General features: G+C 66.0%; 59 protein-coding genes and 1 pseudogene (1 of these 60 cut by a window edge). 25 read left to right on the top strand and 35 right to left on the bottom strand.

Translation table 11 applies throughout. The features are described from left to right. A protein-coding gene (locus tag GRI89_RS16450) for a spinster family MFS transporter (protein WP_159797949.1) crosses the window boundary here: on the top strand, positions 1–238 show its end. Its footprint begins 1,028 nt before the window's first position; 238 of the gene's 1,266 nt are visible here — the last part of the coding sequence; its start codon lies beyond the left edge, outside the window; its stop codon occupies positions 236–238. A gap of 12 nt (positions 239–250) precedes the next feature. On the opposite strand, the gene GRI89_RS18315 is transcribed toward GRI89_RS16450, so the two are convergent. The 8 genes from GRI89_RS18315 to hisS form a co-directional block, all read right to left on the bottom strand. Continuing rightward, positions 251–2,146, bottom strand: a complete 1,896-nt coding sequence (locus GRI89_RS18315) for an alpha/beta hydrolase family protein (RefSeq protein WP_159797948.1) — start codon at positions 2,144–2,146, stop codon at positions 251–253. Positions 2,147–2,285: 139 nt separating this feature from the next. Then, positions 2,286–4,199 (bottom strand): M3 family oligoendopeptidase, encoded by a 1,914-nt coding sequence (locus tag GRI89_RS16440; RefSeq protein ID WP_235913483.1) that lies wholly within the window; start codon positions 4,197–4,199, stop codon positions 2,286–2,288. A gap of 94 nt (positions 4,200–4,293) precedes the next feature. Then, positions 4,294–5,502, bottom strand: coding sequence for a methionine adenosyltransferase (gene metK / locus GRI89_RS16435; protein WP_159797947.1), 1,209 nt, complete (start codon positions 5,500–5,502; stop codon positions 4,294–4,296). Positions 5,503–5,556: 54 nt separating this feature from the next. Beyond that, positions 5,557–7,122, bottom strand: a complete 1,566-nt coding sequence (gene lnt / locus GRI89_RS16430; protein WP_328598319.1) for an apolipoprotein N-acyltransferase — start codon at positions 7,120–7,122, stop codon at positions 5,557–5,559. Positions 7,123–7,125: 3 nt separating this feature from the next. Continuing rightward, the gene (locus GRI89_RS16425; protein WP_159797946.1) at positions 7,126–7,770 is read right to left on the bottom strand and encodes a DUF4167 domain-containing protein; all 645 of its coding nucleotides are present in this window, start codon (positions 7,768–7,770) and stop codon (positions 7,126–7,128) included. Positions 7,771–7,969: 199 nt separating this feature from the next. Beyond that, positions 7,970–8,821, bottom strand: a complete 852-nt coding sequence (gene prmC / locus GRI89_RS16420) for a peptide chain release factor N(5)-glutamine methyltransferase (protein ID WP_159797945.1) — start codon at positions 8,819–8,821, stop codon at positions 7,970–7,972. Continuing rightward, the gene (gene prfA, locus GRI89_RS16415) at positions 8,818–9,885 is read right to left on the bottom strand and encodes a peptide chain release factor 1 (RefSeq protein WP_159797944.1); all 1,068 of its coding nucleotides are present in this window, start codon (positions 9,883–9,885) and stop codon (positions 8,818–8,820) included. The genes prmC and prfA overlap by 4 nt, the downstream gene beginning before the upstream one ends. Further along, complete coding sequence (hisS, locus tag GRI89_RS16410) at positions 9,882–11,291, bottom strand: histidine--tRNA ligase (RefSeq protein WP_159797943.1); 1,410 nt, start codon at positions 11,289–11,291, stop codon at positions 9,882–9,884. Before hisS ends, prfA begins: the two co-directional genes overlap by 4 nt. 94 nt (positions 11,292–11,385) lie before the next feature. Between hisS and GRI89_RS16405 the strand changes: the two genes are divergently transcribed. Both GRI89_RS16405 and GRI89_RS16400 read left to right on the top strand, forming a co-directional pair. After that, positions 11,386–13,329 (top strand): M61 family metallopeptidase, encoded by a 1,944-nt coding sequence (locus GRI89_RS16405; RefSeq protein WP_235913482.1) that lies wholly within the window; start codon positions 11,386–11,388, stop codon positions 13,327–13,329. A 43-nt stretch (positions 13,330–13,372) separates the two neighbouring features. Then, entirely contained in the window at positions 13,373–14,059 is a 687-nt protein-coding gene (locus GRI89_RS16400; protein ID WP_328598318.1) for a DUF1345 domain-containing protein, read from the top strand. Here the strand turns inward: GRI89_RS16400 and GRI89_RS16395 are convergent, their stop codons facing one another. Further along, positions 14,060–15,169 carry an LLM class flavin-dependent oxidoreductase gene (locus tag GRI89_RS16395; protein WP_159797941.1) on the bottom strand — a complete coding sequence of 370 codons (1,110 nt, stop codon included), beginning with the start codon at positions 15,167–15,169 and terminating at the stop codon, positions 14,060–14,062. A gap of 170 nt (positions 15,170–15,339) precedes the next feature. Between GRI89_RS16395 and ppa the strand changes: the two genes are divergently transcribed. Next, positions 15,340–15,879 (top strand): inorganic diphosphatase, encoded by a 540-nt coding sequence (gene ppa / locus GRI89_RS16390; protein WP_159797940.1) that lies wholly within the window; start codon positions 15,340–15,342, stop codon positions 15,877–15,879. Positions 15,880–15,886: 7 nt separating this feature from the next. On the opposite strand, the gene GRI89_RS16385 is transcribed toward ppa, so the two are convergent. Beyond that, on the bottom strand, positions 15,887–17,281 hold the full coding sequence (locus GRI89_RS16385; protein WP_159797939.1) for a mechanosensitive ion channel family protein: 1,395 nt from the start codon (positions 17,279–17,281) through the stop codon (positions 15,887–15,889). 28 nt (positions 17,282–17,309) lie between these two features. Further along, positions 17,310–17,693: a hypothetical protein gene (locus GRI89_RS16380; RefSeq protein WP_235913481.1), complete on the bottom strand. Its 384-nt coding sequence runs from the start codon at positions 17,691–17,693 to the stop codon at positions 17,310–17,312. A 224-nt stretch (positions 17,694–17,917) separates the two neighbouring features. Here GRI89_RS16380 and lptB point away from each other — a divergent pair, with 224 nt between their 5' ends. From lptB to ctrA, 3 genes are all read left to right on the top strand, one after another. Next, positions 17,918–18,679, top strand: coding sequence for an LPS export ABC transporter ATP-binding protein (gene lptB, locus GRI89_RS16375; RefSeq protein ID WP_159798193.1), 762 nt, complete (start codon positions 17,918–17,920; stop codon positions 18,677–18,679). A 25-nt stretch (positions 18,680–18,704) separates the two neighbouring features. After that, complete coding sequence (rpoN, locus tag GRI89_RS16370; protein WP_159797938.1) at positions 18,705–20,153, top strand: RNA polymerase factor sigma-54; 1,449 nt, start codon at positions 18,705–18,707, stop codon at positions 20,151–20,153. Positions 20,154–20,363: 210 nt separating this feature from the next. Continuing rightward, a complete protein-coding gene (gene ctrA / locus GRI89_RS16365; RefSeq protein WP_159797937.1) occupies positions 20,364–21,059 on the top strand; it encodes a response regulator transcription factor CtrA in 696 nt (231 codons plus the stop codon). A gap of 54 nt (positions 21,060–21,113) precedes the next feature. Here the strand turns inward: ctrA and GRI89_RS16360 are convergent, their stop codons facing one another. Further along, positions 21,114–21,356, bottom strand: a complete 243-nt coding sequence (locus tag GRI89_RS16360; RefSeq protein ID WP_159797936.1) for a hypothetical protein — start codon at positions 21,354–21,356, stop codon at positions 21,114–21,116. Between the two features lie 83 nt (positions 21,357–21,439). Between GRI89_RS16360 and trmB the strand changes: the two genes are divergently transcribed. After that, a complete protein-coding gene (trmB, locus tag GRI89_RS16355) occupies positions 21,440–22,156 on the top strand; it encodes a tRNA (guanine(46)-N(7))-methyltransferase TrmB (RefSeq protein ID WP_159797935.1) in 717 nt (238 codons plus the stop codon). 3 nt (positions 22,157–22,159) lie between these two features. Here trmB and GRI89_RS16350 read toward each other — a convergent pair whose 3' ends face one another. Beyond that, a complete protein-coding gene (locus tag GRI89_RS16350) occupies positions 22,160–24,421 on the bottom strand; it encodes an NADP-dependent malic enzyme (RefSeq protein WP_159797934.1) in 2,262 nt (753 codons plus the stop codon). Positions 24,422–24,532: 111 nt separating this feature from the next. On the opposite strand from GRI89_RS16350, the gene GRI89_RS16345 reads away from it, so the two are divergent. Continuing rightward, positions 24,533–25,213 (top strand): hypothetical protein, encoded by a 681-nt coding sequence (locus tag GRI89_RS16345; RefSeq protein ID WP_159797933.1) that lies wholly within the window; start codon positions 24,533–24,535, stop codon positions 25,211–25,213. Positions 25,214–25,245: 32 nt separating this feature from the next. After that, a complete protein-coding gene (gene mutS / locus GRI89_RS16340; RefSeq protein ID WP_201290962.1) occupies positions 25,246–27,846 on the top strand; it encodes a DNA mismatch repair protein MutS in 2,601 nt (866 codons plus the stop codon). A gap of 22 nt (positions 27,847–27,868) precedes the next feature. Here mutS and GRI89_RS16335 read toward each other — a convergent pair whose 3' ends face one another. Genes GRI89_RS16335 through gluQRS form a run of 4 tightly spaced genes read right to left on the bottom strand, consistent with a single transcriptional unit; the run spans position 27,869 to position 29,866 of the window. Next, the gene (locus GRI89_RS16335) at positions 27,869–28,150 is read right to left on the bottom strand and encodes a hypothetical protein (RefSeq protein WP_159797932.1); all 282 of its coding nucleotides are present in this window, start codon (positions 28,148–28,150) and stop codon (positions 27,869–27,871) included. Positions 28,151–28,199: 49 nt separating this feature from the next. Beyond that, positions 28,200–28,766 carry a cob(I)yrinic acid a,c-diamide adenosyltransferase gene (locus tag GRI89_RS16330; RefSeq protein ID WP_159797930.1) on the bottom strand — a complete coding sequence of 189 codons (567 nt, stop codon included), beginning with the start codon at positions 28,764–28,766 and terminating at the stop codon, positions 28,200–28,202. A gap of 28 nt (positions 28,767–28,794) precedes the next feature. Beyond that, positions 28,795–29,022 carry an HIG1 domain-containing protein gene (locus tag GRI89_RS16325; RefSeq protein WP_159797928.1) on the bottom strand — a complete coding sequence of 76 codons (228 nt, stop codon included), beginning with the start codon at positions 29,020–29,022 and terminating at the stop codon, positions 28,795–28,797. A 13-nt stretch (positions 29,023–29,035) separates the two neighbouring features. Beyond that, positions 29,036–29,866, bottom strand: a complete 831-nt coding sequence (gene gluQRS / locus GRI89_RS16320; RefSeq protein ID WP_159797926.1) for a tRNA glutamyl-Q(34) synthetase GluQRS — start codon at positions 29,864–29,866, stop codon at positions 29,036–29,038. A gap of 125 nt (positions 29,867–29,991) precedes the next feature. On the opposite strand from gluQRS, the gene GRI89_RS16315 reads away from it, so the two are divergent. Beyond that, positions 29,992–30,600, top strand: coding sequence for an HNH endonuclease (locus GRI89_RS16315; protein ID WP_328598317.1), 609 nt, complete (start codon positions 29,992–29,994; stop codon positions 30,598–30,600). Positions 30,601–30,617: 17 nt separating this feature from the next. Further along, positions 30,618–31,073, top strand: coding sequence for a hypothetical protein (locus GRI89_RS16310; RefSeq protein WP_159797922.1), 456 nt, complete (start codon positions 30,618–30,620; stop codon positions 31,071–31,073). Here GRI89_RS16310 and kynU read toward each other — a convergent pair. The 6 genes from kynU to dksA form a co-directional block, all read right to left on the bottom strand. Beyond that, positions 31,066–32,289 (bottom strand): kynureninase, encoded by a 1,224-nt coding sequence (kynU, locus tag GRI89_RS16305; RefSeq protein ID WP_159797920.1) that lies wholly within the window; start codon positions 32,287–32,289, stop codon positions 31,066–31,068. The genes GRI89_RS16310 and kynU overlap by 8 nt on opposite strands. 64 nt (positions 32,290–32,353) lie before the next feature. Beyond that, entirely contained in the window at positions 32,354–33,145 is a 792-nt protein-coding gene (locus GRI89_RS16300) for a tryptophan 2,3-dioxygenase (RefSeq protein ID WP_159797918.1), read from the bottom strand. A 167-nt stretch (positions 33,146–33,312) separates the two neighbouring features. Then, complete coding sequence (locus GRI89_RS16295) at positions 33,313–33,702, bottom strand: DUF4112 domain-containing protein (RefSeq protein WP_159798189.1); 390 nt, start codon at positions 33,700–33,702, stop codon at positions 33,313–33,315. Between the two features lie 88 nt (positions 33,703–33,790). Continuing rightward, positions 33,791–35,266, bottom strand: coding sequence for an ABC transporter substrate-binding protein (locus GRI89_RS16290; RefSeq protein ID WP_159797916.1), 1,476 nt, complete (start codon positions 35,264–35,266; stop codon positions 33,791–33,793). A gap of 38 nt (positions 35,267–35,304) precedes the next feature. Next, positions 35,305–35,673: a PilZ domain-containing protein gene (locus GRI89_RS16285; protein WP_159797914.1), complete on the bottom strand. Its 369-nt coding sequence runs from the start codon at positions 35,671–35,673 to the stop codon at positions 35,305–35,307. Between the two features lie 139 nt (positions 35,674–35,812). Beyond that, positions 35,813–36,271 (bottom strand): RNA polymerase-binding protein DksA, encoded by a 459-nt coding sequence (gene dksA, locus GRI89_RS16280; RefSeq protein WP_159797912.1) that lies wholly within the window; start codon positions 36,269–36,271, stop codon positions 35,813–35,815. Positions 36,272–36,577: 306 nt separating this feature from the next. On the opposite strand from dksA, the gene GRI89_RS16275 reads away from it, so the two are divergent. Then, entirely contained in the window at positions 36,578–36,910 is a 333-nt protein-coding gene (locus tag GRI89_RS16275; RefSeq protein WP_159797910.1) for an SEL1-like repeat protein, read from the top strand. Positions 36,911–36,916: 6 nt separating this feature from the next. Here GRI89_RS16275 and GRI89_RS16270 read toward each other — a convergent pair whose 3' ends face one another. From GRI89_RS16270 to GRI89_RS16250, 5 genes are read right to left on the bottom strand one after another with little or no spacing between them, the layout of a single operon-like run. After that, a complete protein-coding gene (locus tag GRI89_RS16270; RefSeq protein ID WP_159797908.1) occupies positions 36,917–38,053 on the bottom strand; it encodes a GNAT family N-acetyltransferase in 1,137 nt (378 codons plus the stop codon). 9 nt (positions 38,054–38,062) lie between these two features. Continuing rightward, the gene (locus tag GRI89_RS16265; RefSeq protein WP_159797906.1) at positions 38,063–38,839 is read right to left on the bottom strand and encodes a glycerophosphodiester phosphodiesterase family protein; all 777 of its coding nucleotides are present in this window, start codon (positions 38,837–38,839) and stop codon (positions 38,063–38,065) included. After that, positions 38,826–39,287: a RidA family protein gene (locus GRI89_RS16260; protein WP_159797904.1), complete on the bottom strand. Its 462-nt coding sequence runs from the start codon at positions 39,285–39,287 to the stop codon at positions 38,826–38,828. Before GRI89_RS16260 ends, GRI89_RS16265 begins: the two co-directional genes overlap by 14 nt. Next, a complete protein-coding gene (locus GRI89_RS16255) occupies positions 39,284–39,913 on the bottom strand; it encodes an HAD family hydrolase (protein ID WP_159797902.1) in 630 nt (209 codons plus the stop codon). The genes GRI89_RS16260 and GRI89_RS16255 overlap by 4 nt, the downstream gene beginning before the upstream one ends. Continuing rightward, positions 39,910–40,134 carry a DUF3572 domain-containing protein gene (locus GRI89_RS16250; protein ID WP_159797900.1) on the bottom strand — a complete coding sequence of 75 codons (225 nt, stop codon included), beginning with the start codon at positions 40,132–40,134 and terminating at the stop codon, positions 39,910–39,912. The genes GRI89_RS16255 and GRI89_RS16250 overlap by 4 nt, the downstream gene beginning before the upstream one ends. A 117-nt stretch (positions 40,135–40,251) precedes the next feature. Between GRI89_RS16250 and GRI89_RS16245 the strand changes: the two genes are divergently transcribed. The 7 genes from GRI89_RS16245 (at position 40,252) to GRI89_RS16215 (ending at position 45,903) form a co-directional block, all read left to right on the top strand. Continuing rightward, positions 40,252–40,644: a response regulator gene (locus GRI89_RS16245; protein ID WP_159797898.1), complete on the top strand. Its 393-nt coding sequence runs from the start codon at positions 40,252–40,254 to the stop codon at positions 40,642–40,644. A gap of 31 nt (positions 40,645–40,675) precedes the next feature. Next, positions 40,676–40,918, top strand: coding sequence for an acyl carrier protein (locus GRI89_RS16240; RefSeq protein WP_159797886.1), 243 nt, complete (start codon positions 40,676–40,678; stop codon positions 40,916–40,918). Between the two features lie 8 nt (positions 40,919–40,926). Further along, positions 40,927–42,180: a serine palmitoyltransferase gene (gene spt, locus GRI89_RS16235; RefSeq protein WP_159797884.1), complete on the top strand. Its 1,254-nt coding sequence runs from the start codon at positions 40,927–40,929 to the stop codon at positions 42,178–42,180. Positions 42,181–42,214: 34 nt separating this feature from the next. Then, positions 42,215–43,864, top strand: coding sequence for a hypothetical protein (locus GRI89_RS16230; protein ID WP_159797882.1), 1,650 nt, complete (start codon positions 42,215–42,217; stop codon positions 43,862–43,864). A gap of 2 nt (positions 43,865–43,866) precedes the next feature. After that, the gene (locus GRI89_RS16225) at positions 43,867–44,724 is read left to right on the top strand and encodes an AraC family transcriptional regulator (protein WP_159797880.1); all 858 of its coding nucleotides are present in this window, start codon (positions 43,867–43,869) and stop codon (positions 44,722–44,724) included. Between the two features lie 81 nt (positions 44,725–44,805). Then, positions 44,806–45,237 carry a VOC family protein gene (locus GRI89_RS16220; protein ID WP_159797878.1) on the top strand — a complete coding sequence of 144 codons (432 nt, stop codon included), beginning with the start codon at positions 44,806–44,808 and terminating at the stop codon, positions 45,235–45,237. A gap of 168 nt (positions 45,238–45,405) precedes the next feature. After that, complete coding sequence (locus GRI89_RS16215; protein ID WP_407924988.1) at positions 45,406–45,903, top strand: rhodanese family protein; 498 nt, start codon at positions 45,406–45,408, stop codon at positions 45,901–45,903. On the opposite strand, the gene GRI89_RS16210 is transcribed toward GRI89_RS16215, so the two are convergent. Continuing rightward, positions 45,900–47,225, bottom strand: coding sequence for a S41 family peptidase (locus GRI89_RS16210; RefSeq protein ID WP_159797874.1), 1,326 nt, complete (start codon positions 47,223–47,225; stop codon positions 45,900–45,902). The genes GRI89_RS16215 and GRI89_RS16210 overlap by 4 nt on opposite strands. A 117-nt stretch (positions 47,226–47,342) precedes the next feature. On the opposite strand from GRI89_RS16210, the gene GRI89_RS16205 reads away from it, so the two are divergent. Further along, on the top strand, positions 47,343–47,810 hold the full coding sequence (locus tag GRI89_RS16205) for an Lrp/AsnC family transcriptional regulator (RefSeq protein WP_159797872.1): 468 nt from the start codon (positions 47,343–47,345) through the stop codon (positions 47,808–47,810). Here the strand turns inward: GRI89_RS16205 and GRI89_RS16200 are convergent. After that, positions 47,807–48,445: a YqaA family protein gene (locus GRI89_RS16200; RefSeq protein ID WP_159797870.1), complete on the bottom strand. Its 639-nt coding sequence runs from the start codon at positions 48,443–48,445 to the stop codon at positions 47,807–47,809. The genes GRI89_RS16205 and GRI89_RS16200 overlap by 4 nt on opposite strands. Before the next feature lie 217 nt (positions 48,446–48,662). Between GRI89_RS16200 and GRI89_RS16195 the strand changes: the two genes are divergently transcribed. From GRI89_RS16195 to GRI89_RS16180, 4 genes and pseudogenes are all read left to right on the top strand, one after another. Further along, the gene (locus tag GRI89_RS16195) at positions 48,663–49,331 is read left to right on the top strand and encodes a hypothetical protein (protein ID WP_159797868.1); all 669 of its coding nucleotides are present in this window, start codon (positions 48,663–48,665) and stop codon (positions 49,329–49,331) included. A gap of 94 nt (positions 49,332–49,425) precedes the next feature. Beyond that, a pseudogene (locus GRI89_RS17855) lies at positions 49,426–49,797 on the top strand (terminase large subunit domain-containing protein); the annotation flags it as partial. Then, positions 49,719–50,198: a DUF2793 domain-containing protein gene (locus GRI89_RS16185; protein ID WP_235913490.1), complete on the top strand. Its 480-nt coding sequence runs from the start codon at positions 49,719–49,721 to the stop codon at positions 50,196–50,198. The pseudogene GRI89_RS17855 and the gene GRI89_RS16185, both read left to right, overlap by 79 nt. Before the next feature lie 58 nt (positions 50,199–50,256). After that, the gene (locus GRI89_RS16180) at positions 50,257–50,787 is read left to right on the top strand and encodes a superoxide dismutase family protein (RefSeq protein ID WP_235913480.1); all 531 of its coding nucleotides are present in this window, start codon (positions 50,257–50,259) and stop codon (positions 50,785–50,787) included. On the opposite strand, the gene queC is transcribed toward GRI89_RS16180, so the two are convergent. From queC to GRI89_RS18310, 5 genes are all read right to left on the bottom strand, one after another. Then, positions 50,784–51,500 carry a 7-cyano-7-deazaguanine synthase QueC gene (gene queC, locus GRI89_RS16175; RefSeq protein ID WP_159797864.1) on the bottom strand — a complete coding sequence of 239 codons (717 nt, stop codon included), beginning with the start codon at positions 51,498–51,500 and terminating at the stop codon, positions 50,784–50,786. The two genes, GRI89_RS16180 and queC, sit on opposite strands and share 4 nt — an antisense overlap. Positions 51,501–51,550: 50 nt before the next feature. Beyond that, positions 51,551–52,456: an Hsp33 family molecular chaperone HslO gene (gene hslO / locus GRI89_RS16170; protein ID WP_159797862.1), complete on the bottom strand. Its 906-nt coding sequence runs from the start codon at positions 52,454–52,456 to the stop codon at positions 51,551–51,553. A 43-nt stretch (positions 52,457–52,499) separates the two neighbouring features. Then, positions 52,500–53,459, bottom strand: coding sequence for an ornithine carbamoyltransferase (argF, locus tag GRI89_RS16165; RefSeq protein ID WP_159797860.1), 960 nt, complete (start codon positions 53,457–53,459; stop codon positions 52,500–52,502). 2 nt (positions 53,460–53,461) lie between these two features. Beyond that, positions 53,462–54,649 carry an aspartate aminotransferase family protein gene (locus GRI89_RS16160; protein WP_159797858.1) on the bottom strand — a complete coding sequence of 396 codons (1,188 nt, stop codon included), beginning with the start codon at positions 54,647–54,649 and terminating at the stop codon, positions 53,462–53,464. A gap of 132 nt (positions 54,650–54,781) precedes the next feature. Then, a partial coding sequence (locus GRI89_RS18310; protein WP_328598316.1) for a cold-shock protein occupies positions 54,782–55,273 on the bottom strand: 492 nt, incomplete at its 5' end.

Genomic DNA, 55,273 nt, shown 5'->3' with positions numbered 1-55,273 from the left:
CATGCGGGCGACCGCGAGCGCGCTGCTCGGCGTGGTCTACGGCCTTGCCGGGGGAGCAGGGCCCTTGGTCATCGGCTTCGTCAGCGACTCGCTGTCGCCCCGCTACGGCCCGGCGCAAGGCCTGGCCTATGCCATGGCGATTTCCGCACTGGCCTACCTCTGGGCCGGAGCGCACTACATGCTCGCCGCTCGCCGCCTCGCCGCTGACCAGGCAAAGGTCCGCGCCGAGGGCGGCTGACGGCAAAGCAGCTCAGTCGGCTGGGTTGTACCTGTCGAGGAAAGCTTCCATCACCTGGAGGAACTGCAGCCGGTCTTCCGTGCGCGTGAAGTGGTGATCGCCTTCGGGCTGCTCGACATATTCGACCTGCTTGTGTGCCTTCTTGAGCACGTCGTTGAGGTCGCGGCTCTGTTCGACCGGGACGCGCAGGTCCTCCTTGCCATGCACCAGCAAGATCGGGGCGCCGAACTGTTCGGGAAACTTGATGGGCGAGACTTGTGCAAGGTCCCCGGTGCGATTCTCCCAATACTCCTTCATGAATTTGCCGAAGATCGACTGACGATCCGAAGCAAGCATTGCCGGCAGATCGGAGACGCCGGCAAAGCTCACCGCGCAACGAAACTCGACGCTGTCACGCTGGGCCGCACGCATGGCGACGTAGCCGCCGTATGACGCGCCAACCACGCAGACCCGGCCCGGGTCGGCCAGTCCCTGTTCGACCGCCCACTTCTTCGCATCGACGATGTCGTCCTGCATCTTGAGGCCCCACTCGCCGTCACCCGCCTCAAGGAACCCCTCCCCGAAGCCGGCGGAGCCCCGATAGTTGGGCTGGAGAACGGCATAACCGCGGTCCGCGAGGAATTGCGACCACCAGTCCCAGCGCTCGTAATCGCGCGACTGCGGTCCGCCGTGCGGCAGGAGAATCAGTGGCAGGTTCTTCGCTTCCTTGCCCGGCGGCAGCGTCAGCACAGCCTGAATCTTCAACCCGTCGCGGGCGGTGTAGACGACGGTCGAGACCGGGCCATTGGGTTCGGCCGACAGTTCCTCGTGCGCCTTGGCGAGAAGGCTGACCTTCTTCGTGGTTGCATCGAAGATGTAGTACGATGCCGGTTGCGAGGGCGTGCCGACGGAAATCACGTGTTTGGTATAGTCGCGGCTGCTGGAAACGATCTGCACCAAACGGCCAGGAAATCCTTGGTCGAGCAGGCTCTGGAGCTGCTGCATATCAGTCGAGAACCAGCGATACCGTGGCATCTGGTCGATCCAGCGGACCCCGCGCAGTTGCGAACCGAGATCGTCGGTATACCAGGCATCGAGGTCGTACCCGTCGACATGGAACACAGCATCGCCCAGCGTCATGGTGGCGAGATCCAGCTTGCGCAACGCGGCGACACCGTTTTCGGTGCTGACGGTGAGGGCCGTCTTGCCGTCGGGATAGAACATGCGCGGCGCGAGAAGGTCGTCCTGGTAGCCGACGCTGGCAACCTCCTTGAGCCGTTCCTTCGGCCCCGAGCGATAGACGAAGCGATTTCGGATGCCTTCCTTTTCCGAACCGATGCCCACCCTCACGACGCCGTCTGCATCGGCGTAATATCTTTGGATTCCCTCGATCGGCGAGGTGTCGAGCTTGAAACTGTTCTTGGCGACATCGACCCGCATGACCTGCGGCCAGAACCCTTGCTCCCAAGTGTAGTAGGACGTGCGGTACTGCAGCAGGATTTCGGGAGAACCGTCCTTGGCTGTCCAGATCACCGTCCCGCCGTCGCTCAGCATCTTGCCGAGCTTTGGCTGGAGGACATGCTGTTCCTTCCCGTCGGTGCGAAAAGCGACGTAGCGCGAAATGTAAACCTCCGCGCCATCGACAAATTTGCCATCCTCGACGCGACCATCGATCCCTGTTTGAACCAGGATCCAGTCGTCGTTCACCCAGGTCAGGTCCCACAGGTCGTAGTCGCCCGCCCCGATCAGTACCGGCGCGCCAAGGCTGCGATCGGTTGGAATGATCACCAGTTGCTGCTTGCCTTCAAGCGACATCTCGGCGGCAACGAATTTACCGCTCGGCGAAATCACCGGGTTCGACATGCGCGGCGGCGTGGCGAAATATTCGGCTGGCCGTTCGGCAGCGACAGGTATTGCGGTTGCGCTCACCAGGGCGAGCGAAATGGATCCGAGAAGTGCACGGCGAAACGAGAACATGAAGCGCCCCCCAATTGATACTTCCAGGCGGCATCCCCCGCGTCTGGTTTCTCGCGATACAATTCCCTGAAACGAAGGCGATTTCAAGCCCTCAGAGCAGCGCCTCGATCTGGTCCATCGTGTCGCTCATGGTCGCCACGAAGCCGCGGTAGACGTCGGGTTTGGTCATATCGAGGCCGGCCTTCTTCCTGAGAATTTCCACCGGGTAATCCGACCCGCCCGCCTTGAGCACGGAGATGAAGGCCTCGCGCTCCGCCTTGCCGCCATCGAGGATCGACTTGGCGAACCAGGTGCCGGCCGAGATCGAGGTGGCGTACTGGAACACATAGTAGGGCGTGCCGCGGAAGAAGTGGCTGATGTAGGACCACTCGTGCGCCACGTTGTCCGGAAGGATCATGTTCGGCCCGTGGTAGCGGCGCAGCAGGTCCATGTAGACCTCGGCGAACTTGCGGCCCGACAGGCCTTCGCCGTTCTCGGCCAGTTCGTGCGCCTTCAGTTCGAATTCGGCGAACATCGTCTGGCGGTAGAAGGTGCCGCGCGCGTTCTCGAGCTGCTGGCCGAGGTAGAACAGCTTCTCTTCCTTGGTCTTGGCGCGTTCCATCATGTAGCGGCTGAGGAAGACCTCGTTCACCGTCGAGGCGATTTCGGCGATAAAGGTCGCGTAGCTGTAGGTCTCGTAGGGGTTCTGCTTCTTCGACAGCAACGTGTGGATCGCGTGACCCCATTCGTGGGCATAGGTCGAGAGGCCGTCGTAGTCCTCACCCAGGTTGAGCAGCAGGTACGGGTGCACGTCGTAGATGCTGCCGTTCATGTAGGCGCCCGACGTCTTGCCCGGCCGCGGCCGCGGATCCATCCACTTCTTGGTCGTCGCCTCGGTCAGCAGGCCGACATACTCCGGCCCCAACGGAGCCAGCGCCTGCAGCGTGATGGTGCGCATCTCGTCGAGGTTGAACTTGCGGCCAAGGGAGACCAGCGGCGGGTAGATGTCGTAGTAGCCGATGTCCGGCAGGCCGAGGATGCGGCGGCGCAGGTCGAAGTATCGATGCAGTTGTGGCAGGCCCTTGTTGGTCTCGTCGACCAGCGTGCGATAGACGCCCTCGGGGATGTTCGGCCCATCGAGCGCAAATGCCAGCGTGTTGGGATAGTTGCGCGTCTTGGCGCGGAACACGTCGCCCTTGATCTTCGAGGCATAGGCCGCGCCGAGCGAGTTGCTGAAGGCGGCGTAGGAGTCCCAGAACTCGGCGAACACTTTCTTGCGATCGTCGCGATTGGCCGTGCCGCGCGCCAGCGTGTAACCTTGGTCGTCGAGCCGCATCTCGGTTCCGTCGGACAGCGTGACCGTCGGGCGCGGAATGTCTGATGCGACGAGCTGGCCGCGCACGTCGGAGGGGCCGGCCAGCGGTGCGCCGGCCGACGCCATGATCGCCTCGCCAGCGGTATCGAGCGTATGTTCCGCGCCGCGCAGCGTGTCGCGCAGGCCGAACGCGAAGCGTGTCTTGAGAGTCGCGTTTTCGGCGATGAAGCCTTCGACCCTGTCCTTGCCGAGCGCGAGGATTTCCGGCGACGTCCATGAAGTCGCCTCACTCAGTGCGGTGAACATATCGGCCGATTGACCGCGCCGTTCCTGGTTCTCTGCGACGCGTACATCGGCATCGGCACTGAGCGAGGAATAGACGTAGACCCTTACGGCAGTCTTGGTGACGTCCGACATGTCGACCATCGCCTTGGCCATCGCTTCGGCACCGTCGCCGAGGTGGCCCTTGTAGGCAGCGAGCCGCGGCAGAGCGTCGAGCACACCCTTGCGCGCCGCGTCCCAAGCCGCCCAGTCGGGATAGATGTCGCTCAGGTCCCAGTCGCCCGCAGCGGTGCCGCTGGCGGCCTGCGCGAGTGCCGGGAGCGAGCTGGCGGCGAACGGCATGACGGCGGCAAGGACAAGGATGCCGCGACGGTCGGTGTGAAGCATTTTGGTGAGTCCCCGTTGGGCGCGCCCGCGGCGCGCGGTCATGGCGCGCAGGCTAATGCACGGCGCGCGCAGGGCAAGGGGGACAAAGACGTTGGCAGAACGGCGGCGGACGTTGGTCGAACGCCCGCCGAAACGATCAGCCGATGGCGGCCTTCAAGTCCTCGACCAGGTCGGTCTTCTCCCAGGGGAAGAAGTCGCCTTCGGCCTTGCGGCCGAAGTGGCCGTATGCCGCGCTCTTGCGGTAGATCGGCTTGTTGAGGCCGAGGTGCGTGCGGATGCCGCGCGGGGTCAGGCCGCCGAGCTTGCCGATCGACTTGATCGCCTCTTCGAGCGCGCCATCCTCGACCTTTCCGGTGCCGTGCGTGTCGACATAGAGCGACAGCGGCTCCGACACGCCGATGGCATAGGCCAGCTGGATCGTGCAGCGTTTGGCGAGGCCCGCGGCCACGACGTTCTTGGCGAGGTAACGCGTGATGTACGCCGCCGAACGGTCGACCTTGGTCGGGTCCTTGCCCGAGAAGGCGCCGCCGCCGTGCGGGGCCGCGCCGCCGTAGGTATCGACGATGATCTTGCGTCCGGTCAGCCCGGCGTCTCCGTCCGGTCCGCCGATCTCGAAGCTGCCGGTCGGATTGATGTGGTAGACGGTCTCGTCGCTAAGCAGTTCGGCCGGCAGCACGTCGGCCACGACCTGCTTCACGTAGTTGGCCAGTTCGGCCTTCTTCTCGCCCTGGTCATAGCCCTTGGCGTGCTGGGTCGAGACGACGATCGCCGTGGCCGCGACGGGCTTGCCGTTGGCGAAGCGCAGCGTGACCTGGCTCTTGCTGTCGGGCTCGAGGAAAGGCGCCTTGCCGCTGTGGCGGTCGGCGGCCATCTGCGCGAGGATCTTGTGGCTGTAATCGAGCGTCGCCGGCATCAGGTCGGGCGTCTCGTCGCAAGCGAAGCCGAACATGATGCCCTGGTCGCCCGCACCTTCGTCCTTGCTCTCGCCTGCGTCGACGCCCTGCGCGATGTGCGCGCTCTGGCCGTGCAGGTGGTTCTCGAAGGTCAGCGTTTCCCAGTGGAAGCCCGCCTGCTCGTAGCCGATGTCCTTGACCACGCCCCGCACCGTGCGTTCGATTTCCTCGAGCGCGCCGGGTGCCCATTCGCCGTTCTCGTAAACACCCTTGCAGCGGATTTCGCCCGCCAGGACCACCAGCTGCGTCGTCGTGAGCGTCTCGCACGCGACGCGAGCTTCCGGGTCCTTCGCAAGGAAAAGATCTACCACCGCATCCGAGATCTGGTCCGACACCTTGTCGGGGTGGCCTTCGGACACACTTTCGGACGTGAACAGGTAACTGTTGCGCATCGAGTTATCGTTCCTCTTGGGGTTTCAACTTTTGGGACGAAGTTGGTGATCGGTCTAACGAGCCCGTCGCCGCGAGACAACCAAGCCCGACAAAAGAAAGAGCACGGCCCAGGCAAGGGCCAGGAGATTGCCTGCGCGGGCGAAAAGCGTCGGCGGTGCGGCAGGCGGAATCATCCCGTCCATCCGCCCCGCCTGCAGGCGGCCGATGTGATCGCGCACCACGCCGCGGGCATCGATCACCGCGCTGATCCCGGTGGTGGTCGCGCGCAGGATCGGCAGGCCTTCCTCGATTGCCCGAAGCCGCGCCTGCGCAAGGTGCTGCGGCGGACCCGAAGGGCCGAACCAGCCGTCGTTCGAGGGATTGAATATGTAGTCGGGCCGGTGCGCCGCATCGACCACGCTGCCGGAAAATACGATCTCGTAGCAGATCTGCACCCCGGCCTTGCCGAGCGGACCCAGATCGATCGTCTGCGGACCCGGGCCCGGCAGGAAATCGAGCGCACCGGGCACGAGCCGCGTCGCGCCAAGCGGTTCGAGCAGCCAGCGCAGCGGCAGGTATTCGCCGTAAGGCACAAGATGGGCCTTGGCGTACGAGCCGACGATCGCGCCATCCGCATCGAGCGCCGTCACGACGTTGTAGGCGCCGACCGCATGATCGTCCGCGACCTCGAGATCCACCGCGCCGGTCAGCAGCGTGGTGCCGGGCCCGATGACCAGGCCGATGCGCCGGCGCGCCAGCACCGGATCGGCGAAGGCGGTCGTCGCGCTGTAGTAGCGCTGCGGATAGCCGTCTTCGAGGTAGTCGGGGACGCCGGATTCGGGCCAGAGCAGCAGCCGCCGCTCACCCGGAACGCGCGCCGCGCCCAGTTCCGCGGTCTTGCGGAAGGCATCTTCGAAATACCGCGGGTCGTCGAGCTGTTCCTGGCGGATGTCGGGCTGGACGAGAGTGAACGGCGTCTTGCCTGATGCCCCCGCACCGGCCGGCAGGTACATGCCTGCAGCGAGGAGGACCGAGGCGAGCGCAAGGGGCAGCCAGCGCCGACTCGCCAGCGCAGCGGCAAGCAAGCCGCCGATCAGCACCGCGAGACCGGACAGCGCGTAAGTTCCCATCCACGGCGCGATGGCCGCCAGCCCGGGCCCGTCGAACGGGCCGAGCAGGACGATCCCGAACGGATTCCACGGATAGCCGGTGAAGAGCCAGCCGCGCAGCCATTCGGACAGGGTCCAGCACCCGGCGAAAGCGAGAGGCAGGGCAACTCGGCCGGCCAGCGCGCGTGCCGCACCTGCCGCCAGCGCCGGGAACAGGGCCAGGTAGAGCGCGAGCAGCGGCACCGCGAACCAGCCGAGCACAGCCGGCATGTTTGCCTGGTAGGTGAAGGCCGTCGCGATCCACGCGTTGCCGAGCATGAAATGGCCGATGCCGAACATCCAGCCGAGCATGGCGGCCCGCCGCCAACCCGTCGTACGGACCAGCAACAGGGCGAACCCGCCCATCGCCAGCAAGGCTATCGGCCAGAGAGCCAACGGCTGGAAGCCGGTGGCGGCGAGGATTCCGAGAGTGAGCGCGGCTATCCGCGGCCGGTTGAAAAACCAGGCCAGCGCGCGCGATAGCCGCTCCACGTATCAGCCGTGCGCTTCAAGCGCCTCTTCGTCGCCGCCCGAACGGCGGCTCCGCGTACGGCGACGGGGCCGTTCCTCCTCGCTGTCATCGTCGTTGCCGATGGCAGGCGGAAGGCTCGACGGGTCGAGACCGGCCGGTTCGCCGTCGTCGGCCTTCTTGCGCGGACGCCCGCGGCGCGGCTTGCTCTCGCGGACGAAGGGATTTTCTTCCTCGTCCTGATCGTTGTCGGACGAATCCTCGCCTTCCTGGCCGCGATCGCCTTCTTCGTCGCGATCGTCGCGATCGTCGCGGCCGCGGCGGCCACGCTGGTTGCCGCGATCGTTGCGCGCCTGGCGCTCTTCCTCGACGTCCTCGTAATCGCTGTCGTCGTCGTCGCGGTCGTTACCGCCGCGCGAACGCTGCTGTTCGTCCTTCTGCGCCTTGATGTCGGCGATGACGCGGAAATAGTGATCCGCGAACTGAAGGTAATATTCGGTCTGCACGCGGTCGCCGTTGAGCGAGGCGTCGTGTGCCAGCTTCTTGTACTTCTCCAGCATCTGCGGCGCGTTGCCACGCGCCCGGCTGTCGATCCTGTTACCTTGGTTGCCGCCACCCGGGCCGCGATTGTTCCGGCCGCGGCGGCGATTGTTGTTTCGATTTTGACTCAAGGGAAATTCGCTTCCTTGTTGCGGCGGGCAACACTGCCCTCGCCCGACCTATGACCCCCCGTCACGCGCGCGCTAAAGCGCCTGCGTGTCCCACCTTGCACATGCCAGCCGCGGCATTCGCCGCACTCCACGCTATTGATGGGGTTAGACCCGGCCCTGACCCGATTGTCGTCGGCCGCCGGTCTGAACTGAGAGGTAGCTACTCCATCGCACTTTGCCAAGTCCTTAATCGCAGGACCAATGCCCGCGGCCGTTCGGCCAGATCGCAGTACAATTCGGCGGAAAATCCGCAGCTTGCGGCGATTTCGGTGACCGAGTCGGCTTGCGAAGCCCCGATTTCGAGCACCGCGGCGCCGTCTTGAGCGAGCAGTTGCGGAAGCTGCGGAATAAGCACCCGGTAATCGTCGAGCCCTTCGGGCCCGGCGAAAAGCGCTCCCGCCGGCTCGTGGTCGCGGACCGAGCGGTCGAGCTCGGCCGAGGTCTCGACATAAGGGGGGTTGGCCACGACCAGGTCGAACTGCCCGAGGCGGGCTGCCCAGCCGGATTCGGTCCAGTCGGCAAAGCGCAGGTCGCAGCGCTCCGACAGGCCGAGCCGCTCGGCATTGTCCGCAGCTACCGCCAGCGCTTCGGGCGAGCGGTCGATGCCGATCCCGGTGCTGCCCGGGCGTTCGGACAGGACCGTCAGCAGCAATGCGCCGGAGCCGGTCCCGCAATCGAGCACCCTGTCTCCGGCGGGAAACGCCGCCAGCGCGGCTTCGACGGTCGTTTCGCTGTCGGCGCGGGGAATCAGCACATCGGGACCGACGAGGAAGTCGCGGCCGTAGAATTCCTGGCGCCCCCTGATGTAGGCGACCGGTTCGTGCCTTTCGCGGCGCTCGACCAGCGCGGCGAAACCCGCCGGAGCTTCCCGCCCGGTCTCGCGCAGCAGCAGGTTCGATCGTGAGACTCGCAGCGCATGCGCCATGAGCAGCTCGGCATCGAGCCGCGCGGTATCGGAAACACTCTCCAGCCGCCGCGTCGCCTCGCGCAGCGCCTCGGCAACGGTGGTCATGCGTCCATTGCCGCCAGTCGCTTGGCCTCGTCTTCGGCGATCAGCGCGTCGATCATTTCGGCAAGGCCGTGGCCGGCGAGCACTTCGGGCAGCTTGTGAAGCGTGAGGCCGATACGGTGGTCGGTCACGCGGCCCTGCGGGAAGTTGTAGGTGCGGATGCGTTCGGAGCGGTCGCCCGATCCGACCATGGCCTTGCGCGCCGCGGCCTCGGCGCCGTGGGCTTCCTCGCGCTTCTTTTCGTAAATGCGGGCGCGCAGCACCTGCATGGCCTTGTCGCGGTTGCGGTGCTGGCTGCGCTCGTCCTGCATGGCGACGACGATACCGGTAGGCAGGTGGGTCATGCGCACCGCGCTGTCGGTCTTGTTGACGTGCTGCCCGCCGGCGCCGCTGGCGCGGTAGATGTCGATGCGCAGGTCCTTGTCCTCGATGTGGACCTCGACCTCGCTCGGCTCGGGCAGGACGGCCACGGTCGCCGCCGAGGTGTGGATGCGCCCGCCGCTCTCGGTGACCGGCACGCGCTGCACCCGGTGGACGCCGCTTTCGAACTTCATCTTGGCGAACACGCCCTTGCCGGTGACGTTGGCGACGATTTCCTTGAAGCCGCCGATCTCGTTGGCGTTGAGGCTGACGGTCTCGACCTTCCAGCCCTGTTCGGCGGCATAGCCCTCGTACATGCGGAACAGGTCGGCGGCGAACAGCGCGGCCTCGTCGCCGCCGGTGCCGGCGCGGATTTCAAGCATCGCCGGGCGCTCGTCGGCGCTGTCGCGCGGCAGCATGGCGACGGCGAGCCGGTGCTCGGCATCGGGCAGCGCGCGGCGCAGCTCGGCCAGCTCTTCCTCGGCAAGCGCGCGCATTTCCGGGTCGTCGGTCAGCGCGGAAAGCTCGGCGATCTCGGCGCGCATGTCGCGAACCTCATGCGCGGCCTTGGCGACGGGTTCGAGCTCCGCATAGTCGCGGCTCGCGGCGACGAAATCCTCGCCCTCGAGCGTACCCGAAGCCATGCGCGCCTCGAGTTCGGCGAAGCGATTGGCGATCTGGTGCAAACGGTCGTTGGGGATGGTCATTGGTCGTCGCTGTGAAGCGGAGCATTGCCCAGCAACGAAATGACCAAGCCGTCCTTGGTCATCTTCACTTGGGTACCTTCAAGCGCATCCGCCAACGGATCGGGCTGCGACCCCCGGTTGAATTTGTGTACTGCGACCAGTGTGTGAAGATCGACGTCGAGAGTCCGGATGGGAGTTTTGTATTCCTCGCCATTCGACAGATTTCGTACCGTCGCCAAACCAGACGCAAGTTCATCGCTGCCAAGGATAACAGCGAAGGCCGCTCCCGATGCGTTCGCCCGCTGCATTCTCTTTTTCAGGTTGCCCCGGAATGACGTTTCGGCCTCGATCCCATAACTCCGGATCTCGGCGAGGACTGATTGTGCGACAGTGAGCGCGTCTTCACCAACCGGGATGACCGCAACGTGCGGTTGCAGGTCGGCATGACCTTCCCCCACCAACATTGCCAGCCGCTCGATTCCCGCGGCCCAGCCGACCGCCGGGGTAGGCGCGCCGCCGAGGCTATCCATCAGGCCGTCATAGCGCCCGCCGCCGAGGACCGTGCTCTGGCTGCCGAGCGCGTTGGCCGAGGCCGAGCCCTCGTCGGGGATGAACTCGAAGGCGGTGTGGCGGTAGTAGTCGAGACCGCGCACGAGGCCCGGGGCGCGGACCCATTTCACGCCGGCCGCATCGAGCCCGCTCGTCACGTCTGCGAAGAACCGCCCGGCTTCGTCGCTCAGGAAGTCGTCGATCTTCGGCGCATCGGCGACGTAGACCTTGTCGCGCGCATCCTTGGAATCGAGGATCCGCAGCGGATTCTTCTCCAGCCGCTCCTGCGATTCCTCGGACAGGTCGCCCTTCACCGCGCGGAAGTGGTCGAGCAGGGCGGCGCGCCAGGCATCGCGGCTCGCCGCATCCCCGAGCGTGTTGAGGTGGATCGTCACGTCGGCGATGCCGAGTTCCTTGAGCACCTGGTCGCCCAACGCGAGCAGTTCGACGTCGGCCTGCGGCTCGGCCGCACCGATGATCTCGGCGTCGATCTGGTGGAACTGGCGGTAGCGGCCTTTCTGCGGGCGCTCGTAACGGAACAGCGGGCCGTGCGTCGCGACCTTGAGCGGGGCGTACTGCTGCCAGCCGTCGGTCAGGTAGGCACGGGCGATCCCGGCGGTGAATTCGGGACGCAGGGTCAGCGATTCGCCGCCGCGATCCTCGAACGAATACATCTCCTTGGAGACGATATCGGTCGTCTCGCCGATCGAGCGGGCGAAGACCTCGGTGCGTTCGAACACCGGCATCTCGATGCGGCGGAAGCGGTACAGCTTGCGGACCCGCTCGAAGGTCTCGACGACATGCGCGAAGGCCTCGGCGTCGGGGCCGATGATGTCCTGCGTGCCTCTTATCGGGCGAGGTGTTTCGATCTTTGCCATTTCGGGCGCGCGCTTACCCCGGATATCGGCGTTCGCAAAGCATGCTCGGCACAAAAGGTTGCAGATGGAACCGGTCGGCGGCATGGGACCCGCGATGAATCGTACAGTCGCACTCCTCCCGCTCCTCGCCGCCCTTTCCCTCACCCAGCCCGCCGCCGCCTCCGGACAGGACGCCGTCCGCTCCGCCCCGCTCGCCGCGGCCCTGCCCGCCGCGATCCCGCCGGCGCGCGACGAAGCCTTTCCCGGCACGATCGGGTTGGCGATCGATGCAACCGACGTGACGCGCGGCGTCTTCAAGGTCGAAGAGACGATTCCCGTTCCGCCGGGCACGCGCGAGTTGGTCCTGCTCTCGCCCGAATGGCTCAACGGCAAGCACGCGCCGCGCCCGTGGATTCGCCTGCTCGCCGATTTCCACTTCGCCGCCGACGGCAAGCCGGTGACCTGGACCCGCGACGCGATCAACGTCAACGCACTGCACGTCTCGATCCCTGAAGGCGCCAAGCAACTGACCGCGCGCTTCGTCTTCACTTCGCCGCTCAAGTCGACTGAGGGCCGCATCGTGATGACGCAGGAAATGCTCAACCTGCAGTGGGACGCGATGAGCCTCTACCCGGCCGGGTACTACGCCCGCCGGATCGCCGTCCGCCCGGCTGTGACCTTCCCCGAGGATTGGACCGCCTTCACTGCTTTAGACGGGCAATCGGCGCCCAGCGGCACCGTGCGGTGGGACGCGACCGACTATGAGACGCTGGTCGATTCGCCGGTGTTCGCCGGCAAGCATGCGCGCCGCTGGGACCTCGGCCACGACGTTTCGCTCGACGTCGTCGCCGACAAGCCGTCGCAGCTCGAACTCGCACCGGAGCACCTCGCAACCTATCGCAAGCTTGTCGATGAAGCGCTCGAGCTGTTCGGTGCGAAGCACTTCGACCATTACGATTTCCTGCTGTCCCAGACCGACCGGATGGGCGACATCGGGCTCGAACACCAGCGCTCGAGCGAGAACTCGCAGAATCCCGATACGCTGGTGAAGTGGGACGCCGGGGCGTGGGACCGCAATGTCATCCCGCACGAGTTCGTCCATAGCTGGAACGGCAAGTACCGCCGCCCGGCCGGGCTGTACTCACCCGACTACCGCCATCCGATGCAGGACCAGCTGCTGTGGGCCTACGAAGGGCAGACGCAGTTCTGGGGCTACGTGCTCGCCGCCCGATCGGGCGTACAGCCGAAAGACGTCGTGCTCGGCATGTTTGCCAGCGCGGCGGGCTATTACTCCAATCTCGCCGGGCGCAAGTGGCGCTCGGTCGAAGACACGACCTTCGATCCGATCGTCGACGCGCGCAAGCCGCAGCCCTACGCCTCGCTGAGCCTGAACGAGGAATATTACTCGGAGGGCGCGCTGGTCTGGCTCGAGGCCGACCAGGTCATCCGCGAGGGGACCGGCGGCAGGAAGGGGCTCGACGACTTCGCTCGCGCCTTCTTCGGCGTGAACGACGGCGACTGGGGCACCCTGACCTACACCTTCGACGACGTGGTCGCGGCGCTCGACGCGGTCTATTCCTACGACTGGGCCGGGTTCCTCGACACCCGCCTGCGCCAGCCGAACCAACCCGCCCCGCTCGGGGGGATAGAGAAGGCAGGCTACAAACTGGAGTGGAAGGAGGAGATGAACCCCTACCACAAGCAGCGCTACGACAGCGACGGCACCACCAGCCTGCAGTATTCGCTCGGCATGAATCTCGACAAGGAAGGCAAGGTCGGCTCGACGCAGTGGGATTCGCCCGCCTTCAACGCCGGGCTGGTTACCGGCACGCAGGTGATCGCGGTGAACGGTACCGCGTTCTCGAAGGACGTCATGGTCGACGCGGTGAAGGCGGCGAAGGGCGGCAAGGAGCCGATCGAACTGCTGGTCAGGCGGGGCGACCGCTACCTGACGGTGCCGATCGATTACCACGGCGGCCTGCGCTACCCGTGGCTCGTCCCGGCCAGCGACGGCGAGCAGCCGCTCGATCGGCTGCTAGCGCCGCGTACAGGCGGCTGAATCGCGCTCGCGCCGCCAGGTACGCGGCGCTAGAAGGCGGGACGTGGACAAGGCAGCGAATCAAGCCCGGGACACCGCCGGTATCGGCAACCGGGTCGCCCCGCTTCGATTCCTCGTTTTCCTTGCCCTGCTGGTTGCCGGCTATATCGCCTATCGCGCCATGGCCCCGGCGCCGGACTGGCGGGATGGGGCGGCGATGGCCTTCGACTTCGCGGCACTGGTGTTCTTCGCCTCACTGGTCCCGCTGCTGCGCGATTCCACTGCCGCCTCGATGCGCCGGCATGCGCGCGACAACGACGCCAACCGCCTGCTCATGCTCGTGGTCACCAGCCTGCTGACGCTGGTCGCAATGGCCGCCCTCACCGGCGAGATGCCCGGAGCGCGAAACGGCGACCCGAAGGCGATCGCCAAGCTGGTCGTGACGATGCTGCTGATCTGGCTGTTTGCGAACAGCGTCTACGCGCTGCACTACGCCCACACCTACTACACGGCCGAGCCGAAGTCCGGCGGCGACACCGCGGGGATCGATTTTCCCGGCACGAAGACGCCCGACTACTGGGACTTCGCCTATTTCGCCTACACATTGGGTATGACCTTCCAGACCTCCGACGTGGACATCACCGCGCCGGGAATCCGCAAGGTTGCGCTGCTGCACTGCTTCGCCGCGTTCGTCTTCAACATCGGCGTGATCGCCTTCACGATCAACGTGCTCGGCGGATCGGGCGGCTAGCTACTCCGCCGCTTCAAGGAAGCGGTCGTCGATGCTGGCTTCCGCTTCCCAGCTCTTGAGCTCGGGAAGGACTTCCTTCGCGAACAGGTCCATGTTCTTGCGCGCCTCGTCCTGCGGCATGCCGCCGTAATAGACGTGCGGGAAGAAGCCCTGCGGCTTGAACTGTTCCTTCAGCTCCCACATCCGCTCGAGGATCATCTGCGGCGTGCCGGTGACTGCGCCCTTCGAGAAATTCTCGACGTATCCTTCGACCTGTTCGGGAGCGAGAACCATGTTCTCGTAGTGCTCGTAGCCCTTGATCTGCGGGAACTTGCCCGGCGTATCGAGGTGGTAATTCCTGATCGCCGCACGCATCGTGTTGCCGAGGTACATCTCTCCCTGCGCTTGCGCGAACTCGGCGCTTTCGTCGATGTAGTAGTTGCCCCCGAGCATCGGCGGTGGCGGGCTGGTGTCCGCGCCGTTCACTTCCTGCCAGACCTCGGTGTACTTGTCGGCCTTCACGTCCTGCCCGCGCTGCGGGAGCATCAGGATCATGTTCCCGCAGCCGTGCTTGGCCGCCGTGTACATCGAGTTGCCCGACAGGCTGCCGCAGAACTTGCGGCCTTCGAAGCTCTTGATTGGCGCCGGGTGCAGCTCCTGCCGCGGGATCGTGCCGAAGGCGCCCTCGCCTTCGATGATTCCGGTCTCGATCGCCGGGATGACCACGTCAAGGATGTCGTTGTAGAGCTCGCGGCTCTTGTTCATGTCGACGCCGAGCCCGGCGAATTCGTGCTGCGAGAGGCCGCCGCCAAAACCGAGGATCGCACGGCCGTTCGACAGGATGTCGAGGTTGATGATCTTCTCGGCGAGCCGCGCCGGATTGTGCCACGGCACGATGATGCACTGCGTGCCGAGCTTAACGTGGTGGGTCTTGGCGGCGATGTAGGTCAGCAGCTGCAGGGGGTCGTTCGACATCGAATAGTCGCCGAAGTGGTGTTCGGTGATCCACACCGAATCAAACCCCAGCTCCTCGGCATAGACCAGGTTGCCGACCTCTTCGCGCACGAAGCGCGCTTCGTCGTAATTCTTGCCCCGCTGGTGGGCGAAACCGGTTGCCAGGCCTACGTGCATGCTCTCTCTCCGCGCATCCGCCGCGCTCGGACGGACTTTGTCAAAGTCAACATTGCGCCTTTTTGCCCCGTTTCGCAATTGCCGGGTGGCGGTATCCGTCGGGGGGCGCTAGGGGCAGCCGCGCCGGCGCGGGGAGAGGGTCCGGCACGACGTAACCGCAAGAGAGACCGATGCGCATCGACCTGATCCCCGTGGGCGACAATCCGCCCGAAAGCCTCAACGTCATCATCGAGGTCCCGACCGGCGGCGAACCGGTGAAGTACGAATTCGACAAGGAAAGCGGCGCGCTGTTCGTGGACCGCATCCTGCACACGCCGATGCGCTATCCGGCAAACTACGGCTTCGTCCCGCACACGCTTTCGCCCGACGGCGACCCGCTCGACGCGCTGGTCATTGCCCGTAGCCCATTCATTCCCGGCTGCGTCGTCCGTGCCCGCCCGATCGGCGTGCTCAACCTCGAGGACGAGCATGGCGGCGACGAGAAGCTGATCTGCGTCCCGGTCGACACGACTTTCCCGTACTATTCGGACGTCGGCGAGACCAAGGACCTGCCCTCGATCATCTTCCAGCAGATCGAGCACTTCTTCACCCACTACAAGGATCTCGAAGCCGAGAAGTGGGTGCGCATCGGTCAGTGGGGCGATGCGTCGGATGCCCGACGGATCGTGCTTGAGGCGATCGAGCGGGCGAAGGAAGCGAAGGCCGCCTAACGCAGGTTCACTCGACTGGCCGACTTGGGTCGAGGAGATCCCTCTCCTGCCCCTGGCCGGAGGTCTGGCGTTCGTTCTCGACCATTCCGGCCACTTCGTCCTTTGGCGAGACATCTTCCGCCGCTGCAGGTTTCGGCCGGGCGGCTTCTTTCGGGCGGGCGACCGCCGCTTGGGACTCGCCCGCAACGTTCTCGAACGGAAGCGGCGTGGTGCGCGCATCGAAACGCAGGCGATAGATCGGCTCGGGAATGGCGAAACCCGCCGTTTCGAGGGCGGCCTTGACTGCAGCGATCGCGTTGCTGCGCGCCTTGTGCCAGTCCGCCTCGCGCTGGTCGATCCAACCGAGGAAGCGAAGGACGACGTTCGAATCGCCGACTTCTATGATCCGCGATTCGGGCGCAGGATCGGCCAGAACGAAGTCGAGATTGCCAAGCGCGTCGCGCCCGACCCTGCGTGCGGCGGTCGGATCGTCATCGGCATCGATTCCGAGATCGAATTGGAACCGCCGCCGCGGGTTGCGCGTGTAATTTAGGATCACGGCCTTGAAGACCGCTGAATTGGGAATCCGCAAGTGGTTGCCGTCGAGCGTCATCAGGATCGTCGCGCGGCTGGTCAGGCGGATCACATGGCCTTCGTGGCTGTCGATCACGACCCAGTCGTTGGGCCGGAAGGGCTGGCGCAAGCTGAGCATGAGCGAGGCGACATAGTTTTCGATGGTGTCGCGCATGGCGAAACCGAGCGCGATGCCGACCACACCTGCCCCGCCCAGAACCGCACCCATGAGCGCACCCGCACCGAGCATATTGAGCGCCACTACCAGGCCACCGACGACGAAGGTGAAGCGCACCGCGCTGGCGAGCAACTCGGCAAGGAAAGAATTGGGTGCAAGGCGCTTCCATATCCCTCCGAACCCGGCGATCAGGTAGCCGAGCGCCGCGATGACCAGCCACACAAGCATCGCCGCTCCGATCAGTGGGAGCATCGCGGCGAAATCGGCGAATTGCCTTGTGACCTGCTTGACCCCTGCGGTCGCGCCGCCGACCGAAGTATCGCGCACGATTTCGTTCTCGATCGTAACCACACCCGACACCCGCCCGGCTATGGCCTCGGCGCGAGCCCGATCCTCGTTTTTTGCAACTGTTCCTGTGAGCGAAACCACGCCCTGGCTCACCGAGACCCTTACGTTCGCGAGTCCGGGCAACTCGGAGAAGATACCGCCGATCCGTTCCGCAATCTTGCCGTCCGAACTCTCGTCCTTTTCGGCAGAGATGGTCGAGGTGGCGACGGGCACGGTGGGGGCAGCCGATAGCGCGACGCCAGGGACCAGTGCCTGTACCGGCGAAGCAAAGAGCAAGGCCATGACCGCCAACGCGGCCCAGATTACGACAACTGGCGGTTTCATCGGTGGGAGCCTAGCGCCCCCCAGTCGGTCACAAAAGGGCGAGGACACCCTTGACTAGCGCGGTGATCACAAGCGGCAGGCCGATCGCCGCAAGCCACAGCACGACCAGGTCACGATTGAACAGGCGCCTCAGTTCGCCATCGCTCTCACCGCTCGCGGCGAGCCTTTCCCAACGTTTCTCGAAAAGCCTGCACGCCGGGATGATCGCGGCGACCAGAAAGACCAGCCCGAAGTAGGGCAGGATCGAGCCGTGATGTCCGTTGAGCGCCTGCATGGTCACGAAGATGTGCAGGCCGGTGTAGACCAGCAGAGCGGCGGCGATGTGGTCGCTCATGCGTTTGGTCCAGTCGATCACATGGTCGCGATCGCCCTGCATCGAGCCAGCCTGTTCGTGCCAAAGCGCCTTGACCATGCGCCGCATCCTTTCCCCATTCCCGAACGCGCACTATTTCAAACGCTGCTAGTTCTTGCAAGCACGGTAACCGTATCGAACTGCAACGGGACAGGTGGCGTATCGCCACGGCCATGCACGAATCTTGCCAAATGCACTTCAATCGGCCCGAATCCGTTGTTACATCGCGCTCCATGACGACGCTGGAGAACCACGCCATCGACGAGGCCGCACTGGCGGAAGCCATGGAACAAGCCCCGGCCAATGCCGCCCCGCCGATCCCGCAGGGCGGGCTGGAAGTCATCTCGATCGCCAAGAGCTACGACAAGCGCAGCGTGCTTTCGGACATCTCGCTGACCGTCGGCAAGGGCGAGGTGCTCGGACTGCTCGGGCCGAACGGCGCCGGCAAGACGACTTGCTTCTATTCGATCATGGGACTGGTGCGCCCCGATTCGGGCCGCATCCTGATGGACGGAATCGACGTTACCAAGCTGCCGATGTACCGCCGCGCGATCCTCGGCCTCGGCTACCTCCCGCAGGAAACCAGCATCTTTCGCGGCATGACGGTCGAGCAGAACATCGACTGCGTGCTGGAGATGGTGGAGCCCGACAAGGACGTCCGCGCGCAGGAGCTCGAGCGGCTGCTCGACGAATTCGGCCTGACCCGGCTGCGCGAGAGCCCGGCGATGGCGCTCTCGGGCGGCGAGCGGCGGCGCTGCGAGATTGCCCGGGCGCTGGCCGCCAAGCCATCGATCATGTTGCTCGACGAGCCCTTCGCCGGCATCGACCCTCTGTCGATCGGCGACATCCGCCACCTGGTGATCGACCTCAAGCAGCGCGGAATCGGCGTGCTCATCACCGACCACAACGTGCGCGAGACGCTCGATATCGTCGACCGCGCCTGCATCATTTACGGCGGCCAGGTGCTGTTCGCCGGCAGTCCCGCCGACCTGGTGGCGGACGAAAACGTGCGCCGCCTCTACCTCGGCGAATCCTTCACCCTCTGAGTCGGGCGGAGGAGGAGGCATAGCGATGGCACTGGGACCGCGGCTCGATCTCCGTCAGTCCCAGTCACTGGTGATGACGCCTCAGCTGCAGCAGGCGATTCGCCTTCTCGCGGCCTCGAACCTCGAAATCGAAGCCTATATCGGCGAGGCGCTGGAGGCGAACCCGCTGCTCGACGCTGGCGAAGTACGCATGGTCGAGCGAGAGGCTCCGCCCGAAAGCGCAGAGCCGCAGGTCCATGACGCCACCCCTGGGGAAGGCGACCAGGCTCTCGACATCGATCCCACCGCTCTCGACCGTGACCGCGATACCGGCGACTGGGCCGCCCAGCCAGCCGGCGCACTGGGCAACGACGACCTGCCCGATGCCGGTGAGCGCTCGGACGACGATCCTACACTGGCCGAACACCTCGAGGCGCAGGTCGGCGCGGCCTCTCCCGATAGGCACACCGAACTCGTCGCCCGCCACCTGATCGGCCTGCTCGACGAGGCGGGCTACCTCCCGGTCCCGCTGAGGGAAGTGGCCGGCGAACTTGGCCTTGCCATCGCCGAAGTCGAGCAGGCGCTCGCCGTAGTCCAGTCGCTCGACCCGACGGGAGTCGGTGCGCGGTCGCTGTCCGAATGCCTCGCCCTGCAGGCTATCGAGGCCGACCGCTACGATCCGTGCATGCGGCGGCTGATCGAGAACCTCGACCTAGTCGCACGCGGCGAATTCGCCCGCCTGAAACGGATGTGCGATGTCGACGACGAGGACTTCGGCGACATGCTGGCCGAGCTGCGCGGCTACGATCCCAAGCCGGGCTTGAAGTTCGGCGGCGGCAGCAGCGCGCCGGTCGTACCCGATATCCTCATCGTGCCGGCGGGCGAAGGGTGGGACATCCGCCTCAACGAGGAAACCCTGCCACGGCTGGTGGTCAATCGCGCCTATTATGTCGAACTGCGCAATGGCTGCACCGACAAGGCTTCGAAATCATGGCTGAGCGAAAAGCTGGCCGACGCCAACTGGCTGATCAAGGCGCTCGACCAGCGCGCCAAGACGATCCTCAAGGTCGCCGCCGCGGTGGCGAAGGCGCAGGACGGCTTCTTCCGCAGGGGTGTGAGCGAACTCAAGCCGCTGACGCTGCGTCAGGTGGCCGAAGAGATCGAGATGCACGAAAGCACGGTCAGCCGGGTGACGAGCAACAAGTACCTTCATTGCGAGCGCGGTACCTTCGAATTGAAGTACTTCTTTACCAGCGGCGTTGCGTCGTCCGACGGCGAGGGAGCGGTCTCGGCGGAAGCGGTCAAGGCCCAGATCCGCGCGCTGTGCGATGCCGAAGATCCCAAAGACATCCTGTCCGACGACAAGCTGGTCGAACTTCTGCGCGACAAGGGCTTCGACCTCGCCCGCCGCACTGTTGCCAAGTACCGCGAGTCCATCGGCATCGGCTCGTCGGTGCAGCGGCGTCGGCAGAAAAAGCTGCAGGGCGTCGGCTAAGCGGTGAAAAGTCCTAAAGAATCTTCACAGAGGTAAACAGGATGCCGCAGCATCGGCATCCGTATTGCCACCTGTGACTCGAAAGACTCACCTGCCAAACGTTAGTGCTGCAAACGCTTTATTAACCTTTTTCGTTGAGACCTGCCGTGGTTAACACCGGCAAACACCTGTTAGCGGTGCGTTACCGGGGGGTGAAAAAGGGGCAATGCAATGCGTGTGCTGCTGATCGAAGACGAGCCGACCACCGCCAAGGCGATCGAGTTGATGCTCACGACCGAAGGCTTCAACGTCTATTCGACCGACCTCGGCGAAGAGGGCTTGGACCTCGGCAAGCTGTACGATTACGACATCATACTGCTCGACCTCAACTTGCCTGACATGCACGGCTACGACGTGCTCAAGAAGCTGCGCGTCGCCAAGGTGCAGACGCCGGTCCTGATCCTCTCCGGCATTTCCGAGATGGATTCCAAGATTCGCTCGTTCGGTTTCGGCGCCGACGATTACGTCACGAAGCCGTTTCACCGCGACGAGCTGGTTGCCCGCATCCACGCCGTCGTGCGCCGTTCGAAGGGCCACAGCCAGTCGATCATCCGCACCGGCAAGCTGGCGGTGAACCTCGACGCCAAGACCGTCGAAGTCGACGGCGCGCGCGTCCACCTGACCGGCAAGGAATACGCCATGCTGGAGCTGCTCTCGCTGCGCAAGGGCACCACGCTGACCAAGGAAATGTTCCTCAACCACCTCTACGGCGGCATGGACGAACCCGAACTCAAGATCATCGACGTGTTCATCTGCAAGCTGCGCAAGAAGCTCTCGAGCGCCTGCGGCGGCGAGAACTACATCGAAACAGTCTGGGGCCGTGGCTACGTGCTGCGCGATCCTGACGCCGAGGCGGAAGCCGCCTGACCAGTTACCCTTGGACGGGAACAGCGAGAGGCCCGCTTTCGAAAGGAGGCGGGCCTAACTCTTTTTGCCGGCCAGCTTTCGCGCCACGGCCCCGAGGGCATAGGGCACGGCAATCACGCCGGTGTGGAACACCAGCGAGAACACGAACGCGGTCAGGGTTAGGTAGGGTACGCTTGCCGCGGTCGTCACTGCGGTCCAGCCGGCAACGACCAGCGCCATGACCTTGAGCTCGCGCGCGCCGAAGGCCGCGTATTGCCAGCCGAGAATGGCGGCGATGATGATGGCGAAGAGTTCCATGAGCCCGTTTCCTCAGGCATTGCGCGGCCAAGGTCAATCGAGTGGCTGGACAAGCCGCGGGGCGAAGCCCTAGCGGCAGGCGCATGACCGCACACAAATCCGGCGATCCGACCACCCTCAACAGGCTCTACGGCCGCAGCAAGGGCAAGCCGCTGCGCGCCCACCAGCAGGAACTGGTCGATACCCTGCTGCCGCGGATCGCCGTGCCGGAGGAAGGGCCGGTAACCGCCGAAGACCTGTTCGGTCGCGATTGCCCGCTGCATTTCGAGATCGGATTCGGCGGCGGCGAACACCTCGCCGGGCGCGCGGACATGCTGCCCGACCACGGCTTCATCGGCGCGGAACCGTTCATCAACGGCGTCGCCCAGGCGCTGACCCACATCGACGGCGACAACGGCGCGCACCCGCCGCTCGGCAACGTCCGCCTGCACCACGGCGATGCGCTGGAAGTCCTCAAGCGCATTCCCGACGGAGCGCTGAGCTTCATCTACCTGCTTCACCCAGACCCCTGGCCCAAGGCGCGCCATGCCAAGCGGCGGATGATGAACGACGGGCCGGTAGCGATGTTCGCCGCCAAGCTAAGGCCGGGCGGCGAATTCCGCTTCGGCACCGACCACCCGATCTACCTGCGCCACGCGCTGATGACCATGCGCCGCCACACCGACAGCTTCGAATGGCTCGTCGAAGGGCCGCACAATTGGCAGAACCGACCCGGCGGGTGGATCGAGACCCGCTACGAGCGCAAGGCCCGTGAAGTCTTCGGCCACGAAGTCTGGTACTTTCGCTTCCGCCGGCGCTAGCCCTCAGCTCACGACGCCTGCCCCGGCCAGCACCGCCAACGTCAGGATATCGGGCGCCAGCGCCGTCATCGGGGCGATCTGCACCGGCTTTTCCATGCCGATCAGCATCGGCCCGATCACCGCGTTGCCGGCCAGTTCGCGCAGCATCTTGGCGCTGAGGTTGGCGGACTGCAAGCCGGGCATGATGAGAACGTTGGCCGGGGCCGAGAGGCGGCTGAATGGATATAGCTTCATCACCGTCGGGTTGAGTGCGGCATCGGGCGCCATCTCGCCCTCGTATTCGAAGCCCGGCGGGTCGGCATCGAGGATGTGGACCGCGTCGCGGATGTTCTCGAGCCATTTGCCCGAGGGGTTACCGAAGGTCGAATAGCTGAGGAATGCAACGCGCGGTTCGTGGCCGAGACGGCGGGCGACGCGCGCGGTCTCGCGGGCGATGTGCGCCAGCTCCTCGGCGCTGGGCCGTTCGTTGATCGTCGTGTCGGCGAGAAACACGGTGTAGTTCTTGCCGATCATCAGGTGGATGCCGAAAGGCACCGCGTCGGGCTTTGGATCCAGCACCTGGCTAATCTCGCGCATGGTCTGCGCGAAAGTGCGGGTGATGCCCGAGATCATCGCATCGCCGTGGCCCAGCGCGACGAGCAGGCTGGCAAAGATGTTGCGCTCCTGGTTGACGAGGCGACGCACGTCGCGCTCGGTGTAGCCACGGCGCTGCAGCCGCTCGTAGAGGTAGTCGACCATCGCCGGGACGTATTCGCAGTCGGCCGAGTTCTGGATCTCGAAAGCGTCGACGTCGGACACGCCGAGTTCGGCGAGCTTTTCCTTTACCGCGTTCGTGCGGCCGACGAGCACCGGGGTGCCGTAGCCGAAGTCGCGGAACTGGATCGCCGCGCGCAACACGACGTCTTCCTCGGCCTCGGCGAAGACCACCCGCTTGGGGTCGCGCCGGGCATCTTCGTAAACCTGCGTCAGCACCGAGGTCGTAGGGTTGAGGCGCGCGCGCAGGCTCAGGCGATAGGCTTCGAAGTCCTCGATCGGCTTCTGCGCCACGCCCGAATCCATCGCTGCCTTGGCGACGGCGGAGGAAACGGTCTCCATCAGTCGCGGGTCGAACGGAGCGGGGATGATGTAATCGACGCCGAACTGGTGTTCGACACCATAGGCCGCGGCAACCTCTTCCGGCACCCGCTCGCGGGCGAGGCCGGCGATCGCTTCGGCCGCGGCGATCTTCATCTCCTCGTTGATCGCCGTCGCGCGTACGTCGAGCGCGCCGCGGAAGATGAACGGGAAGCCGAGCACGTTGTTGACCTGGTTGGGATAGTCCGACCGGCCGGTGGCGATGATCGCGTCGGGCCGTACGGCCTTGGCGTCCTCTGGCCGAATTTCCGGGTCGGGATTGGCCATGGCGAAAATGATCGGCTGTTTGGCCATGTCGGCGACCCATTCGGGCTTGAGCGCACCGGCAGCGGAGAGTCCGAGGAACACGTCGGCGCCCTTGAGCGCTTCTTCGAGGCTGCGCGCCTCGGTCGGGACGGCATGGGCGCTCTTCCATTGGTCGACACCCTCGCGCCCGGGGTAGATCGGCCCCTTGCGGTCGCAGACGATGACGTTCTCGTGCGGCACGCCCATCGCCTTGATCAGCGCGGTGCAGGCCAGCGCCGACGCACCGGCGCCGTTCACCACCATCTTGACGTCCTTCATCTCGCGGCCGGTCAGGTGGACCGCGTTGATGAGCCCGGCGGCGGCGATGATCGCGGTGCCGTGCTGGTCGTCGTGCATGACGGGGATCTTCATCCGCTCGCGCAGCGCCTGTTCGATGACGAAGCATTCGGGCGCGGCGATATCCTCGAGGTTGATGCCGCCGAAGGTAGGCTCCATCAGCGCGACCGCCTCGATGAACTTGTCAGGATCTTCGGTGTCGAGTTCGATGTCGATCGAATCGACGTCGGCGAAGCGCTTGAACAGCACCGCCTTGCCTTCCATCACCGGCTTTGCCGCCAGTGCGCCGAGATTGCCCATGCCGAGAATCGCGGTACCGTTGGTAATCACGGCCACGAGGTTGCCCCGCGCGGTATAGTCGTTCGCGGCGGCAGGGTCGGCTGCAATCGCCTCGACCGGCACGGCCACTCCCGGCGAATAGGCCAGACTCAGGTCGCGCTGGGTCGCGACCGGCTTCGACGGGACTATCTCGATCTTACCCGGACGAATTGCCTTGTGGTAGAACAGCGCTTCGCGGTCGGTAAAACTCTTGTTGTTGTCTTCGGGCAATCCAACTCTCCTGATCGGCCTCGTCCCTAACGGGCAAACTGCCCAAGCGGTAGAGGGAAGCACGCGATTGCAACTTCCCAAATCGCTTGGCCGGAGGCATTCAACACACGGATGGACCAACCCAGCGAACCTACCCTCGAAGAGCGCGTTGCGCGGCTTGAGAGCGCTGGCGCGTCGCGCGGAACAACGCTGTTCGACAAGGTGGTCCGCTACCTGCCGATCCTGGCGGTGAGCAACCTCTTGATGTCGGCCCCTGCTTTCCTCATCTCGATCGGGGTCGCCTATTTCACCTTCGTGCAGGCCGATGCGACCGAAAAGATGCAGGTCGCCAGCGTCTGGCCGCGCATGGCCTACGATACCGGCAACCTGACCGACGATGGAGCCCCGGAGATCTCGCTGAACATTGGCAACCAGGGCGTCGGGCCGGCCCACATCGAAGGCATGGAGATCAGCTACGCAGGCAAGCCATACGTCGACGCCGATTCGCTGGTGCGGGCCTGCTGCGCGCAGGGCAAGGATCGGCTGAGCCTTGTGACCAGCCGGGTAAATGGCATGGTCATCCGGCCCGGCGAGGACAAGGCATTCGTCCGGCTTACCTCCGACGCAGACCCTGAGGTATTCGCCAAGTTCGACCAGGAGCGCCTCAGGATCCGCGTAAAGCTCTGTTATTGCTCGGTCTTCGATGATTGCTGGATCGCCGATTCCCAGCAAGTCGAGATTGAGCCGGTAAAGCAGTGTCCGGCCGACTGGACACAATACGAAATCCCCAGAACGGCCCTGCCGAAGAGGTGACCTCGCGCGGCTGCGAAGCTACCTGACTCGCGATGTCCGGCTCCGCGACCCCGATGATGACGCAGTACCTCGCGCTCAAACGCGAGGCCGGGGACTGCCTGCTGTTCTACCGCATGGGCGACTTCTTCGAGCTGTTCTTCGACGACGCGAAGACGGCCGCCGCGATCCTGGACATCGCCCTGACCAGCCGCGGCGAACACCAGGGGGAGCCGATCCCGATGTGCGGCGTGCCCGTGCATTCGGCGGAGGGCTACCTCGCGCGCCTGATCAAAGGCGGCTGCCGCGTGGCGATCGCCGAGCAAATCGAATCGCCCGAGGAAGCGAAGAAGCGCGGCGGGTCGAAGGCGCTGGTCGCGCGCGACATCGTCCGCTTCGTCACCGCCGGGACGCTGACCGAAGAGGCGCTGCTCGAACCGCGTCGGGCCAACGTGCTTGCCGCGGTGTGCGACGTCCGCGGCACGTGCGGGGTCGCCGCCTGCGACATCTCGACGGGGCGGATGGAACTGGAAGAGTGCGATCCCGGCCAGCTTTCGGCGGTGTTGGCGCGGCTCGGGGCGAGCGAAGTGGTCTGCCCCGAAGAATGGGAGGCCGCCCCGGACGGCGCGATTGCGCGCCCACGTCACGATTTCGCCAGCGACGAGGGCGAGGCGCGGCTCAAGGCGGTGCACGGCGTCGCCACGCTCGACGGGTTCGGCGATTTCTCGCGTCCGATGCTGGCGGCGGCAGGCGGCCTCGTCGCCTATCTCGACCATGCCGGACGCGGCACCCTGCCGCTGCTCTTGCCGCCGGTGGCGCGCGACGGCGGCAGCACGTTGGCAATGGACGAGGCGACGCGGAATAGTCTCGAGATCCTCGAAAGCTCAACAGGCGGGCGCGCTGGCAGCCTGCTGGCAGCGGTCGACCGCTGCGTCACCGGTGCCGGTGCGCGGCAACTAGCCGAAGACCTCGCCGCGCCGCTCACCGGACGGGCCAAGATCGAGCAGCGGCTGACGTTGGTGCAATGGTTCCACGCCGACCCCTTGCTGCGCGCCGACTTGCGCGGAGTGCTGCGCGCTCTGCCCGACATCGGGCGTGCCCTGGGCCGCGTGGTCGCCGGTCGCGGAAGCCCGCGCGATCTCGGCCAATTGCGCGACGGCCTTGGCGAAGCACGGCGCATCCATGACGTGCTGCAGTCGCGGGGCGAGCGTCCCGCGCTGCTCGACGCGATCCTGCCCAGCCTTGCCGGGCACGGTGCACTGACCGACCTGCTTTCGCGCGCGCTCGTTCCTACCCCGCCGACCGAGCGGCAGAACGGAGGCTTCATCGCCGAAGGCTATGATCATGCGCTCGACGAGCTGCGCCAGGTCTCGGGCAATGCCCGCCGCGCCATTGCTGCGCTCGAGGCGAAGTACCGTGACGAAACCGGGATAGCCGCGCTCAAGATCAGGCACAACGGCGTACTCGGCTATTTCATCGAGGTTCCGAGCAGGCACGCCGACGCGCTTATGACTTCCGACAGCGGCTTCACCCACCGCCAGACCATGGCCGGCGCAGTTCGCTTCAACTCGCTCTCGCTCCATGAGGAAGCAGGCCGCATCGCCGAGGCAGGCGGCCATGCGCTGGCGGCAGAGGAAGGGCATTTCGAGGAGCTCGTCGGGGAGGTTGTCGGCAGGTCGCGCGAAATTGCTTCGACTGCCGCTGCGCTGGCGCGAATCGACGTCGCAGCCGGACAGGCAGAGCGCGCGGCGGAAGGCGGATGGACCCTGCCCGAGATCGTCGAGGACCGCAGCCTCGACATCGTCGGCGGGCGGCATCCGGTGGTCGAGGCGGCGCTGGCGAAAGCCGGGGAGCGCTTCGTCGCCAACGACTGCACGCTCTCGCCCGAGGACCGGCTGTGGCTGATCGGCGGGCCGAACATGGGCGGCAAGTCGACCTTCCTGCGCCAGAATGCGCTGATTGTGCTGCTGGCGCAGGCCGGCGGTTACGTGCCAGCCGAGCGCGCGCGGATCGGGCTGGTCGACAGGCTTTTCAGCCGTGTCGGCGCAAGCGACAACCTCGCGCGTGGGCGCTCGACCTTCATGGTCGAGATGGTCGAGACCGCAGCGATCCTGGCGCAGGCGAGCGAGGACAGCTTCGTCATCCTCGACGAGGTCGGGCGCGGCACCTCGACCTACGACGGGCTGGCGCTGGCCTGGGCGGTGGTCGAGGCGGTGCACGAACGCAACCGTTGCCGCTGCCTCTTCGCCACCCACTACCACGAGCTCTCGCGCCTCGCCGAGACCTGCGACGCGCTGAGCCTCCACCACGTGCGGGCACGCGAGTGGAAGGGCGATCTCGTCCTGTTGCACGAGCTGGCCGAGGGTCCTGCCGACCGCTCCTACGGCCTCGCGGTTGCCAAGCTGGCGGGCGTGCCGAAGGAAGTCGTGGCGCGGGCCAAGGCGGTGCTCGACCGGCTCGAGAAGGGACGCGCCCAGACCGGGGGGCTGGCAGCCGGGCTCGGCGACCTGCCCCTGTTCGCCGCCGCGGCGGTGCACGAAGAGGACCAGATCGACATCCTGCGCGAGAGGCTGCACGGGCTCGACATCGATGCCCTCACGCCGCGCGAAGCCCTTGATTTGCTTTACGAATTGAAACGCGAAGCCGGCGAAGGTTGAGCCGGCCTCGCGCGAGGCAACGTCAGTCTTCGTCGGGATCGTGTCCCGGGCCGTACTTGTCGTCCTCGTCGTCCATGTTGGGTTCGCCGCGATAGGCGCTCATGTCGATCCGGCCCGACTGTTCCATGTCGCGCATCTCATCGACCATGTCCTGTCCGCCGCCACCGACCTTGCGGCTCTCCAGCGGGCTCGTGGCACCCTTTTCCTTGCGGGCTTCCTCGGCGACTTCCTGCGCCTGTGTATCCTCGTCTTCCTGCTCGTCGTTGTGCGGCTCGGGCGGCAGGGTGTTGCGATTGTCGGTCATCGCTGTGCTCCTTTTGCCGACAAACGCCGACAGGGAGCAGGCGGTTCCGTCAGCGGCTCGCTCCGGGTACCCAGAGGACGTCTCCCTCGCCCTTCGCATTCTCCGCGCGGGCGAGGACGAAGAGGTAGTCGGAGAGGCGGTTCACGAAGGCGAGAGCGGCCGGATTGACCGGTTCTTCCGCCGCCAGCGCGGTCATCGCGCGCTCGGCACGGCGCACCGAGGCGCGGGCGAGATGGACGCGCGCCGCCGCCTCGCTGCCGCCCGGGAGGATGAAAGACTTGAGCGGATGAAGCGCTTCATTCAGCGCATCGATGCGTTGTTCCAGCCATTCCGCCTGTGCCGGGACGATGCGAAGCACTATTTCGCCGGGCGCGAAGTCCTCGCCCGGCGTGGCAAGGTCGGCGCCGAGGTCGAACAGGTCGTTCTGCAATCGCAGGCAATCGGCCTTGGCCTCGCCGTCCAAGGCGAGCACCGCGAAGCCGAGCGCCGAGTTGGCCTCGTCGACCGCGCCGATGGCTTCCATCCGGGCATCGTGCTTGGCCCGGCGCGAGCCGTCGACGAGCCCGGTGGTCCCGTCGTCGCCGGTGCGGGTGTAGATCCTGGTGAGCTTGACCAAGGCCTGTCCTGAGCCCGTCGAAGGATGCCTAGCGCGTCAGCGAGAGCAGCAGGAAGACGATCACGATCGCGCCTGCCTGGTACATGATGCGGTTCATCATCATGCGGTTCTGCTTCAGCTGCAGTTCCTTCTGGCGCACGCCGCCGGCCTCGATGTCGGCCTTGTTGGCCTGGAGGAAAGCGATGATGCCGCGCACCAGCGAGACGACCACGCCGATCATGAGCGCGATGAGGACGATGATGAGGAAAGTCTGCATGGGGCCTATCTAGTCACTCGCCCAAGGTAATGCCAGCCGGGAGGCGACCTTCGCGCAAGGCATCGGTCAGCGCCTGCCCGTCCTCACCCGACAGCCGGCGATCGGCAAGCGACGGCGAGCCGCGCCGCTTGGCCAGCTTCTGCCCGTTGGAATCGAGCAGCAGTGCGTGGTGGTGCCAGACCGGCACCGGCAGCTCGAGCAGTTCCTGCAGCAGGCGGTGGACGTGGCTGGCGGGGAACAGGTCCATGCCGCGCGTAACGAGCGTGACCCCGTCTGCAGCATCGTCGATGGTCACCGCGAGGTGGTAGCTCGCCGGGGTTTCGGCATCCTTGCGCACCAGCACAGGGTCGCCGCCGAGCTCCGGCCGCGCCACCTGCTCCCCCGCACGCTCGTCGAACCACGAGAGCGGCCCCGTCCGCCGCATCGCCTCGGCGACATCGAGCCGCCATGCTGCGCCCTCGGGATCGGCGTCACGCCCCCGGCACGTCCTCGGATAGACCGGACCGTCCGGCCCCATCACGGTTGCCGCCGCGGCAATCTCCGCCCGGGTGCAGCGACAGGGATAGAGCAGGCCCTCCCCGCGCAGCGTGGCCGCAGCATCGGCATAGGCCGCAATGCGGGTCGATTGCGCCGGGACTTCCTCCCATTCGAGCCCGAGCCAGGCGAGGTCGGCGCGGAATTCACCGGCCAGTTCCGCGCGCGAACGGGCGCCGTCGATATCCTCGATCCGCAGCAGGAACCGCCCGGCCCGGTCCCGCGCCAGGTCGTGCGCGACGATCGCCGAGAAGGCGTGGCCGAGATGCAGCGGCCCGTTGGGGCTGGGGGCAAAGCGGGTGACGGTCAAATCTTGCTCCGGGGCCACGAAAGGCCGGCGACTCGCCGAATATCCTGTGGATTCGCCAATTGTAACGGGCTTGACGCTTTTCCGCGCAAATGCTCCCTTCAGCGCATCAGGGAGGAACGCGTACCGTGTTCAAGGCCGAACTGATCGAGCGCGCCGCGACATTCCGCAGCGCCGTTGAAGATCCGACGAGGCGGCTCGAAAGCTGCCCCTCGCTGGTGCTCAACGCCGACTATACCCCGCTCTCCTACTACCCGCTGAGCCTGTGGCCGTGGCAGACCGCGATCAAGGCGGTGTTCCTCGAGCGGGTCGATATCGTCGCCAGCTACGACCGGCTGGTCCATTCGGTCAGCCTCGACATGCAGATCCCCAGCGTGATCGCCTTGCGGCAATACGTGAAGCCGAGCGAGTTCCCCGCTTTCACCCGCTTCAACCTGTTCCTGCGCGACCGCTTCCAGTGCCAGTACTGCGGCAGCGAGCAGCACCTGACCTTCGACCACGTCGTGCCGCGCCGATTGGGCGGACGCACCACGTGGGAGAACATCCTCACCGCCTGCGCCCCGTGCAACATGAAGAAGGGCGGCCGCACCCCCAAGCAGGCGCACATGCACCCGCTGGTCGAACCGATCCGCCCGACCCACTGGCAGCTGCAACAGCACGGCAAGCAGTTCCCGCCCAACTACCTGCACGAAACTTGGCGGGACTGGCTCTACTGGGACATCGAGCTGGAGGCCTAGGCTCCCAGTCGCCCGTCATGATTTCGCTTGCCGAGTTGCTGTCGCTCATTGAGGCAAGAGAGGGCATCGCGTTCGAGGATTTAGCTGGTCGGATCGCGTGGGGCCGTGACGAGCTTTGGACCGTCGCCGAATTCGCCAACTCGGAAATCGGAAGCCAGTGGTCCGCTGTCGATGTATCCGACGGCTCGATTACCGCAGGCGTTGCGTTCGAAGTTCACAACTCGTGGAATTGGGACGTTGTGTATTTCCTGTCGGTTAACCGCGACTCGCTGTTCCTGATCCTCGGAGAAGCTGCATCGGGAATCATGTTCTTCAAGGTGGGGCAGCCTCCTGTGCAATTCGGCAAAGATCGAGGTACCCTTCTAAGTGAATATCAAGCAGAAATGGATTGGGTGAAGCTCGGCGAACGCAACGCCGAGTGGACCGCACTTGTATATCAGTGGAAGGCTCTTGCGGACGTCTCTGTTAGGTAACCACCGCCCGCTGCCTGAATTCCTCGCGCTTCCACTCCCCGCTCGCCAGTACCTCGCCGAGGGCCTCGGCGGCGTGCCAGCAGTCTTCGAAGCGGATGTAGGCCGGGGCAAGGCCGAAGCGCAGGATGTCGGGATCGCGGAAGTCGCCGATCACACCGCGGGCGATCAGGGCCTGGCTCAGCGCATAGGCTTCCGGGTGGCGGAACGAGAGCTGGCTGCCGCGTGCCGCCGGGTCGCCCGGGCTGACGCATTCGAGATCGGGCGCGAAACGGGCCATGGCGGCGCGCAGGAACGCGCCCAGCGCGCGTGACTTGGCGACCAGCCGGTCGATGCCGATTTCGGCGATCTGCGCGACACCGACCTCCAGCGCGGCGAGGCCGAGGATCGGCGGGGTGCCGGTCAGCATCCGCTCAATGCCGGGCGCAGGGGCATAGTCGTCGGTGAAGGCGAAGGGGGCGGCGTGGCCCATCCAGCCGGTCAGCGGCTGGAGGATGGCGTCATGGTGTCTTTGTGCCACATAGGTGAATGCGGGAGCGCCGGGGCCGCCATTCAGGTACTTGTAGCCGCAACCCACGGCGAGATCGGCCTCGCAGCCGTTGAGATCCACCGGCACCGCGCCGGCGCTGTGTGACAAGTCCCACAGCACCAGCGCCCCGGCATCGTGCGCCGCCTTGGTCAGTGCCGCCATGTCGTGCATCGCGCCGGTCTTGTAATGGACGTGGGTCAGCAGCAGCAGCGCGACGTCCTCGTCGAGCGCCGCCTCCAGCCCCCCGCGTTCGGCCAGCCGCCGCTCGGCAAGGCCTTGCGCCTCCAGCCCGGCGATCATGTAGAGGTCGGTCGGGAAGTTGCCCGGCTCGCTCAGCACGACCTTTCGCCCGGACCGCATGAGTAGCGCGGCGGAGATCAGCTTGAACAGGTTCACGCTGGTCGAATCGCAGGCGATCACCTCGCCCGGCTGCGCGCCGATCAGCGGGGCGATTATCGCTCCGATGCGGCGCGGCGCCTCGATCCAGTGCGCGTCGTTCCACGAGCGGACCAGCCCCTCACCCCACTCCTTGCGCACCACCTCGCCGAGCCGCGCCGCGGTGCCGAGCGGCAGCGCGCCGAGCGAGTTGCCGTCGAGGTAGACGAGCCCCGGCGGGATCGCGAACTGGCGGCGGTAACCGGCCAGCGGATCGGCATCGTCGAGCGCGCGGGCTTCGGCGAGAGATGCCATTAGCACAACCTATCCCGCTCACCCTGAGCTTGTCGAAGGGCGAGCGGCTGTTGGTCAGGGCCGCTCAAATCTCGGTCCTCACCGCCAGTAGCTCGGGGAAGAAGCCCTTCTTCAGCACCGCTTCGAGGTAGGGCACGCCCGCCGTACCGCCGGTGCCGCGCTTGAAGCCGATGATCCGCTCCACAGTCTTCAGGTGCCCGAAGCGCCAGCGCTGGAAATGGTATTCGAGGTCGACCAGCTTTTCGGCCAGCTCGTAGAGGTCCCAGTACTTGTCGGGATCGCGATAGACCTGCGCCCAGGCCGCGGTGATCGCATCGTTCGCCTCGTGCGGACGGTCGAGCCCGCGTTCGAGCACATCGGCCGGGATGGCAAAGCCGCGCCTCGCGAGCAGGCGCACGACCTCGTCGTAGAGGCTCGGCCGGGCGAGTTCGGCGCGGAGCTCGGCGGCCACCTCGGGCGTCGCTTCGTGCATCGTCACCATGTCGGGATTGCGCCCGCCCATCATGAATTCCATCAGCCGGTACTGCGCGGACTGGAAACCGCTCGAATTGCCGAGGTGCGGACGGACGGTGGAATAGTCGTGTGGGGTCATCGTGCTGAGCACGTCCCAACTCGAGATCAGCTGCCCCTGCGCCCGGGAGACGCGGGCGAGCATCTTGAACGCCGGGCTGAGGTCGTCCGCCGCGATGAGCGCGCGCGCAGCGGTGAGTTCGTGCAGGCACAGCTTGAGCCACAGCTCGCTCGCCTGGTGGACGACGATGAACAGCAGCTCGTCGTGCGCCCCCGAGGCCGGGTGCTGCGCGGCGAGGATGCGGTCGAGATCGAGGTAGCTTGAGTAGGTGACGTCTGCGGCCATGGAAGGCCTATAGGGCGCAAATCGTATCCAGCGAAACCACTCTCTTCGTCATTGCGAGCCCGGCCATGAGCCGGGGGAAGCAATCCAGGGGCGGTACAGTGCCGCACTGGATGGCCGCGCGGCCTGCGGCCGCTCGCAATGACGAGCGGTCAGGTGCCCATCTGCCGCTACTGATCGATCACGCGGGTCTGCGGGTGGTATTTGTCGAGGTGCTTCTTGACGATCCTGAGGTTGCGCGTGTTCGAGCGGAACAGGAAGTCGAGCGCGTCGCCGGCCAGCGGCACGAAGCCGATCGCGGTGTCGAATCCGACGTTGCCCATCATCCGCCACAGCTTCCACCTCGGCATGCCGAGGTTCTTGGCCTCCCACACCAGCCAGGCGCCAAGCGCGGCACCGATGAAGTCGCCGATCACCGGGATCAGGCCGACGACTGCGTCGAGCCCGAACTGGTAGCTGGTACCGGGAACGGTGAAACCGCGTTCCAGAAGCCGCTCCATCGCCTCGATCCGAGCGCGGACACTGACCGGATCGGTGCCCAGCGGCAGGTCGGCCGCCATCGCGCGCAGGCGTTCTGCCTGGGCATTGCCCTGGCCGCGGGACGGAACGTAGGTCTCGACGGGGTCCATGGGGCCCTCCTCTCGAGGGTTACTTGGGTATCGTCGCCAGCGGCGGCAAGGGATGCCAGGCCCATTGGTTGGCGGCGTATCCGGTGACGTCGCCGCGCACCAGCGACCAGCGCAGCGGCATGGCAATCGGGATATAGGCGTCGACGGCGGTCAGCTTGGCCTCGGCCCGGGCCAGCGCCGCGCCGCGGTCTTCCGCCGTTTCGGCGACCAGCGCCATGGCCACCTCGCCGTCTGCATCGGACGAACAGAGGCCGCGCCGCAGGGTGCAGTTGAACTGGTTGAGGAACCAGCGCGCCTCGGCATAGCGCGCGACCTGGTCGACCAGTTCGAGGTCCGCCGGTTTGCCCGGCTCGGTGCGTTCGAGGACGACGCCGATCTCCTTCCACTGGCTGGCGATTTCGTTGAACAGCGCCGCGTTGCCCGGTTCGTTGGCGAGGGCGATGCGCAGGACCGGTGTTTCGCCGTTTCCAATGCCGCCGACCCATCCTGCGACGCGACGCCGCGCCGCGCCGCGCAGGTCGTCGATATCGATCCCGGCCCAGCGCTCGGTTGCGCCCGGTGCTGCGAACGCCAGCGGGACGATCCGCGTGGTCGGGATCCAGCCGCTGATGTTGAAGGCCGCAAGCAGCGCGGGGCGGTCGAGCGCCATGGCCAGCGCCTCGCGATTCTCCTGCCGGCCGAGAAACCCGTTGGCGTTCCTGACCTGCAGGCCGAACAGCCCGATCGCCGGGTCGATCCGCCGGGTCCCGCGCGACAGCGGTCCCGGTTCGGCCCGCGGCCAGCCGCCGATCCGTCCGCCGAGCACGACATCGACGGTTCCGTCCTCGAAGGCTTCGAGAGCCTGATCGAAATTGAGCGCCGTCAGCGCCAGCGGGCGGACCCGGTCGCGCCATTCTTCGTCCTCGGGCAGGCCGCGCTCTTCGGGCGGCTTGAAGGTGAGGTCGCCCTGTCCGCCCTTGTCCCCGCTGCGCTTGAGGATCATCTCGCCCGTCGCGTCCCCGCCGTGCGACAGGGCCAGTTCGGGCTGCGCCAGCAGGCGCAGGAAATCGGGCATCGGCGTGCTCAGGCGGATTTCCACCACGCGCCCGGCCATGGCCCTGACGTCGCTGATCGGGGCGAGGTCGAGGCCCAGCGAGGTGCCTCGCAGGCTGCGAATGACCTGCCGCAGGCTGTCGCGCGCCCGCTCCCCTGTAAGATCGGTGCCGTCGGGCCATTTCCCGTCGCGCAGGCGGAAGATGTAGCTGCGCCCCTCGTCGGCGACGATCCAGCGGTCGGCGAGCGCGGGGACGATTTCGCCCTTCTCGTCGAGCGAGACGAGCCCGGTCGAGGTAGCCGCGCGCACCGTCTGGCCGCCCGGCGACAGCCGCACGCCGCTGGCGAACAGGTTCTGGCCGTTGTCGATGAAGGCGACGCCGAGCGGGCCGCTGTTGCCGCTGCCGCACCCGGCAAGCGTCATGCAGCCGAGGAAAGTAAGCAGGAAATCCCGTCCTCGCATGCCGCAGTCCCTAGGACGTCGGCACCCGCGGCGAAAGGTCAGATCGCGCGGAGCTTGCCCGGTTCGGCCTTGTCGATGGCCGTGCGGGTGAAGCGCGGGCTGGCCAGGTCACCGCCGGAGGTGCCGACCGGAGCGCGCGCCAGCTTGGGGTCGATTTCCTCGACGAAGGCGATGCCGAAGCGGCTGCCTTCGATCCAGGCGATCGAGCCTTCGACCGCACCGATATTGCGCAATTCCACCGTCACCAGCGCGCCGCGCGCGACCTTAAGTTCGGCTTCCGCCATCATGCCGCCCGACGACAGGTTGCGCACCTTGACGCGGTGGCTCTTTTCGCCCCCGTCGATACGAACATCGGCGATCAGCAACAGGCTGTCGCGTTCTACCTGACGTGTTTCGACACTGCTCATCGGTCGCTTCGGAGCCCCTGTTTGACGGACGGCTGCGCTCGCCGGACGCGCGCGCAATTCCATGCACGGCTTATTCGCCGCCCTTGGTTATCAGGCTCTTAACGGAAAGCGGATTTTGCGCGAACCGTCCCGGAATGGGTCAGTCGTCGCGCGAAATCTTTTCGCGCCGTTCGTGCGCCTGCTGCGCCTCGACGGTCATGGTGGCGATCGGGCGGGCGATCAGACGATTGATGCCGATCGGTTCGCCGGTCACCTCGCACCAGCCGTATTCGCCCTCGTCGATGCGACGCAGCGCTGAATCGATCTTGGCGATGAGCTTGCGCTGCCGGTCGCGGGTCCGGAGCTCGATGCCCCAATCCGTTTCGCTCGAGGCCCGGTCGTTGAGATCGGGTTCGCGGATCGGGCCGTCCTGCAGCGACTGCAGGGTGAATTCCGATGCGGTGAGGATGGATTTCTTCCATTCGAGCAGCAGCACCCGGAAATAGTTCAGCTGCCGGGGCGACATGTATTCGTCGTCGTCGCTGGGGGTGTAATCCGCATCCAGGGCCCGCTTGGCCTTGGCGAGGATGTCGATGTCGTCACCCATTACAGACGCCATCTGCGATATTCTCCGGTTGGATACTTACCCTCGAACGCACGACAAATCGACCTGCCGCCGCCCCCTTGCCCATGTACCCGATGGACCAGATGGCGCGCCTATACGGACCTCGCGGAGTCCGCACAAGCGGCAATGGTGGCAGTTAGCCACCGAATCCTTAAGGTTGCCCGAACGAGGCGGATTTCGATGGTAAATGCGCCGGTTAACTTTTTTGCCGGCCCGTTAACCATTTTTTTAGGCGGCGGGAGGAACCTGCCTCCATCGAAGCCGCGCGGCGAATGCGCTGCCGGCATCAGGGGGTAGGTCATGAAGCTGACCAAGATTGAAGGGGTTGCCGAAATCCACGCCGACGACTTTCCGGTCGTCAACCTGTTCCTGGCCAAGTGCCTTTCCGCCGCGGCCCGGGGCGACCTTTCCGCCTACTACGATCTCGGGGTGGCGTTCTCGACCGGCAGCCATGGCGCCGGCGTCGACATGATCGAAGCGCACAAGTGGTTCAACCTCGCCGCCTCGCGCGGTCACGAGGAAGCCGCCTGGTGCCGCGCCGACATTTCCGACGAAATGACCGCTCGCGAAATCGCCGAAGCCCAGCGCCGGGCCCGCGAATGGCTCAGCGAAGGTGCTCGCCGCGCTGCCTGATGGCGCTCAGCCCTTCTTGAAGGGCGTGCGGCCGGAAAGGTAAAGACTGTCCTGCGCGACGCCTTCGCGTTCGCGCTCGAGATAGTCGGCCACGGCCTCGCGAAATCCCGGGTCGGCGATCCAGTGCGCCGACCAGGTCTGCACCGGCGCATAACCGCGGGCCAGCTTGTGCCCTCCCTGCGCCCCCGCCTCTACCCGCTTGAGGCCGCGTGCGATCGCGGCATCGATGGCCTGGTAGTAACACAGCTCGAAATGCAGGAACGGCTTGTCTCGGGTACAGCCCCAATAGCGGCCGTAGAGCGCTTCCCCGCCGATGAAGTTGAGCGCCCCGGCGATCGGTGCGCCGTCCATGAAGGCGAGGACGAGCAGGATCCGCTCGCCCATCCGCTCGCCGAACAGGTCGAAGGCCTCGCGCGTCAGGTAGGGCTGCCCCCATTTGCGCGCGCCGGTGTCCTGGTAGAAGTCCCAGAACGCATCCCAATGCCCCGGCTCGATCTCGCCGCCGGTAAAGTGAAGGATCTCCACCCCCTCCTGCGCCTTCGCTCGTTCCTTGCGCAGGTCCTTGCGCTTGCGCGAAGACAGATCGGCTAGGAAATCCTCAAAACTCTCGTAATCGCGATTTTCCCAGTGGAACTGGATGTCGTTCCGCAGCAGCCAGCCGGCGCGTTCGAAAAGGCGGCGCTGCGCCGGTTCGATGAAGGTCGCGTGCGCCGAAGAGAGCCCGTTCTGCGCACACAAGCTCTCCGCCGCGCGCAGCAGCGGAGCGGCGTAGGCCTCGTCGGCCAGCAGCAGGCGCGGACCGGTCGCCGGTGTGAACGGCGCAGCGATTTGCAGCTTGGGGTAGTAGTGCCCGCCGGCACGATGCCAGGCATCGGCCCAAGCATGGTCGAAGACGTATTCGCCCTGGCTGTGTCCCTTGAGATAGGCAGGAAGCGCGGCGAGCAGTTCGCCCCGCGCGTCCTCGATGACGATCGGCGAAGGGCTCCACCCGGTTCCCGGCCCGACGCTGCCGGAATCCTCGAGCGCGCTGAGGAAGGCGTGACTGACGAAGGGATTGTCCGGTCCGGCGAGGGCATCCCACTCGACCTGCGAAACGGCGCTTACTCCGGGAACTACGCGGGCAATCAGGTCGCCGTCGGCCATGGCGGCATACTACCGATTCGGGGCGGGATTTGCGACCCCCTCCCCCTCGGCAATCGGCGCATCGGCGAACTGGCTGGCGAGCAGGCGCAGCGCCGGGGTGCGTACCGTCCATGTCAGCAGCGGCAGCCCGCGGCGGCGTTGCGCGGCGGCAAAGCCGCTCGGCAGGTCGCGCACGTCATAGGCGAGGAAATCGGGCTTTGCGTCCCACAACCACAGGTAGCGCCGGATCGTCCCGATGAAGGTCCGGTCGTTCTCCTCGGTCACCACCAGCCCGCGCACGATCCCCGGGGCGTTGCGGCCGAACCAGGCGGCGACGCGCGGGTCGAAGCTCATGATCGCCGCCTCGCCGCCATAGCCTTCGAGCACCCTTCGCACCGCCAGGCAGACCGCGCCGATGCGCATTTCGCGGCGCGACTTGATCTCGATGAGCAGCGGCACCCGTCCGCGCACCAGCCCGAGCAGGTCGCGCAGCGTCGGGATGCGCTCGCCCGACGAGCCGAGCGCGATGGCGCCGAGTTCGGCGGCGGTGCGATCGGCGACCGGCCCGGTCTCCGCGGTCAGCCGATCGAGCTCCCAGTCGTGAAAGACCATCGCCTGCCCGTCGCCGCTGAGCTGGATGTCGCATTCGATGCCCATGCCGCGGGCGATAGCCGCGGCGAAGGCGCCGGGCGAATTCTCGACATCGGCCGAAGTGTGCAGGCCGCGATGGGCGTATTCGTGCCCGGAGAGCCAGGCGACCCGGGCCGGATCCGGCGCCGGGGCGAACCAGGCGTCAACCAGTGACAAGCGCCACGACGGCGTCGATCTCGACTGCCGCCCCGAGTGGCAGCGCCGGCACGCCGACCGCCGCGCGGGCGTGCTTGCCGGCCTCGCCGAAGACGTCGACCATCAGGTCCGAAGCACCGTTGACCACCTTGGGCTGGTCGGTGAAGCTGGCCGCCGAATTGACGAACCCGCCGAGCTTGACGATCCGTTCGACCTTGTCGAGCGAACCGAGCGCTGCCTTGAGCTGGGCAAGGATCATCAGCCCGCAGGCGCGCGCCGCGCGGATGCCCAGCTCCATCTCGACATCCTCGCCCAGCCGGCCGGTCACCAGCTCTCCATCGATAAACGGCAACTGCCCCGAGACATGGGCCACATTGCCGAGGGTTACGACGGGGACGTAGCTGGCCACGGGAGCGGCCGCCTGCGGGAGGATGATTCCAAGTTTGGAAAGACGTGCTTCGATGCTCATGGCCGTGTTCCATGCAATGTTTCGAGGAGCCAGGGCAAGGCGTCATCCCACGTATCGAGACGGGCGTGGGCGTGGCCCTGTTCCAATGCGCAGGGAATGTGCGGCGCAATCGCCGGTTCCCCGCAAAAGTGCAGCCGCGAGATGTCGGGCAGGACTTCGCCGGCGCTGGCGTGATGCACCGCGAGGTCGTCGATGAACACCGCGCGGGTGGGGGCGAATTCCTCGACGATGCGGCGCAGGGCCTCGCCCTTTGGGCCCTGGTTGGTGAACACCCGCGCGTCGATACCGTGATCGCGAAGCTGCGCGGTGCGCGACTCGGCGTAATGGTCGGACAAGTTGGTCAGCACGACCACGTCGGCCTCGCGCTGCAATTCCTTCATCGCCGCCGCCGAGCCCTCGATCGAAGTCTGGCGCGACATCTCGGTATCGAAGAACGCGTTCAGCAGGCGCCACAGTTCGGGTTCCTCGACTCGCTCGCCGCTGGCCGAATAGTGCACCGACTGCGCGAACGGGTTGCCTTCGAGCAGGAACTCGACGCCGTGCTCCTCACCCAGCCAGTCGCGGAAATGGCGCACCATGTGCAGCAGCACCTCGTCGCAGTCGCTGACGACAAGCGGCCGACTCATGCCAGCGCCTCGCGGGCAGCGGCGAGCTGACCCGGATCGATGCCGAGCGACTCGGCCGCGGCGATGAGGTCGGGTTCGTGGGCGCAGAGGAAATCGAGCACCGAAACCTGCACTTCGCCCGTCTCAATTCGCGCGCGCAGCAGGTCGGGCGTGAGGCCGGTCAGGTCAAGGAAGCGCTGCGCCCTGCGCTCGTCCTGGAGCAGCCAGGCAAGCGCCTGCAAGGCGAGCCCCGCGGGGTCGACGGACGCGGCGTGAACGTTATGAATTGTCAGTTATCCCTTGTTCCGTTACAAGTTATCCACAGGCCGCATAGGGTTGCGCGGCCGTTCGGGGGGTAAATGACGAAGAGAATCCTCGTTGTCGAGGACAACGATCTCAACCGCAAACTGTTCTGCGACGTGTTGCAAGCAGGCGGTTTTTCGGTTGAACCATGCGCTGACGGGGAGCTGGCGATCGAGAGGGCGAAGGCCTTCGTTCCCAATCTCGTCATCATGGATATCCAGCTCCAGGACATTTCCGGGCTCGACCTCATCGCCGGGATCAAGCGCGACGTCGAGTTGCGCGACATCCCGGTTCTCGCCGTCACGGCCTATGCCGGCAAGGGCGACGAGGAACGGATCCGCGAGGTCGGCGCTGAGGGCTATCTTGCCAAGCCGGTGTCGATCGGCCCGTTCATGACCGCAGTGAAAGGCCTGCTCGAGGGCAATCCGCCGCACCCCCTGCACGCTTGACTTTTTGCCGCCGAGGTCGCTTGTGCGCGCGATGGAACGCGCCGAAGTCGACCAACGCATCCGAGCCCTGATCGAGCCCTTCAACAAGAAGGGCGTCGAGATCTTCGAAGCCACCACCTTCGCAGGGGACCTCGAATTCGACAGCCTGACGGTGATGGATTTCGTCGCCGCGATCGAGGACGAATTCGACATCATCATCTCGATGAACCAGCAGGCCGAGATCGAAACCTGGGGCCAGTTGATCGATGCCGTGTGCAAGCTGGCGGACGACTGAGACAAGCAATGAGTGAAGGAATCAGCCAGCCCGACGCGCCGGTAGCGCTCGAGGCGACCGAAAGCGGCGACCTGTTCAGCAAGTTCGACCCGCTGATCAAGCAGCGCAGCGACCTGCTCGCGAGCGGCGTCGAAGACCCGTTCAACCTGGTGATGGAGAAGGTCCTCTCCCCCACCCGGGCGGTCTGCAACGGACGCGACACGATCCTGCTCGGCACTTACAACTACATGGGCATGACCTTCGACCCGGACGTGATCCAGGCCGGCAAGGACGCGCTCGACAACTACGGCTCGGGCACCACCGGCAGCCGCGTGCTCAACGGCACCTACCAGGGCCACAAGGAGTGCGAAGAGGCGCTGAAGGAATTCTACGCCATGGACCACGCCATGGTGTTCTCGACAGGGTATCAGGCCAACCTAGGCATCATCTCGACGATCGCCGGCAAGGGCGACTACATCGTCCTCGACATCGACAGCCACGCCAGCATCTGGGACGGCTGCAGCCTCGGCAACGCCGAGATCGTGCCCTTCAGGCACAACGACATTGAAGCTCTCGAAAAGCGCCTGAAACGCATCCCGGAAGGCGCCGGAAAGCTGGTCGTTCTCGAAGGCGTCTATTCGATGCTCGGCGACATCGCCCCGCTCAAGGAAATGATCGCCGTCTCCAAGGCGCACGGCGCCATGGTGCTGGTCGACGAGGCGCACTCGATGGGCTTCATCGGCCCGAACGGCCGCGGCGTAGCCGAGGACCAGGGCTGCCTCGACGATGTCGACTTCGTCATCGGCACCTTCTCGAAGAGCGTCGGCACGGTCGGCGGCTTCTGCGTCTCCAATCACCCGAAATTCGAGATCATGCGGCTGGTCTGCCGGCCCTACGTCTTCACCGCTTCGCTCCCGCCGAGCGTCGTCGCCACTGCGGCGACCAGTATCCGCAAGCTGATGCACGGCGGCAACAAGCGCGCCCACCTGTGGGAGAATTCCAAGACGCTGCACGGCGGGCTGACCAAGCTCGGCTTCACGCTCGGTACGACCGAGCCGCAGAGCGCGATCGTCGCGGTCATCATGCCCGACCTGCAGAGGGGCGCGGCGATGTGGGAAGCGCTCCTGAAGGAAGGGCTCTACGTCAACCTGGCGCGTCCGCCGGCAACCCCGGCGAACATGACGCTGCTGCGCTGCTCGCTCTGCGCCGAGCATTCGGCCGAAGAGGTCGAGACGATCCTCGGCATGTTCGAGCGTGCGGGCAAGGCTGTCGGGATAATCTGATTCGGCCCCCCGGGGCTGCGAAAGGGGGCATTCTATGAAGCGAACCACCGGAGCGGCGGCGCTCGCTCTGGCTTTCGCCGCGCAAGCTGCATTCGCGCAGGACAAGCCCGCCGCGCCCGAGGTTGCCGACCACGCCGCCGATACGCCCGAGGCCGCGCACGAAGCGCACGAAGTCCGGCTCGTCGCCGAAATGACCGAACTGCTCCCCGGCTACGGCGGAGGCGGTTTCGCGATCACCACCAGCGTGCCCGAGGCGCAGGCCTTCTTCTCCAACGGCATGGAGCTGGGCGCGGCCTTTGCACACAGCGCGGCAAAGGCGGCGATGCAGGAAGCCGTGCGGCTCGACCCGGCCTGCGCCATGTGCAAGTGGGGCCAGGCCCTGGTCACCGGACCGACGATCAACTTCGGCCTCGACGCCGACGAGCGTGCCGAGTTTTACCCAATGGTGCGCGAGGCAGCACGAATCGCGGCGCGAAATGGTACGGCGAAAGAAAAGGCGCTGACCGCGGCGCTCGTCGAACGCTTCCGTCCGGGCGATACTGCGGCGCGCGACCATGCCTATGTCCTCGCCATGCAGGGCGTGCAGAACCGCTACCCCGAGGACAACGAGATCGCCGTTCTCACCGCCGACGCCATGCTGGTCGATGCCTTCAACGGCTGGCAGGGCGACGCCGACGAAGATTCCGTGCTGGCCGAAGTCCGCAAGACCCTGCCGCTGCTCGAGACCGTGCTGGCGCGCGCCCCGGACCACACCCCGGCGATCCACTTCTACATCCACGCCACCGAAGTCGTCGGCGAGCCGGGAAAGGCCGAGCCCTTCGCTGACAAGCTCGCCGGCCTCGCGCCCCACGCCAGCCACCTCGTGCACATGCCCGCGCACACCTGGTACTGGGTCGGCCGCTACGAGGACGCCGCGCTGACCAACCGCCGTGCGGTGGAAATCGGCAAGGCCAATGCGAAGCGGCTCGGCATGATGGAGCACAACGACGCCTTCAACCTGCCGTACCACGCGCACAACGTGATCTACGGCCTTGGCGGCGCGCTGATGGCAGGCGATTCGGCCGTCGCGCTCGAGCTTGCCCGCCCGCTGATCGAGGCGGCCAACAAGCAGGACGAGGTCGCGGATGCTGGCGCCGTTCCTTCGGCGACAGCCCAGCTGCTGATGAGTTCGGGCTACTTCGCATACGCCCGTTTCGACCCGGCAGCCGTCGCCGGATTGGCCGAACCCGACCTGCCCTACCTCAAGGCGGCGTGGCACTATGCCCGCGGCGAAGCGGCGGCGTGGGACGGCGATGCAGCAGCGGTTCGTGTCGAGGCGGCGGCGATCCCCGACCACATAGCCGACGATCCCAAGTCCGATGACGTGCGCTCGGCTGAGACGATGCTCGGCGTCCTGCGCGGCGTGCTCGAAGGCCGCGTCGCGCGCCTCGAAGGCGATCTCGATGCGGCGGCCAAGGCCTACCGCACCGCCGCCGAGTTCGAAGAGAGCAAGGACTTCAACGATTTCACCGACCCGCCGGCGTTCTGGTACCCGGTGCGCCGCGACCTCGCCGCGGTCCTGCTCGCGCAGGGCGACGCCGCAGGCGCGGAGCGCGAGGCGCAGATTTCGCTGCGGATGCGGATGAAGGACCCGGTCGCCGAAGCGATTCTCGCAGGAGCCAGGGCTGCATTGGGAGGAAGCTAGGCGTGGTCGCGAGCACCGATCCGTTGCTCGCCGAAATCCAGCGCCAGCTCGACGCGGACATCGACCTCTCGGGACTCGCCGAGCGATTCGGCTACTCGCCGTATCATTTTCACCGCGTCTTCACCCGCTCGGTCGGCGAGACTCCGCGTGGGCACATCGCGCGGTTGCGGCTCGAGAAGGCGCTGCTGCTGGTCGTGGCCAGCGAGGCGACGTTTCTCGATATCGCGCTCGCCGTGGGCTTCCGAAACCACGAGACCTTCACCCGTGCTTTCAAGCGGCAGTTCGGAACGACCCCGCGTGAGCTTCGCCGCGAAGCGCGGCAGGTCGAGCGCAAGCCGCCCGACCGGCTGGATGAGGAATATTCGCTGTCCAAGGCGCGCTTCGCCATGCTGCCGGCCAGGCACATGCTCGCTGTGCGGCACATTGGATCGTACGATGAGCCGTTCGCGCTGCCTTACCTGCCGGAAGACACCTACTGGAACGGCCTCGTCGCCTGGGCAGAGGCGCACGACCTGGGCCACTCGCGCCTGCCGTACGGGTTCTTCCTCGACATGCCGGGGATCACGCCGGATGCGGCGATGCGGGCCGATTTCGCAATCGAGATCGAGCGCGAGGTCACACCCGACGGGCGCTATTTCTACCTGCCGTTCGACGGCGGTACCTTCGGCGTGATCGAGCACCGCGGACCGCATAACACCCTGCCGCAAGCCTATCGCGCGCTGGTCAACGCGATTTTTGCGGTGCCCGAAAAGTACGTCCTCAGTGGCGCGCCACCGTTTCAGGTCCACCGCGAGGTGCACGTTGACGGCGACCCGGCGGACAACCTGACCGAGGTCTATTTCCCCGACACCCGCGCCTGAAGGCGGTCCGCAAGAATCGTCAAGAAGCCGGCGCGGCCCGCGTGTAAGCGGGATAGCGATACGCGGTTCAGGAGGTCGGACATGACGGCGATCAAGACTTTGGCATTGGGCCTGGCGCTGACGGCGTCGGCTCCCGCTTCGGCACAACAGGAGGCGCGCATGGCGGCACCGATCGTATTCTTCGACATCGCCGGGCCCGATGGGTCCGCGGTCCAGGCATTCTACACCGCCGTGTTTGGCTGGAAGGTCGCGGCCGACGGGGCGGTGACGGTCGAAACCACCGGAAGGCTCGACGGTAACCTGCGGACCGAGGCGGCGGGCGATGCTATGCTTTACTTCGGCGTACCAGACGTAACCGCGGCGCTTGCCAAGGTGACCGCCAACGGCGGTAGCGTAGAGGCGCCGCGGTTTGAAGTCCCCGGCGTGGTGATCCTTGGCCTGTTCCGTGACCCGGCGGGCAATCGCATGGGCCTGGTCGAGATCGGTGAGGACGGCCGGGCGATTGTGCCCTAACCGGAATTGGCCCGCCCAACCGCAGCGGTCCGCGCCGAGGCAACGGCAATGCTGAAACAGCTCGCCGGGGCAAGGGGCGCACTCGGCAGGCCTTGAAAACGGCCTCGACACTCTTTATATTAGCAATGCCTAATTGAGAGAGTTTAGAGGTTCGAAATGCTGCAAACCGTGACCCCCGCCGAGGCCCGGCGCATCGTTGCCGATGGTGCCCGGCTGGTCGATATCCGCTCGCCCGACGAGTTCGCCCGCGCCCGTGTGCCGGGGGCCGAAAACCGCCCCGCCGACGCGCTCGCCCCGCTCGGCTGCAAGGAGCCGGTGGTCTTCATGTGCCGCTCTGGCATGCGCACCTCGGCCAATGCCCAAAAGCTCGCCGGTTGCTGCGACGAAGGCTACCTGCTGGTCGGCGGCCTCGACGCCTGGCGCAAGGCGGGCCTGCCGGTCGAAGAGGACAAGAGCCAGCCGCTCGAAATCATGCGCCAGGTGCAGATCGTCGCAGGTTCGCTGATCCTCGTCGGCGTGCTGCTCGGCTTCACCGTTTCGCCGCTGGCCTTCGGCCTCTGCGCCTTCGTCGGCGCCGGGCTGACCTTCGCCGGCGTGAGCGGATGGTGCGGCATGGCCCACCTGCTGGCGGTGATGCCGTGGAACCGCCGGAGCGCGGCGGCCTAGCCCTTGCGGTCGGTCCGCTGTGGCAGGCCGCCGGGCTGGTCGACTTCGAGAGCGACCGCCCGGCCGCCTTCCGTCACGAAGCGAAAGTGCTGCATCGGTGAGCTCTCGGGCACGAAGGTGTCCTCTCCCACCGCGACGAGCGTGACCGGCGGGCGTCCGCCGCGGCTCGTCGTCAGGTTGCCCGCCGGATCGATGGCGAGAACCCGGTCGCCATAGGTCCCAGCATAGCCCGCAAGCGCATGCCCGGGATCGATGGGCGAGACTTGCGCGCGGTAGAAGGCTGCGAGCCGCCCCGCGGCCCAACGCTCGTTCTCGGGGCCGGTCTTCGCCAGCCCGTCCATCGCCTCGGCCTGCGCCACCAGCAGCGCCTTGTCGGCCTCCACCGCGATGGCCGGGGCGATACCGACGGTCTGCCAGTCCTTGCCGGTCTTCGCGTGCACCGCGCGGCCTATGGAGATCGAGGCAACGTAACCCCCTGGGATCGCCACGAAGGTGTTCTGGAAGCCGCCGCCACCGGTATTCTCGCCGACCAGCTTGCCGAACCCGAAGGCCGAGACGTGGTCGGCAAATTCCTCCGCCGCCGAGAAGGTGAAGTGCGAGGTCAGCACGTAAACCGGCTTCCCGGCGAGCGAGAACGGCGTGGCGTGCGTCTTCGTCGGCATTCCGGGATGTCCGCGCATCTCGAAGCGCATCAGGTCGGTCCCGGCGGGCAGGAAATAGCTCGCCAGCGCGGCGACCGCGTCGGCGTCCCCGCCGCCGTTGCGGCGCAGGTCGATGACGATGGCATCGCCCCCGCGCAGGAACTCCATTGCCGTCTCCATCGCCTTTTCGGCCTCCGGCGTGCCCCACATGAAGCCGCGATAATCCATGTAGCGGATGTTGCCCTGGAGGAGCTCGAGCTTGAGTACGCCGGCGTTGTTGAGCGCGACCTGCCGCACCGCCTCGGCCGGCATGTCGCCCTGCTCTCCATCGTCGTCCATCGGATGCGCGGCCAGCAGCGCCGACTGCGCTGGATCGTACATCAGCGAGAGGTGGCCGTCCTCGTAGACGCCGTGCATCACCTCGGTCGCCTTCTGCGCCAGCGCTTCGCCGGTCAGGCCGGCGAACTCTCCCCTCGCTTCCGCCCCGGCAAGCGCCTTGTCGAGCGCCGCAGCGGTATCGGGCAGGACATAGCGCGCCGCCACCTCCTTGCGCAGCGCTGCGATCGTCGCGGACGTTGCCGCCGGCGAGATGGCTTCCTGTGCGCGCGCCGGGCAGGGGTGCACGAAACTGAAGGGCAGGACGACGGCAGCGAACGGGAACAGGATATGCGGAAATCGCATCGGGAATCTCCGTTTTGTCACTGCGCCTGATATAGCTATTGCGGTGCGCCAGAAGGCGGCAAATTGGCGCCGCGATTTGCCGGATTTCGGCAAGCCAGGGAGCAACGACGCCGGAAAATGCGCGAGTGGGACAACTATGATCGCGCCCTCCTATCGCTGCTGCAGGAGGATGCGCTGCGCACCGCCGAAGACCTTGCGCGCGACGTTGCCTTGTCGCCCTCGGCGATCGCCCGGCGGGTGCGGCGAATGCGCGAGGACGGGACCATCCTGGCCGACCGCGCGGTAGTCAGCGAGAAGGTCGGGCCGTTCCTTTCGGCGCTGGTCGACATCCAGCTCGACCGCCACGCCCTGCCCGAGGTCGAGGCGCTGCTGCGGCGGCTCGACGGGCGGCGCGAGATCCAGGCGGTGCTCGAAGTCGCCGGGCCGTTCGACCTCGTGCTGGTCGTCGCGGTGGCCGACATGGACGCCTTCAACATGTTCGCCGACGAGGCGCTGGCGAGCGATCCGGCGGTGCGGCGTTACGAGAGCCGGTTCGTCAAGCGGCGGCGCAAGTTCACCACCGCCTGGCCGATCCCGCGCGGCTAGCCGAGGCTTTCCATCGTCGCGGCGGCGCACTTGTGCGTCGCGTCGTCGCCGCCCCCGGAGAGCTGCGTGGCGAGGATGAACCCGCCGACCACCAGCACGACGAAGGCGACCGTGACGAGCCCGAGGTACTTGTCGATGAAGCTCTTGATCGGGGCGCCGAACAGCCGGAACAGCACGCCGACGATCATGAAGCTGATCGACCGGCTGACGATGCTGGCGAAAACGAAGCTCAGCAGGTTCATGCCGATGAACCCGGCGGTGATCGTCAGCAGCTTGAACGGGATCGGGGTCATGCCCTTGATCATGATGATCTCGGCCCCGTACTCGCGCAGATAGCACGCCGCTTGCGGGAAGCTGTCGGTGAGGTGCAGCAGGTCGAGCAGCTGGCGCCCGACGGTGTCGTAGAGCAACGCCCCGATGGCGTATCCGAGCAGTCCCCCGGCCACCGAAGCCAGCGTGGCGATCGCCGCGAAGCGAATCGCCTTCTTCGGCTCGGCGAGGCACATCAGCCCGAGCAGCGGGTGCGGCGGGATCGGGAAGAAACTCGCCTCGACGAAGGCGAACAGCGCCAGCCACCACTCGGCGTGGCGATGCGCCGCCTTCTCCATCGTCCAGTCGTAGAGCTTGCGCAGCATGTCCCGCCCGTGGTCCCTTCCAGCTTCCGCGCGGTTAGGCGAGGCCGCGAACCACGGCAATCGAAATCAAATAACCTATCTGGTACTTTTCTATTGACATCGTGACGCTGTTTGGTTAGAGAAGCCGAACATCGCGATAGACCGATTCGAAAAGGGCGGCCCGGAAACGGGGCGCCCTTTCGCGTTTCGAGGCATCGCCAAGCATGGGATCGACGACATGGACAACAACAACGTGAAAGCCTGGCCGGAATGGGCCGGGCGGTTCCTCGACGCCTTGCGCTCGGGCAAGGGCGTGACGGTAGCCTGCCGCGCCGCCGGAGTGGCGACTTCGACGCCCTATCACCTGCGCGGCCGCGACGTTGCTTTCCAGGTCGAGTGGGACAAGGTCCGGCCGGTCGACGACCGCCGTAAGCGCAAGACCGGCCCGGCCCCCCGCCGTGGCGCCGCCAAGGTCGAACGATTCCTCGACGAACTGGCGCACACCTCGAACGTCGCCGCCGCTGCGGCGGTGGCCGATATCCCGGTGAGCAAGGTCTACAACCTGCGCCGCACCGATCCGGACTTCGCGCGCCGCTGGTACGCCGCGCTCACCGAAGGCTACGACAACCTCGAGATGGAGCTGCTGCAGCACCTGCGCAGCGGCGAGGCGGCCGACGCGCCCAAGCGCAAGTTCGACACCGCCACCGCGCTGCGCTGCCTCACCGCCCACCGCGAGAACGTGGCGCGCGAGAAGGGCCGCCGCACGCTGGCCGAGGAAGCCGCGACGATCGAATCGATCAACGCCAAGATCGATGCCCTGCGCGCCCGCGGCAAGGAAGGCACCGCCGCGATCCGCAAGGCGCGCAAGAACGTCGCCAAGCGGACGAAGCGCGATGCCAAGGCGTAAGCGTAAACCCTCGCGCGGCTCCTGGCTGCGGAGCGACGATCCCGAGGACGTGGAAAAGCGGCAGGAGCTCGCCCGCCTGCTCGCCCCGCACGAAATGGCCGCGCTCGGCTCATACTACTGGGAGGGCTGGGCGCGCGACGAACAGCTTCCCCCGGGCGAGGCCTGGCGCACCTGGCTGATCTGCGCCGGACGCGGTTTCGGCAAGACCCGCGCCGGTGCCGAATGGGTCCGCGACGTCGCCCGCAACGACGGCAACGCGCGCATCGCGCTGGTCGGCGGGAGCCTCGCCGAAGTGAGGAACGTGATGGTCGAAGGCGACAGCGGCGTCCTCGCCGCCGCCCCCGGCGCGCTCGCTCCGGTGTTCGAGCCTTCCTTGCGCAAGCTGACCTGGGAGAACGGCGCCGTGGCCTGGCTCTATTCGGCCGGCGAGCCCGAGGCGCTGCGAGGTCCGCAACACAGCCACGCTCGGCCGGGCAAGCCCAGAAGGAATTCTACGTCAACGAAGCGCATGCGCTGACCGACGCGCTGCTCCACGCGGCCTGCGAAGGCGAGGCGGTTTCACCGCCGGCAACGCCGGCCGATGGTGAAGCCTGGCTGGTGGGGATCGGGGCCGACGGGGACTGGACCGGCGAGGACGGCAAGCTTGCGACATGGCAAGCGGGCAGCTGGCTGTTCGCCGCGCCGAACGACGGCATGCGGCTGTTTGACCGTTCAACGGGGCAGGTGATCCTCTACGCCGGAGGCTGGCAACGGCCGGCCGCCCCGGCGGTCCCTGCAGGCGGCACGACGGTCGACGACGAGGCCCGCGCAGCCATTTCAAGCTTGATTACTGCGCTGATTTCCGGCGGTATCCTGACCGGCAACTGAGGATGCGGAGCCTCTGCTTCGTTACTGCGTTGTGCCACGAAACATGCAGGAGATCGCTATGCCCGCTACCCGTCTGCTCGCCATTGCCGCTCTGGGACTTGCCGTTACCGGCTGCGAGTCCATCCAGGAGGTGCCGACCGAACGGATCGGTTCGGCCACCCTGCATTTCGCCAATGGCCTCCCGGCCGGGACCGCGCAGCTTTACGGCAACGGGACGCAGGTCAGCATCTCGATCGCGCTGGCGGGCTTTTCGCCCGGCGTCCACGGCATTCACCTGCACATGATCGGCAAGTGCGATGCGCCGGACTTCACTTCCGCCGGCGGACACCTCAATCCCGGCGGCAAGCAGCATGGCACTAGCAATCCGGCCGGATCGCACATGGGCGATCTGCCCAATGTGACGATCGGCGACCAGGGCGCGGGCACCGTCAGCGCCACCCTGATGGGTTCGCGTGCGGAGATCCTGGCGGACATCTTCGATGGCGACGGCTCGGCTATCGTGGTCCACGCCGGTCCCGACGACTACAAGACCGATCCCTCGGGCAATTCCGGCGCGCGCGTCGCCTGCGGGGTATTCACGGCTTCCTAGCTGTCGTCAGGCATCGCCGCGTATTCGAGGCCGTCTTCCAGCCCGGCATCGGCGAATCCCTTGAGGCGCAGGCGGCAGGAATCGCACAGCCCGCAGGCCCGGCCATCGGGCGTCGGATCGTAGCACGACCAGCTCCACGCCGGATCGAGGCCGAGCCGCACCGTCTCGGCAGCGATTTCCGCCTTGCCCATGTATTGCAACGGCGCGTGAATCGTGAACGGTGCCCCTTCGACCCCCGCTCGCGTCGCCAGTCTCACGGTCTCCGTAAAGCTGGCGATGAATTCGGGCCGGCAGTCGGGATAGCCCGAGTAATCGAGCGCGTTGACGCCGATGAAGATGTCGCTGCTGCCGCGCGCTTCGGCGAATCCAGCGGTCAGCGACAGGAAGATGAGGTTGCGCGCCGGGACGTATGTGACCGGGATGTCGCTCCCGACGCCGCCCTTGGGAACGTCGATGTCGTCGGTCAGCGCGGAGCCGCCGAAACGGCGCAGGTCGAGCCGCAAGATGACATGGCTGGCGACGCCGAGCTTTCCGGCAATGAGCCTTGCCGCCTCGATCTCGCGGCGGTGCCGCTGGTTGTAGTCGATGGTCAGGGCATGGAGCGCGAAGCCAGCCTCTCGGGCGAGCGCGGCGGAGACCATCGAATCGAGCCCGCCCGAAAGCAGCACGACCGCGCTGCGGCCATCTCCCTCCAGTTTGTCGCTGCTGCTCATGGCATTCGGCTAGGCGCGGCGCTCGCCGCCCGCAAGCCCAAGCCGCAACGCTAGTCCTCGATCTGGAATTCGCGCGAGCAGAAGGCGCAGTCGACGCGGATGATGCCATGCTCATCCCGCATGTCCTGCCGATCTTCCTTGGGGAAGCGCGCCAGCACTTCCTCGAAGTGCACCACCGAGCAACGGCAGCCGCGCGACAGCTCTGCACCAGCCTCGACTCGCACCTCGTTTTCTTCGTGGAACAGGCGCCAGACGAGCGCCTCGAGGCTCAACTCGGGATCGACCAGCTCGCCTTCGCGGGTACTGCCAGCAAGGACGGCGACGTGTTCCCACTCGGGATGGTCCATCCGCACATGCAGCCGCTCGCGGCCCTCTTCGCCCTCTGCGAGGTGCTGGACGAGCAAGCCTCCGGCAATCGCGCCGCCGAGACCCGGTCGAATCGCGGTGCGGATGATCGTCGGGACCTGCTCGCTTTGCGCGAAGTAGCGTTCGACTGCTTCAGTGAGCGAAGTCCCCTCGAGTGGCACGACGCCCTGGTAGCGCTGACCTGTCGCTGCGAGGTCAAAGGTGATGGCGAGATGGCCGGCCCCGAACAGCTGCTGGAGCAAGGGCGTTCCGCCCAGCGTGGCGACTTTCTCCGCATCGTGCTGAAGGTAGCCGCGCAGTTCGCCGCCGCGATAATCACATACAAGCAGGCTGATCGCCCCTTCCTCGGCCTGGGCCTGTAGAGTCAGCTGGCTGCCGTCATCCTTGAGCAGGGCGCCCATCAACGCGGTCAGGACCAGCGCTTCGCTCAGCAGCTGGCGCGGCAGAGGCGGGTAGTCGTGTGCTTCGAGGATTTCCTCGAGCACCGGCCCAAGCCGAACCACGCGCCCACGCGCGTGGCGTTCGGTCAGAGTGAATTGCAGGATTCGGTCGAAGCCGGTTTCGCCGTGTCCCGAAATGTTATCGCTCATCGCCTGTCCATATGGGGCCGATCGGGCGCGATGAAAGGCGCTTTCAGAGCAATCCGAAGCACCACAGCAGGATCGACTTCTGCGCGTGGATGCGGTTCTCGGCTTCGTCGAATACGACCGACTGCGACCCCTCGAACACCCCTTCGCTTACCTCGTCACCGACGTGCGCGGGCAGGCAGTGCAGGAAGCGTGCGTTTGGCTTGGCCTTGACCATCAATGCTTCGTTGACCTGGAACGGGGCCATAGCGGCGAGCTTGTTGTGTGTGTGCTCCTGACCCATCGAGACCCAGGTGTCTGTGACCACCACGTCCGCGCCGCTTACCGCTTCAGCGGCATCCTGCGTGAGCAGGACGTTCGATCCGGCAGCGCGCGCCATTTGCACGAACTCGTCGTACGGCTCGTAGCCGACCGGCGTACCAATGCGAACATTGAACTTCATCAGTGCCGCCGCCTCGAGGATCGAGTGCAGCACGTTGTTGCCGTCGCCGAGCCAGGCCACTTCCAGCCCAGGCAGCGCCTTGCCCTGTTCGATCACGGTGAGCAGGTCGGCAACGATCTGGCACGGGTGCGAGCGATCAGTCAGCCCGTTGATGACCGGCACGTGCGCGTGATGCGCCAGTTGCTCGATCTTGGCGTGATCGTCGGTGCGAATCATGATCGCATCGACCATCCGGCTGAGCACGCGCGCCGTATCGGCAATCGTCTCGCCGCGCCCGAGCTGGCTGGTGCCCGAATCGAGAATCACCGACGTTCCGCCAAGCTGGCGAATGGCGATGTCGAAGCTGACCCGCGTGCGGGTCGAGCTCTTCTCGAAGATCATCCCCAGGACATGACCGGCAAGCGGCGCGTCGGCGTCCGGCTTGCCCTTGGGCCAGCCGGCGCGGGCCGCCTTGCGGTCCTGCGCATCGTTGATCATCGCAGCGATCGCATCGCCGCCCGCATCCGACAGGTCGATGAAATTTCGCACGATCGCCGCGATATCGAGATCGCCCCCCGCCGCCATCGTCAGGATTCCGGCGCCTGGTAGCTCGCGGCACCGGCCGAAAGCTTGTCGAAGAACTCGTCGATCTCGGCATCTCCGATAACCAGCGGCGGCAGGACGCGCAGGGTCTGGTCGCCTGCTGCTACGGTGAGCAGCTGGTGGTTGTCACGCAGGTGCTGCATGAACGGCCGCGGCTCGATCGTCATGCGGATGCCGAGCATCAGGCCCTTGCCGCGGACACCTTCGAACAGATCGGGATAGTTGCCGATGAACTGCTCGAGCCGCGTGCGCAGCCGTTCACCCTTCTCCCGCACCTCGGCGAGAAATTCGTCATCGGCCACGGCATCGAGCACCGCCATCCCGGCCGCCATCGCCAGCGGATTGCCGCCGTAGGTCGAGCCGTGGGTGCCGAAGGTCATGCCGCGGGCGGCCTTTTCCGTGGCGACACAGGCACCGAGCGGGAAGCCACCGCCGATCCCCTTCGCCACTGCCATGATGTCGGGCACGACACCGGCCTGTTCGTAGTAGAACATGGTCCCGGTGCGCGCGACGCCGCACTGCACTTCGTCGAACACCAGCATCAGGTCGTTCTCGTCGGCCAGTTGGCGCAGGCCCTTGAGGAATTCGTCGGTGCCGGTGCGGATGCCGCCTTCGCCCTGGATCGGTTCGACAAGGAACCCGGCAGTGTGCGGGCCCATCGCCGCCTTGGCGCCTTCAAGGTCGTTGAAATCGACGTACTTGAAGCCTGGCAGGAGCGGGCTGAAGCCCTTGTGCATCTTCTCCTGGTTGGATGCGCTGATCGTCGCCATCGTCCGGCCGTGGAAGGCGTTCTTGAAGGTGATCAGCTCGAACTTCTCGTCGTTGCCGGCGTGCTGGTGATATGCGCGCGCGGTCTTGATTGCGCACTCGACCGCCTCGGCGCCCGAGTTGGTGAAGAATACCGTGTCGGCGAAGGTCAGGTCGACCAGCCGCTGTGCCAGCGCCTCGCCCTGCGGGCTGCCATAGAGGTTGGAGACATGCATCAGCGTCGCCGCCTGGCGCTGGATCGCACCGATCAGCCCCTCGTGACTGTGGCCCAGCAGGTTGACCGCGATTCCCGCCGCAAAGTCGAGATAGCGGGTGCCGTTCTCATCGATCAGGTGACAGTGCTCGCCTCGCACCGGCCGCACGTCGCACCGGGGGTAAACGGGCATGAGCGGGGTGATCGACATGGCTGGAATCCTATCTGCAATATGAAACGTAGAAACGCGTGAACGACAAATGGCGGCCCTTGCGGACCGCCATTTGCAACCGTTTATGCCTGTGCGTTGGCCCGGTCAAATACCGGCCATGGCGCGGATCGGTCAGCCCTGAACGGGCACAAGGTTGACCGCCGAGTACTTGCCTCGTCGGTCGACCTCGAGATCGAACTCGAACCTGTCGCCTTCATTGATCCCGGGCAGGCCCGAGCGCTCGACCGCGCTGATGTGGACGAAGGCATCTTCCTTGCCGTCATCGCGCGTGATGAAGCCGAAACCCTTCATCGAATTGAAGAACTTGACCGTCCCGGTCGCCTTTTCGCCGGTCAGCTCGCGCTGCGGCGCACGCGGCGCCACGGCGATGACATCGCCGACAACCTGCAGGTCGGCCGCGGAGATCTTTCCGCCCCGATCGACGAGGTTGAATTGCAGTTCCTGCCCTTCGGCGAGACCTTCCAGCCCGGCGCGTTCCACCTGGCTGATGTGCACAAACACGTCTTCACCGCCTTCATCGCGCTGGATGAAGCCGAATCCCTTCTGGGCGTTGAAGAACTTTACCTTGCCCTGGCCGGTACCGACGACCTGCGCCGGCATTCC

The organism is Croceibacterium salegens, from assembly GCF_009827435.1.
GTDB classification, from domain to species: domain Bacteria; phylum Pseudomonadota; class Alphaproteobacteria; order Sphingomonadales; family Sphingomonadaceae; genus Croceibacterium_B; species Croceibacterium_B salegens.
Note: the sequence above shows the minus strand (reverse complement) of the source record. Positions and strands in the feature narration are given on the sequence as shown.

Bases quoted from the DNA above. Each gene is read 5' to 3' on its own strand.
- GRI89_RS16440 (WP_235913483.1), bottom strand. From the start codon at position 4,199: ATGACCGCGCGCCGCGGGCGCGCCCAACGGGGACTCACCAAAATGCTT.
- metK (WP_159797947.1), bottom strand. From the start codon at position 5,502: ATGCGCAACAGTTACCTGTTCACGTCCGAAAGTGTGTCCGAAGGCCAC.
- prmC (WP_159797945.1), bottom strand. From the start codon at position 8,821: ATGACCACCGTTGCCGAGGCGCTGCGCGAGGCGACGCGGCGGCTGGAG.
- prfA (WP_159797944.1), bottom strand. From the start codon at position 9,885: ATGACCATCCCCAACGACCGTTTGCACCAGATCGCCAATCGCTTCGCC.
- hisS (WP_159797943.1), bottom strand. From the start codon at position 11,291: ATGGCAAAGATCGAAACACCTCGCCCGATAAGAGGCACGCAGGACATC.
- GRI89_RS16405 (WP_235913482.1), top strand. From the start codon at position 11,386: ATGAATCGTACAGTCGCACTCCTCCCGCTCCTCGCCGCCCTTTCCCTC.
- GRI89_RS16395 (WP_159797941.1), bottom strand. From the start codon at position 15,169: ATGCACGTAGGCCTGGCAACCGGTTTCGCCCACCAGCGGGGCAAGAAT.
- ppa (WP_159797940.1), top strand. From the start codon at position 15,340: ATGCGCATCGACCTGATCCCCGTGGGCGACAATCCGCCCGAAAGCCTC.
- GRI89_RS16385 (WP_159797939.1), bottom strand. From the start codon at position 17,281: ATGAAACCGCCAGTTGTCGTAATCTGGGCCGCGTTGGCGGTCATGGCC.
- GRI89_RS16380 (WP_235913481.1), bottom strand. From the start codon at position 17,693: ATGGTCAAGGCGCTTTGGCACGAACAGGCTGGCTCGATGCAGGGCGAT.
- lptB (WP_159798193.1), top strand. From the start codon at position 17,918: ATGGAACAAGCCCCGGCCAATGCCGCCCCGCCGATCCCGCAGGGCGGG.
- rpoN (WP_159797938.1), top strand. From the start codon at position 18,705: ATGGCACTGGGACCGCGGCTCGATCTCCGTCAGTCCCAGTCACTGGTG.
- ctrA (WP_159797937.1), top strand. From the start codon at position 20,364: ATGCGTGTGCTGCTGATCGAAGACGAGCCGACCACCGCCAAGGCGATC.
- GRI89_RS16360 (WP_159797936.1), bottom strand. From the start codon at position 21,356: ATGGAACTCTTCGCCATCATCATCGCCGCCATTCTCGGCTGGCAATAC.
- trmB (WP_159797935.1), top strand. From the start codon at position 21,440: ATGACCGCACACAAATCCGGCGATCCGACCACCCTCAACAGGCTCTAC.
- GRI89_RS16345 (WP_159797933.1), top strand. From the start codon at position 24,533: ATGGACCAACCCAGCGAACCTACCCTCGAAGAGCGCGTTGCGCGGCTT.
- mutS (WP_201290962.1), top strand. From the start codon at position 25,246: ATGTCCGGCTCCGCGACCCCGATGATGACGCAGTACCTCGCGCTCAAA.
- GRI89_RS16335 (WP_159797932.1), bottom strand. From the start codon at position 28,150: ATGACCGACAATCGCAACACCCTGCCGCCCGAGCCGCACAACGACGAG.
- GRI89_RS16325 (WP_159797928.1), bottom strand. From the start codon at position 29,022: ATGCAGACTTTCCTCATCATCGTCCTCATCGCGCTCATGATCGGCGTG.
- GRI89_RS16310 (WP_159797922.1), top strand. From the start codon at position 30,618: ATGATTTCGCTTGCCGAGTTGCTGTCGCTCATTGAGGCAAGAGAGGGC.
- kynU (WP_159797920.1), bottom strand. From the start codon at position 32,289: ATGGCATCTCTCGCCGAAGCCCGCGCGCTCGACGATGCCGATCCGCTG.
- GRI89_RS16300 (WP_159797918.1), bottom strand. From the start codon at position 33,145: ATGGCCGCAGACGTCACCTACTCAAGCTACCTCGATCTCGACCGCATC.
- GRI89_RS16295 (WP_159798189.1), bottom strand. From the start codon at position 33,702: ATGGCGGCCGACCTGCCGCTGGGCACCGATCCGGTCAGTGTCCGCGCT.
- GRI89_RS16290 (WP_159797916.1), bottom strand. From the start codon at position 35,266: ATGCGAGGACGGGATTTCCTGCTTACTTTCCTCGGCTGCATGACGCTT.
- GRI89_RS16285 (WP_159797914.1), bottom strand. From the start codon at position 35,673: ATGAGCAGTGTCGAAACACGTCAGGTAGAACGCGACAGCCTGTTGCTG.
- dksA (WP_159797912.1), bottom strand. From the start codon at position 36,271: ATGGCGTCTGTAATGGGTGACGACATCGACATCCTCGCCAAGGCCAAG.
- GRI89_RS16275 (WP_159797910.1), top strand. From the start codon at position 36,578: ATGAAGCTGACCAAGATTGAAGGGGTTGCCGAAATCCACGCCGACGAC.
- GRI89_RS16270 (WP_159797908.1), bottom strand. From the start codon at position 38,053: ATGGCCGACGGCGACCTGATTGCCCGCGTAGTTCCCGGAGTAAGCGCC.
- GRI89_RS16260 (WP_159797904.1), bottom strand. From the start codon at position 39,287: ATGAGCATCGAAGCACGTCTTTCCAAACTTGGAATCATCCTCCCGCAG.
- GRI89_RS16255 (WP_159797902.1), bottom strand. From the start codon at position 39,913: ATGAGTCGGCCGCTTGTCGTCAGCGACTGCGACGAGGTGCTGCTGCAC.
- GRI89_RS16245 (WP_159797898.1), top strand. From the start codon at position 40,252: ATGACGAAGAGAATCCTCGTTGTCGAGGACAACGATCTCAACCGCAAA.
- GRI89_RS16240 (WP_159797886.1), top strand. From the start codon at position 40,676: ATGGAACGCGCCGAAGTCGACCAACGCATCCGAGCCCTGATCGAGCCC.
- spt (WP_159797884.1), top strand. From the start codon at position 40,927: ATGAGTGAAGGAATCAGCCAGCCCGACGCGCCGGTAGCGCTCGAGGCG.
- GRI89_RS16230 (WP_159797882.1), top strand. From the start codon at position 42,215: ATGAAGCGAACCACCGGAGCGGCGGCGCTCGCTCTGGCTTTCGCCGCG.
- GRI89_RS16220 (WP_159797878.1), top strand. From the start codon at position 44,806: ATGACGGCGATCAAGACTTTGGCATTGGGCCTGGCGCTGACGGCGTCG.
- GRI89_RS16210 (WP_159797874.1), bottom strand. From the start codon at position 47,225: ATGCGATTTCCGCATATCCTGTTCCCGTTCGCTGCCGTCGTCCTGCCC.
- GRI89_RS16205 (WP_159797872.1), top strand. From the start codon at position 47,343: ATGCGCGAGTGGGACAACTATGATCGCGCCCTCCTATCGCTGCTGCAG.
- GRI89_RS16200 (WP_159797870.1), bottom strand. From the start codon at position 48,445: ATGCTGCGCAAGCTCTACGACTGGACGATGGAGAAGGCGGCGCATCGC.
- GRI89_RS16195 (WP_159797868.1), top strand. From the start codon at position 48,663: ATGGACAACAACAACGTGAAAGCCTGGCCGGAATGGGCCGGGCGGTTC.
- GRI89_RS16180 (WP_235913480.1), top strand. From the start codon at position 50,257: ATGCCCGCTACCCGTCTGCTCGCCATTGCCGCTCTGGGACTTGCCGTT.
- queC (WP_159797864.1), bottom strand. From the start codon at position 51,500: ATGAGCAGCAGCGACAAACTGGAGGGAGATGGCCGCAGCGCGGTCGTG.
- hslO (WP_159797862.1), bottom strand. From the start codon at position 52,456: ATGAGCGATAACATTTCGGGACACGGCGAAACCGGCTTCGACCGAATC.
- argF (WP_159797860.1), bottom strand. From the start codon at position 53,459: ATGGCGGCGGGGGGCGATCTCGATATCGCGGCGATCGTGCGAAATTTC.
- GRI89_RS16160 (WP_159797858.1), bottom strand. From the start codon at position 54,649: ATGTCGATCACCCCGCTCATGCCCGTTTACCCCCGGTGCGACGTGCGG.